Here is a 56,617-nt window from a genome sequence, read left to right as displayed (position 1 = left end):
TGCCCGCACTCAGGCTGAACACTGGCAGTCCTGGTTGCAACCCATCAGCGTGCAGTCGGCTGTCGGCGAGGATCCGGGTTACGACGATGATTTCCAGCGCATGCGTGAAGAGGTCAACAAGCTCTCTGGCGCGGATGTCGACGAGGTGGTTCAACTGGCGGAGAAACTGCTCAGCCAGCGCTGCAAGGATCTGCGCGTTGCCACGTATTACCTGTGGGCGCGTCTGCACAAAGACGGTGAAAGGGGGTTGGCCGATGGCCTGGGTCTGCTGGCCGCGATGGTCGAGCGTTACGCCGGTGACGTGCTGCCCGTACGGTCCAATAGCCGCAAGATGGCCCTGGAGTGGTTGACCAGCGGCAAGGTGCTGGACAGCCTGTCGCTGTACCCGGAAGTGGTCAAGGCCGAAGCGGAGCGCACGGTGGCGGCGCTGGCCTGGCTGGAGCGTGGGCTGCAGGCCTGGCCGCAGGAACAACGACCGCAACTGGGCGCGCTGTATGGGGCGTTGTCCGCAAGATTGGCGCAGTCCGGCGGGGTGGATGCGGTGGTGCCGCAGAACAGTGCCAGTCATGAGTCCGGCAGTGCGGCGAGCACACCGGGCGCCACGGTCATCAAGTCCGGACGCGATCTGCTGGACAGTGGTCGGACCCTCGCAGGTTATCTGCGCGACCAGCCACAAGGCTGGCTGGCGGCGCACCACCTGATGAAGAGCCTGCGCTGGGATACCTTGCACCAGACACCCCTGCAGGACGCCAGCGGCATGACGCGCCTGTCACCGCCCCGAGGCGAATCCAGAGCGCAACTCAAACGCCTGTATCTGCAACAGAGCTGGAGCGAATTGCTCGATCAGGTCGAGTGGACGTTCGCCGAGGGCGTCAACCATTTCTGGCTGGACCTGCAGTGGTATCTGGTCCAGGCCCTGAGCAAACAACCGGCACCCCAGGACGGTTGGGCCGACATCGTCAAGCGCGACCTGGGCATGTTCCTCGACCGTTTGCCGGGGCTGGAGGTGTTGAGCTGGAACGACGGTACGCCTTTTGCCGACGAGACGACCCGCGAGTGGATCAGTCAGCACGTCAGCGGCAATCAGTCCCGCCAGTGGCTGCCCGAACCGGCCCCGGCGGCGGTGTTTGCCGATGTCGAGATCCTGTCGCTGGAGGCCGAGGCACTGGCACAGGCCGACAGCGACGGTGTCGAGCATGCGCTGGCCTGGCTGGCCGAGCGCCCCGGCATCCATACCGGCCGTCAGCGCTGGCTGCTGCGCCTGCTGATGGCGCGAGTGGCCGAGCAATGTGGCAAGACTGACCTGGCCACGCATCTGCTCGTTGAACTGGATGCCACGGCCCAACGCCAGGCATTGGCGCAATGGGAGCCGGAGCTGAATTTTGAAGTCAAGGCTCGCCTGCTCAAGCTGACGCGCATGAAGGCGCAACGCAACGATGCCGACAAGGCCGCGCTAGGCCGGCGCATGGAAGCATTGCTCGCGGCGCTGGTGGCCATTGATCCGGTACGCGCCGCGGTGCTGTGCGGTTGAACCTCATTTATCAGGATTCTTTTTGAGCATGGACAATCTGACACTGCGTTATTTCGACGCCGAGATGCGCTACCTGCGCGAAGCCGGCCAGGAATTTGCGCAAGCCTTTCCGGACCGGGCGGCGCAACTGAACCTGGACAAACCGGGCACGCGCGATCCCTATGTGGAACGCCTGTTCGAAGGCTTTGCCTTCTTGATGGGGCGCTTGCGTGAAAAGCTCGACGACGACTTGCCGGAGCTGACCGAGGGCCTGGTCAGCCTGTTGTGGCCGCATTACCTGCGCACCATTCCATCACTGGCCATTGTCGAACTGGCGCCTGAAGGGGCACAGATGAAGCGCAGCGAGGTGATCGCGGCCGGCTTTGAAGTGCTGTCGCAACCCATCGGGCCGCAGCGCACTCGTTGTCGCTACACCACCACCCAGGACCTGACACTGCAACCCATCGACCTGGAATCGGTGCGTCTGGACCACGAGCCCGACGGCCGCTCGTTGCTGCGCCTGCGCTTTGCCTGTGATTCGTTGAGCGACTGGAGCGAGGTCGACCTGAGTCGCCTGTCGCTGTATCTGAATGCCGATGCGCCATTGGCCAGCGCACTGCATCAGGCACTGACTCTCAATGCCCAGGCCTTGTATGTGCGCCTGCCGGGGGAGGCGTCGCGTTACCCGCTGGCCGGCCATTTCGCGCCCAAGGGCTTCGCCGATGAGGACCGCTTGTGGCCAAAGGGCGACAGCGCGTTCAGTGGGTATCAGTTGCTGCTGGAGTATTTCACCTTCCGCGAGAAATTCATGTTCGTGACGCTCCATGGCCTGGAACAGGTGAGCATCACACCGGGCATGCCCTGGTTCGAACTGGAGGTGGTCCTGCGCGAGTCGTGGCCGCAAGCGTTCAACCTGAGTGCCGAACACATTCGTCTGCATGCGGTGCCGGTGATCAATCTGTTCACCCTGGAAGCCGATCCGATGACGCTGGCGCCATTGCAATCGGACTACCTGCTGCGTCCCATGCGCCTGCAGGACGGCCACACCGAAATCTACTCGGTGGATCAGGTCACCGCATCGAAGAACGCCGAGCGTTTTGACTACGTGCCCTTCAGCAGCTTTCGCCACAAGGGCGGCATGCTGCGCGACGAGGCCCCCGAGCGTTATTTCCATACGCGCCTCAAGCGTGGCGCCAATGGCTTGCACGATACCTGGCTGATCCTGGGCGGCGACGGCTTTGATCAGGATCGGCTGCAGGCGAGCCAGAGTCTGTCCCTGCAGTTGACCGGTACCCACGGCCAACTGCCGCGCAAGGCGTTGCAAAGTACCTTGCTCGATACGCTGGCCAACTCCGCCCAGACCGGTTTGCGGGTGCGCAATCTGAGCGCCCCGACCTTGCCGTGCTATCCGCCGAACCGCGACCGGTTCCACTGGCGAGTGCTCAGCCACCTGGGTTCGAATTTCCTGCCGATGCTCGATAACGCCGAAGTGTTGCGCGGCACCCTGGCGCTGTACGACTGGACGGACAGCGAGCTGAACCGCCGTCGCCTGGCGGCCATCGTCGAGGTCAATCACCACCTGGTGCAGCGCTTCGAAAAAGGTTTCCTGCTGCGCGGCGTGGACATCGAAGTGACCCTCGACGCCCATGGTTTTTCCGGTGAGGGCGACATCAGCCTGTTCGGCGAAATGCTCCATCGTTTCTTCGGTCTGTACGCCGATATTCACCTGTTCAACCAGCTCACGCTGATCCTTCAACCATCTGGAAAGTGCCTGCGATGGAACGAGAACCACAGTCAGCGTATTCCCGGCTGAAAGCCAGCGGGTTACTCGAGGCGCTGGACGGGCGGGTGGCCGAGGCCAATCTGTATCGTTTCTGCCAGTTGCTCGAACAGGCCCTGCCGGATCACCCGCCACTGGGCAGCACCAACCACCCGGCGGATGACCCGGTACGGTTTCGCCCCGACCCCGGCATGGGATTTCCCGCCAGTGAACTGAAGGCCATCGAAACCGACGCCGATCAACCGCTGCACCCGGCGACAGTGCGCACGCGCCTGCTGGGGTTGTACGGTGTGGACTCGCCATTGCCGACGGCTTTTGTCGACGACATTGCCCAGCGCCGCGAGGGGCATGAAGCGCTGGAAGCTTTTCTCGACATTTTCAACCACCGGATATTCACCCAGTTCTATCGGATCTGGCGCAAGTATTCGTACCCGGCCACCTTCGAAGCGGGCGGCAGCGATGCGACTTCGCAATGCCTGCTTGGCCTGGTCGGGCTGGGCATTCCCGGCACGGCCAAGCGCATTGCTACGCCGGTTTCGCGGTTCCTGGCGCTGCTTGGCGTGATGCGCATGCCCACCCGTAACGCCGAAGGCATCACGGCGTTGGTGACGCTGCTCGCACCCGCGACGCAGGTGCGGATCACGCCGCACTGGCCGCAGAAAATTGCCTTGGCGCAGCCGGCGAGCCTGTCCGCGAGTCACCCGGTGAGCCTGTCCCGGGGGACCCCGCTGGGGGCGACTGGCTGCGACGCCAACAGCCAGTTGCATCTGGCGTTGTTCACCCGGGACCCGGACGAAGCACGCGGCTGGTTGCCCGATGGCCAGTTGTACAACGATTTGCGGGTGTTGCTGCGGGTGTACCTGGGCTGGCGTTGTACCGCGAAGCTGCAGCTTTCGCTGCCGGTGCGCAGCCTGCCGCAACCGGTGTTGGGGCGGGCGCCCATCCTGTTGGGGATGACCGGCATGCTGGGCTCGGGCTGTGACACCTGGCAGGGCGCGGAGCACGACACGATCACCATCAATCTGGGTCGCTACCAAGGCCTGTCGAAGAACACTCGGAACAGGGAAATACAGCATGTCGCGTACCGTTGGTAATTCATTGATGCTGGTGACGCTGGCGGCAGTGCTCGCCGGCTGCGGGGTCACTCAGTCCGTCACGCAGGGCACCGCCTCCGCCACCCGGTCGATTTTCTACAAGCAGGTAAAAACCCTGCACCTGGATTTCAGTGCCCGCACGGCGATCAACACCGATGTCGCGGACATGAATGCAATGTCGGTTCCGACGCTGGTGCGGGTCTACCAACTGAGCGACAGCAAAGCGCTGGAGAGGGCTTCCTACGACAGCCTGCTCGATGGTGACGAACGAGTGCTCGACAGCGACTTGCTCGACACCCGGGCGTTGGTGATCAAACCGGGCGAAGGCGCGCAACTGAATGTGCCACTGGACAAGGACGCGCGCTTTGTCTCGGTGGTGGCGTTGTTTCGCAACCCCGATACGCAGATCAATAACTGGCGTCTGACCTTGACCCGCGATGACCTCGACCCGGAACGGGCGCGGATCATCGAACTGGGAGACAACCGATTGACCTTGCGCGCGTTGGCTCGGGAGTAACCGATGACCGAGTTCAATCCTTCACTCTATGAAACGCTGCTGCAGAACTTCAACGGCGACCTGGACCTGCATCAGGTCAGCGAAGAAGACCAGCACTCGCTGTCGGTACTGGACAACCTGCAACGCATCCTCAACAGCCGGGCCGGTGCACTCGCACACCTGCCGGATTACGGCCTTCCCGACATGGGCCAGATCCTGCAGGGTTTGCCTGGCTCGGCTCATCAGCTGATGGGGATCATGCAGGACACCTTGATCAAGTACGAACCGCGCCTGGCGACCGTGAATATCGAGTTGCTCGAGCAGACACTGCCGGGTCATCTGGAGTACAGCCTCGACGTGCTGCTCAAAAGCGGCCGGCAAATCACCTTCGGTACCACCGTGGCACCGGAAGGCAAAGTCCTGGTGCGACATTTGAAACGACAGCAATGGCTGTCGTAATCGTGAACCTGAATGGCAAGGGAGGCTGACGGTGTTATTTGAAATGCGTATTCGGCTGGGCGGTGATCCGCGCGGTTTTGGTGAGTTTGTGTCACTGCGCCAAGAGTTGGCGAAGTTAAGTCACCCGGCCTGTCCCGACGTGGACTGGGCCAGGGTGGAGCAGTGGTGTCTGACGCTGTTCGAGCAGAACGGCGCGGACCTGCAAACGGCGGCTGCGTTTGCCTTGGCGCGCAGTCAGCGCCACGGCCTGGAAGGCATGGTGCAGGGGGTGGCGCTGATCGAGTCACTGTGTTGTCAATGGCCGGCGTTATGGCCGCCTATGGCCTCGGTTCGCCTGGATCTCCTGGCCTGGCTGTTCGTGCAATGGCAGCCGCTGCTGCGCAACAGGGCGTTGAGCGCGCAAAACTTCCCCGCGTTGCTTGAGCTGGACACCGAACTGGCGCGTTTGCAGCAGCGCCTGGATCAACAGGTACAGCCGCCTCTGGTCGCATTGCACGCCTTGCGTCAGCAGATCGAAAGCCTGGTCCAGCGTACGCAGCGCAGCAGCGTTGCGCTCGGCACCTTATCGCTGCCACCGAGGGAACCGGCACCGGCACCGTCGCTGTTGATGCCCGTGGTGATGTTGCCACCCAACCCCATGCCTGAAATGCAACCAGCCAAGCGTCGCGTTGCCCTGTGGCTGGGCGCGGCAGCCGCCATGGCGGGCCTGGTCAGCGGCGCTTGGTGGTTAGGCTCTACCGGTGCAGGCGAGCAGCGCTTTACCCAACTGTTTGAGCCGGCACAAACGATTGTCGAGCCTGTGCGCCTGGACAGCCTGTCGCTGTTCGACGCTGGTAGCGCCGAGCTCAAGCCGGGCTCGACCAAGATCCTGATCGGCGCCCTGGTCGACATCAAGGCCCAGCCCGGTTGGCTGATCGTCATTGGCGGACATACCGATGGCCGTGGAAACCCGCAGGACAATCTCCTGCTCTCCCACGCGCGAGCTTCTGCCGTTCGTGACTGGATGCAACGCATGGGCGACATCCCCGACAGTTGCTTTGCGGTCCAGGGCTTTGCCGCCAGCCAGCCGGTCACCAGCAATGACAGCGAGTCCGGGCGCGCGGCCAACCGACGCGTCGAAATCAGCCTGCTGCCCCAGGCGGGCGCCTGTGGCCAGGAAACGCCGGGGGAGCGTGCTGCGCAAGCCTGAGGTGAATGCAAAATCAGACGCTGGCGCAGACCCGGGTCTGCAACAGCGCCTGGCCGGGGATCAAGCCTTGATCACATACCCATACGCCCGGGTACGACCGCCTTCCTGCTTCAGGTACACCCCTTGCAACTCCGGCGTGAAGCCGGGCAAGCGGTTGATGCCTTCCTCCAGCGCCAGGAAGTATTTCAACACCGCGCCCCCCCAGATTTCACCCGGCACCACGCAAAGCACTCCCGGTGGATAGGGCAGCGCACCTTCAGCGGCAATACGCCCGTCCGCATCGGCCAACGCCACCAGTTCGACGTTGCCGCGGATGTACTCGATTTGCGCTTGCTGCGGGTTCATGGCTTTTTTCGGGAAGTGTTCCTTGCGGAACATGTCCTTCTGCAGTTGCTGCACGTTGTGGTGGCGATACAGGTCGTGCATTTCCTGGCAGAGCTGGCGAATGGTGTAGTTGTGGTAGCGCTCCTGATGCTGCGCGTAGATGGCCGGCAGCACCCGGCTCATCGGCGCGTCATCGCTGATGAAGCGTTCGAAGCGGGCGATCTGGGCGGCCAGGTGGGTCATCTTCGCCCAGTCTTCGGCCGGGGTGAGCAGGAACAGGATCGAGTTGAGGTCGCATTTTTCCGGGACGATGCCATTCTCGCGCAGGAAGTTGGCGAGGATGCCGGCGTGAATGCCGAAGTCGGTGTAGCTGCCGTCCACCGGGTCGATGCCCGGCGTGGTGAACAGCAACTTGCACGGGTCGATGAAGTACTGCTTCTCGGCGTAGCCTGCAAAGGCGTGCCAGCGGTCCTTGGGATGGAACTCGAAGAAGCGGATGTCGCTGGCGATGTCTTCCGTTGGGTAGTCTTCCCAGGCGCGCCCTTCGATGGTGTCCGGCACGAACGGGCGGACCATGGTGCAGGCTTCGAGAATCAGCTTGCGCGCCTCGATGCCGAACTTCACGCAGTCTTCCCACAGGCGCAGGCCGCTGCGGCCGGAGTGGATGCGGGCATTCACATCCAGCGAGGCGAACAGCGGGTAGAAGGGGCTGGTGGAGGCCTGGGCCATGAAGGCGTTGTTCAGCCTGTGGTGGTTGCAATAGCGGGCCTGGCCCTTGATGTGGCGGTCTTTCTTGTGCACCTGGGAGGCCTGGGAGAAACCGGCCTGTTGCTTGTGCACCGATTGGGTGACGAAGATGCCCGGGTCGTTCTCGTTCAGGTCGAGCAACAGCGGCGAGCAGTCTTTCATCATCGGAATGAACTGCTCGTAGCCGACCCACGCCGAGTCGAACAGGATGTAGTCACACAGCTTGCCGATGCGGTCGACCACTTGCCGGGCGTTGTACACGGTGCCGTCATAGGTGCCCAACTGAATGATCGCCAGGCGGAACGGCCGTGGCAGCTGGGCCTTGTCCGGGGCGACTTCGGCAATCAGCTCACGCAGGTAGCCTTCGTCGAAACAGTGGGCGTCGATGCCGCCGATGAAGCCGTAGGGGTTGCGCGCGGTTTCCAGATACACAGGCGTGGCCCCGGCCTGCAGCAGCGCGCCCTGGTGGTTGGACTTGTGGTTGTTGCGGTCGAACAGCACCAGGTCGCCCGGGGTCAGCAGGGCGTTGGTCACCACCTTGTTCGACGCCGAGGTGCCGTTGAGCACGAAGTAGGTCTTGTCGGCGTTGAACACTTGCGCGGCGTGTTTCTGCGCCAGCAGCGCCGGGCCTTCGTGGATCAGCAGGTCGCCGAGCTTGACGTCGGCATTGCACATGTCGGCGCGAAACAGCGTCTCGCCGAAGAAGTCGAAAAACTGTCGGCCGGCCGGGTGCTTGCGAAAGAACTGACCGCCCTGGTGACCGGGGCAGGCGAAGGTCGCGTTGGCCGCTTCGGTGTACTTCTTCAGGGAGTCGAAGAATGGCGGCAGCAGGCTGTCTTCATAGGCTCGGGCCGCTGTTTCCAGTTGGTTGCCATGGTACTCGGCGTTGGTGCGTGTGAGATCGAAAATGCCGTTCACTTGCAGCAGCACGTCCGTCAGGTGCTTATAGACTTCCCGGGGACGGTTGGCTGAATCCGGCGAGGCCACCAGGAAAATCGGAATGTCGAAACCGGTGCGCTGAATGGCACCCAGGGCGCCGGCCATGACGTCATTCACAGACACCACCGCCACGGCGACGTTGGTGAAATCGGTCTGGCTGAGCGCTACCACTTCCCGAGCGTTCTTGAAGCTTGCGGCGGCGCCGTCGCTGGCGGCTATTTTCAGGGGTTTCATCGTGGCGTCTCCAGGCGGGCACTCAATTGTCCGCAACTTTTTTAGAGATCAATTTCCGGGGGCGCCTTCCAGTACCCGCTGATCGGAAATCGTGTCACCACTGGTTATAGAGCATATTCCTGATTTGTCAGGCTTTTCCCGCGACCTTGCACATCTTGACGCCTCACGACCTGTCGGTCAGGCGTGTACCAGCGCAATGGTGAACGAGACCACGATCATGCACGCAAAGGCAAAATTGATATTCATGAGGTTTCCATCCAGAACATGAGTGACGGCGCCATCTTGAACAGCTCAGGGGAAAATGAAAAATTCGCTGTAATGATTTGAAAGATCGAAAAAAATGATATCGGGCCGGTTCGTTGTTTTTGCCGGGGGTTGCAGATACTCTCGTGCAACACGCAGTTACACGCATAAACGGGCAAAAACATGCAAGACAACCATTCCGCGGCGGAACTGCCATCAGTGCGCCGGCAAAAAATCCTGTTGATCCTCGAACGTGATGGCAAGGTCATGGCCTCGGAATTGAGCCAGCATTTCGCGGTGTCCGAAGACACCATCCGCCGCGATCTGGCGGAACTGGCCAGCGCCGGCCTGGTGCAGCGAGTGCACGGCGGGGCGTTGCCGCGACCCAAAGACACGGGCAAGGACTATTTCACCCGGATCAGCGAAACCGATGAGGTGAAGACCCATCTGGCGCAACTGGCTGCGCGACGGGTGCAGGACGGTCAGATCGTGGTGTTCGACTCGGGCACCACCACCTTGCAGATCGCGCGTTCGCTGCCGACGGACATCGCCATCACCGCGATCACGGCGTCGCCGATGACGGCCATTACCCTGTCCGAGTACAAAGGCATCAAGGTGATCCTGGCTGGCGGCCAGCTGAACCCGGCGACGATGTCGGCCAGTGGCCACGAAACCCTGCGGCTGCTGGCGGGCATCAAGGCCGATCTGCTGTTTACCGGGGTCTGCGCGATTCATCCGCAGGTGGGCTTGAGCTCACTGCACTTTGATGAAGTGCCGGTGAAGCAGGCGATGCTCGATTGTGCGTCCCATGTGATTGCCGTCACCACCGCCGATAAGCTGGGCGCGGTGGAGCCCTTTGTCGTCGCGCCTTGCAACCGTGTGCACACGCTGATCACCGAACGGCATGTGGCGTCTGGCAATGTGGAGGACTACCGGGTGTTGGGGATTGAGGTGGAGCAGGCTTGAGCATTTTTTGCTGGTAGATGTGTTGAATGTACCGGCCCCTTCGCGAGCAAGCCCGCTCCCACAAGGGTTATTTGTCAGCCTCAAAATTTGTGGTCGACATAAATCCCTGTGGGAGCGGGCTTGCCCGCGAAGAGGCCAGCATGTTCTGGCCAATAACCTCAGCGCAATCGCTCAAGCATCTGGTAGTACCACATCCCGGCGGCAAGCATCGGGTTGCCCAGCAGGTCGCCCATGGGCACGCGGATGTGCTGGCAGGCGGCGAAGGTGTCGAACTGCGCCATTTGGCCTGTGATCGCGCGGCCCATGATTTCACCCATGATGTGGGTGGTGGCGATGCCGTGGCCGGAGTAGCCCTGGCAATACCAGACGTTGTCCGACAGCTTGCCCAGTTGCGGGATGCGGTTGATCACGATGCCCATCGCGCAGCTCCACTGGTAATCGATGGCCACGCCTTTGAGCGCCGGGAAGGTCTGCTCGATGCACGGGCGCAGCTCGGCGGCGATGTCCCGTGAATCCTTGCCGCTGTAGTTGGCGCCGCCACCGAACAGCAGACGACCGTCAGCGGTGAGGCGGTAGTAATCGAGCACGAAGCGGCAGTCGTAGACCGCCAGGTCTTCGGGGTTGATCTGCCTGGCCAGATCGCCCAGCGGCGCGGTGGTGACGATGCCGCCCATGGCCGGGAAAATCTTGCCCTTGAGCTTGCCCGGTTCCAGCTTGTGGTAGACGTCGCCGGCCAGCAGCACCTGATTGGCGTCGATGTGCCCGTGGGCGGTGCGTACGCCAGGGCTCTTGTGAAGGCCATCGCCATGGATGATCTCCAGCACTTCGCTGTTTTCGAAGATCAACGCACCCAGGCTTTCGGCGGCGCGGGCCTCGCCAATGCACAGGTTGAGCGGGTGCAGGTGCATGTTGCGGGTGTTCTTGATCGCGCCGTGGTAGAGGTCGCTTTGCAGCAGGTCGCGCACCTGGCTGCGGTCGAGCAGGCTGACTTCATCGCCCATGCCACGGCGCACCGCCTCGTCGTAATCCTTGCGCAAGCCGCCCATGTGCGCGGGTTTGTACGCGGCGTGCAGGTGGCCGTGCTTGAGGTCGCAGGCGATGCCGTATTTTTCCACGCGCTGCTTGATGATCTGGTGCCCGCGCCAGCGCAGGTTCCAGATGAAGTCGTCGACTTCATCGCCGATGGTGCGGCGCATCTGTTTGCGCATGGCTTCATCGCCCGACAGGCTACCGGTGACCTGGCCGCCGTTGCGCCCGGTGGCGCCCCAGCCGATTTTGTGGCTTTCGACGATGGCGACCTTCAGGCCTTTTTCCGCCAGCTCGACGGCGGTGGCCACGCCGGTGAAGCCGCCGCCGATGATCACCACGTCAACCTTGTGCCGGCCTTGCAGCGTCGGGTAATCGGTGTCCTGGTTGAGGGTGGCGGTGTAGTAGGAATTGCAACGTTGAGTCATGTCGGTGTCCAGGCAGAATGGGGAGAAACCAATGCCGGTCAGGCGAGCGCAGTTCTTGTGGGAGCGGGCTTGCTCGCGAAGGCGTACTTTCAGCCGACATCACTGCTGAATGACACACCGCCTTCGCGAGCAAGCCCGCTCCCACAGGTTCTGTGTATGGTTGAGCAGGGTGCTCGCGGACCGGGATAGCGAAAGAAGGGGGCTCGCCGATCAGGCGAGCGGGGCGCTATCCGGCGGACGTGCGGAGTGACGCAACTTGGAACGGCGCAGGGCCATGGGCAGGTTGACGATGCGCTTCATGCAATGCCGTCCGCGGCCAGCAGCGAGGTGGCCTGGATCGAAATATTCAGCAGTGACGGCAAGGTACGCATGGCGCAGGTTTCCGGCGGCGGAAATCGTCGGTGGCGAGTGGAACAAGCCATCCGGGGATGGCTGGATACTAGGGAGGATTAGCGTGCGTGTAAATAATTGATTCAGAACATCAGGTGCACCACCAGCCCGATCAACCCGCAGCCGATCAGCACCTCGATCACTCCGCGCTTGAACCGCAGCAAGGCAATGCCCGCCACGATGGCGATCAGCAGTGAAGGCCAGTCCAGTGTTCCTTCGAAGCCTTTGGGCCACAGCACGTGATAGGCAAAGAAGCACGCCAGATTGAGAATCACGCCTACCACGGCGGCCGTAATGGCCGTCAGCGGCGCGGTGAAGGTGAGTTCGTTGTGCGTCGATTCCACCAATGGCCCGCCGGCGAGGATGAACAGGAACGAAGGCAGGAAGGTGAACCAGGTCACCAGCGTGGCGGCCACGGCGCCGGCGACAAAGGCTTGATCCGGGCCGAAGACCTGCTGCACGTAGGCACCGATGAAGCCGACGAAGGCGACGACCATGATCAACGGACCTGGGGTGGTTTCACCGAGCGCCAGGCCGTCGATCATCTGCGTCGGCGTCAGCCATCCGTAGTGACCGACCGCGCCTTGGTAGACATACGGCAGCACCGCGTAGGCACCGCCAAAAGTCAGCAGCGCAGCCTTGGTGAAGAACCAGGCCATCTGGGTCAGCGTGCCTTCCCAGCCGAACAGGGCGGCGAGCGTGGCCATGGGCAGTGTCCACAAGATCGCACCGATCACCGCCAGACGCGCCAGTTTCAAACCGTTGAACCGGGCGTGTTCAGGGGACGGGGTGTCATCGTCGATCACAGCCGGGCCGTAGGATTCTTTCGTTGCGCTATGGCCACCGGTCCTGAATTTTTCCGGTGCCAGTCGTCCGCCGAAGTAACCGATGATCGCCGCCCCGAGCACGATCAACGGAAACGGCAGGTTGATCACGAAGATGGCCACGAAGGACGCGCCGGCGATGCCCCATAACCAGCCGTTCTTCAGCGCCCGCGAGCCGATCCGGTGAGCCGCCTGCACCACGATGGCCGTGACCGCCGGCTTGATCCCGTAAAACAGCCCGGCGACCACGGGCACGTCACCAAAGGCGATGTACACCCAGGACAGCGCGATCAGGATGAACAGCGACGGCAGCACAAACAGCACGCCGGCGATCACGCCACCCCAGGTCCGGTGCATCAGCCAGCCGATGTAGGTCGCCAACTGCTGAGCCTCGGGGCCGGGCAGCAACATGCAGTAGTTGAGGGCGTGCAGAAAGCGCCGTTCGGAGATCCAGCGCCGGCGTTCGACCAGTTCCTGATGCATGATCGAAATCTGCCCGGCCGGCCCGCCGAAACTGATGAAACCAAGCTTGAGCCAGAACAGGAAGGCTTCGCGCAGGCTGATGGTCCGGGGCTGGGGCACAGCCTGTGGCGTGATCGGGGAGGGCGTGGGGCTCAAGCGCGGGTTCCTTGTGCAGGGAAACGTTGAGCCCGTGACTGTAGCTACGCGCGAGCGTGTTGGATAGCCACCTGTTGCTGCACCTATGCCCAGCGCTCGACAGCGGATCGGTCGCTGTCCCGGGCATCGACCCAGCGTGCGCCGCCCGCCACGTCTTCGCGCTTCCAGAACGGCGCGTCGGTTTTCAGGTAGTCCATGATGAACGCACAGGCCTCGAAAGCGGCCTGGCGATGCGGGCTGCTGACGCCGACAAACACGATTGGCTCACTGATCGACAACGGGCCGATCCGATGCACGATCTGCACGGCCCGCAGTGGCCATCGGGCCCGGGCGTTGTCGATGATCTTCTGCAGCGAGCGTTCGGTCATGCCGGGGTAGTGCTCCAGAAACAACCCGGCGACCGCCTCACCCTGATTGATGTCGCGCACGTAGCCGACGAAGTTGACCACGGCCCCCACGCCCGGATCCTTGGCCTGCAGGCTGGCGATCAACCGAGTGATGTCGAACACATCTCGCTGGACCCGAACCGTCATGTCTCAGCCCCCGGTGACCGGTGGAAAAAAGGCGATCTCGTCAAAGTCCTCGATCACCCGGTCCGGGTGGCACAGCTCCTGGTTCAGTGCGCACATCAGGTTGTTCTCACCGAGCACCTGGCTCCACAGCTCGCCGCGAGCCATCAGCAATCGGCGCACGTCTTCGATGGTCCGGAGGCTGTCGGTCAGGGGCAGTTTTTCACCGCCCAAATTGAGCTGCTCGCGGTAACGGGCGAAGTAGTTGATCAGGATCATTGTGCGTCCTCGAACTTGAAATGACCGGAGCGGCCTCCCTGTTTACTGAGCAGGCGGATGTCGTCGATGACCATGCCCCGGTCCACGGCCTTGCACATGTCGTAGAGGGTCAGGGCCGCCACACTGACGGCGGTCAGGGCTTCGAGCTCGACCCCGGTCTGGCCCTCGACGCGGCAGGTGCCGAGGATCTTCACGCTGTCCGGTGTGCAGGCCTTGAGTTCGACATGGATCGAACTGAGCAGCAGGGTGTGGCACAGCGGGATCAGCTCATGGGTTTTTTTCGCCGCCATGATGCCGGCGATCCGCGCCACGGCAAATACGTCGCCCTTGGGGTGGCCGTCGCTTTGAATCAGCTTCAGGGTTTGCGGGCGCATCCGCACCCAGGCCTGGGCCTGGGCTTCACGCTGCGTCGTGGGCTTTTCGCTGACATCGACCATGTTGGCGCGACCCTGGGTGTCGAGGTGGGTCAGGCCGTTGGGTGATGCATTTGAAATGTCTGTCATGGGAGGTTCCTGCGCTGGCCGGCGCGGTGATCAGGTGAAGGCATCATGCCGGGCTGTAAATGCGTGGTGCGTTACGGTGGGGGACGTGAATCAGGTTGAGGCGATGCTTGAGCGCCCATTGCACGGTCAGGGCGGTGGGCGCCGACAGGCTGACCAGCGTACCGAGCCTGGCCCTGACGGCCTTGTGGATCAGCTCCAGGCTGCAACGGCTGGTGACCACGGTGAAGCCGCAGCGGCTGTCGATGCCGGCGTGTTGCAGGGCGCCGATCAGCTTGTCCAGCGCGTTGTGGCGGCCAATGTCTTCGCGGCAGATCAGCGCGTTGCCGTTGCTGTCGAAGTACAGCGCTGCGTGCAGGGCGCCGCTGCTGCGGGCCATTTGCTGAGCCTGTTCGATGCGGTGGCGGATGTCGATGAAGTGCTCGGCGGGCGGCAGGGCAACCGGCTCGAGAATCTCCAGTTTTGGCAGGGCCTGCTCCAGCGCTTGCACGCCGCACAGTCCGCAGCCACTGGTACCCGCCATTTGCCGACGATGGTTCTTCAGCGCCCAGAACGCGCGGCTGGAGATCTGCACGTCGGCTTGAACGGCGTGGTCGAAGTGGGTCAGGCGCAGGTCGTAGATTTCACGCGGGTCCCGAACGATGTCGTTGCTGACGCTGAAACCGCGGATGAAATCTTCGAGGTTGCCCGGCGACACCATCATCACGGCCTGGCTCAAACCGTTGTAGGTGATTGCCAATGCGATCTCTGCGGCCAGTGCAGCCTTACAGACTGATGCGCCGTTGTCGTATTCGCGAAAGTTCACACTCAAGGGTTTGGGGGCGGGTGCGTTAGTGTCGCTTCGACAATCGGCTTGTTCAACTTTGCACAACATGAAAAGAACCTCGAAGCGCTGAATTAAGTTCAGGCTACGGGTAACTTTTCAAAGCGTCCAATCGCTTGTTCCGATGCGCCGATTGGTGATGTCTATCACGCCGGGCAAACATGCCCGGTGCGGTTTTATATAAAGCCGAAACTTGATCAGTCGCCCCGACTGAACAGCGTTCGTGCTTCGGCGAAACACTTCTCGGCAATCGCCGAACGTGGCTCGGTCTTGCGCATCACCAGGCCCAGGGGCGCGAGCACGCTGGCATCGGGCAATTCGATGAACGACAGGTGTTCGATGGGCTCTTCCAGACCACTGTCCAGCGGCATGATCGCGCAGCAGAAACCTTCGTGGATCGCCTGCAGCAACTGGTAGGTCGAGTCGCTTTCCAGGATCGGCTGCGGGTCCAGTCCGCGGCTGCGAAAGCTCAGGTCGATGGATTTGCGGTAGTGCATGCCGTTGCTGAGCATCCCCAGCGGCAGTTCGGCGGCGTCCTCCCAGCTCATTTGCGTGCCGTCGAAATGGAAGTGGCGGGTGTCGTACAGCAGGCCGACGCGGGTCTCGCCGATCTCGAAAAACTCGAAATAGCTCGGGTTGACGTGGTCGAGGTAGCACACGCCCAGGTCCAGCTGATTGTTGCCCAGGCCCTCGATGATCTGGTCGGAACTCAGGGACGACAGGCTGTACTTGAGCTCGGGAAAACTGCGGGACAGGCCCTGGATGTAGGTGACCGGGTTGAAGCTGCTGAGCGGCACCAGCCCCAGGCGCAGGTTACCCACGAGCTGGCCCCGGCACGCGGCGGCCTCGGCGAAGAGCCCGTCGTGGGCGGCCAGCAGGGTTCTGGCCCACGCCAGTACACGCTCGCCGGCCTCGGTAAAACCTTCGAAGCGCTGGCCCCGGGTGACCAGCACCAGGTCCAGTTCATCCTCCAGGTTGCGCAGGCGCATCGACAGGGTTGGCTGGGTGATGTGGCAGCGCGCGGCCGCCTGGCCGAAGTGGCGGGTCTGCTCCAGGGCGATCAGGAACTTGAGTTGTTTGATGTCCATGACGGCACCTGCTGGCGGGGGAGTGAAGGGTTAAGTATTGACCCGGGTGTGCAAGACACAAGGCGAGGCGAAAACGTGAGGTGCGGACGATCTCACTGTCTTTGGCGTGCGTCCAATCACTGTTGTTTAAGGGGTTATCGACGGGCTCTATCACTGATGTTTTTTCTGGCCGTTTTATATTGATAGAGCACCTCGATAGTCTGGTTGGTTAGAGTGATTAGACACGGTTTGATTTGTCGAATTAGTCTCCGGAAGTCATTTAACCTATATCTGCCGGAGAACTCCATGAGCGTCAAACCGGATGCCTTGTTTATACCCTTGAATATTGCCGTACTGACCGTCAGCGATACCCGTGAATATGCCAATGACACCTCCGGCCAATTACTCGTCAGCCGTTTGCTGGAAGCCGGCCACACCCTCAGCGAGCGCAACCTGCTCAAGGATGACCTGTACAAGATCCGTGCTCAGGTGGCGAACTGGATCGCCGACGACGGCATCCAGGTGGTGCTGATCACGGGCGGCACCGGGTTCACCGGCCGCGACAGCACCCCCGAGGCAGTGGCCTGCTTGCTGGATAAACAGATCGATGGCTTCGGTGAGCTGTTCCGGGCGATTTCGATCCTCGACATTGGCACCTCCACGGTGCAGAGCCGGGCGCTGGCCGGGCTGGCCAATGGCACGCTGGTCTGCTGTCTGCCGGGTTCCACGGGCGCCTGCCGCACCGCGTGGGAAGGCATCCTCGCCGAGCAGCTCGACGCGCGCCACCGGCCGTGCAATTTCGTACCGCACCTCAAGCCTGTGCAAGCCTGTGCAAGCCTGCGGGACGCGCGGATGAGCGCTTCACCCTTGATGCGGGTAGTGGACGCCATCGACCGTTTACTGACAATGGCCGAGGCGCAGTGGATTGAAGACAGCGAAGCCGTGCCGCTCGAAGCCGCGCGGCAACGGGTATTGGCCAATGACCTGCTGGCGACCCTCGATCTGCCGCCATGGCCCGACAGCGCCATGGACGGCTATGCCTTGAATGTGGAGGGTTGGGACGGGGAACCGCTGGCCGTGTCGCAGCAGGTGTTTGCCGGTCAGACCCCCGAAGCCCTGGCATCGGGAACCTGCGCGCGCATCTTCACCGGCGCCCCGATTCCGCCGGGTGCCGACTGCGTAGAGATGCAGGAGAACACGCAGGTACTGGATGACGGACGTATCCGCTTCAAGCAACTCCTGAGCGCCGGCAGCAACATCCGCCCGCAAGGCCAGGAGAACCGCGTCGGCGATGTGCTGCTGCGTGCCGGCAAGCGCCTTGGTCCGTTTGAACTGGCGGTCGCGGCGGCGCAGGGCTGTACCCATGTGCAGGTGGTGCGCCGACCACGGGTGGCGTTGCTGTCCACCGGCGATGAACTGGTAGAGCCGGGCAATCCCCTCAGGCCTGGCAGCATCTACAACAGCAACCGTACATTGTTGAGTCATTGGTTGAATGCGTTGGGTTGCGAGGTCATCGATGCTGGCATTCTTCCCGACGAGCCACGCCAGACGCGGCTCAAGCTCGAACAGCTGAAACACACGGCAGACCTGATGCTCAGCACGGGCGGTGTGTCCGCCGGAGACGCCGATTGCCTCGGCCAGGTGCTGCGCGAGTGCGGCAAGCCGCTGCTGTGGAAACTCTCGATCAAACCCGGCAAGCCATTGACCGTGGGCCACTTCGGCCGCGTGCCGGTGATTGGCCTGCCGGGTAATCCGACATCGGCGTTGGTCACTTTCGGCCTGCTGGCCCGGGCTTATCTGTTGCGGATTCAGGGCGTCGAAGACGTCGAACCGTTGAGCTTCCCGGTCAGCGTCGGCTTTGCCTGGCCCAAACCCGGAAGCCGCCGCGAATACCTGCGGGCGAAACTCGAAGACGGTCGAGCGGTGTTGTATCCGAACCAGAGCTCAGGTGTTTTGCTGGGGGCATCCTGGGCCGATGGACTGGTGGAAGTGCCGGAAGGTTGCACCCTGGACGAGGGTGATACAGCGCGGTTCATACCCTTCAGCGAACTGTTCTGACACTGCCCCCTTGTGGGAGCGAGCCTGCTCGCGAAGAGGCTGGCATATCCAACAGAGATGTCGGCAGACAGACCGCCTTCGCGAGCAAGCCCGCTCCCACAGTTTTTATCTTCAGTGAACGCCAATCCCGTGGCTACCCACAATACCTGTGGGAGCGGGCTTGCCCGCGAAGAGGCCGGCATATCCAACAGAGATGTTGGCAGACAGACCGCCTTCGCGAGCAAGCCCGCTCCCACAGTTTTTATCTTCAGTGAACGCCAATCCCACGGCTACCCACAATACCTGTGGGAGCGGGCTTGCCCGCGAAGAGGTCGGCACATTCAACAGAAATGTCGGCAGACAGACCGCTATCTACAGGTCCTGTGTGTTTCCTGAAAATCAGTTCAACACAAAATCCACCGGCTCCAGCTGCGGCGGCAGCTCCGTCACGCCCAGTGCCGCCAGCACATCGCGCTCGATGTTGCGCACGATGGCGTCGGTGGGCAGGTCGTTTTCGTCGCGGCCGAAGGGGTCTTCCAGTTCGTCGGCAATCGCATCCAGGCCAAAAAAGGTGTAGCTGACAATCGCGGTGAAGATCGGTGTCAGCCAGCCCAGGGGTTCGGCCATGGCAAACGGCAGGAGGATGCAGAACAGGTAGATGGTGCGGTGCAGCAGCAGGGTGTAGGGAAACGGCAGCGGGGTGTGCCTGATCCGCTCACAGACCGCCTGGGCGTGGGTCAGGCCGGCCAGGTGGTTGGCCATGAGCGTGTAGCGCCAGTCGTTGATCGCACCGGACTCGTTGAGTGTCGAGCACTGCTGACCGACCTGCATCAGGATCTGCCCGCTGATGTCCGTGGTGTTGCCCTTGGGCATCGGGTGCAGCCAGTCGCCACTGGCGGCCAGTTCGTTTTCCTGGCGCAGCCGCGCGTTGAGGGCATGGGCGAAGCCGCACAGGTTGCTGAGGATCGTATGGCGCTCATCCGTGTCCTTGATCACCAGGGTTTCACGAATCATCGAGCGGACTTCGACTATCACATCGCCCCACGCCTTGCGCGCTTCATACCAGCGGTCGTAGCAGGCGTTGTTGCGAAAGCTCATGAAGATCGACAACGACAAACCCAGCAGCGTGAAGGGCGTTGCGCTGACCTTGGAAAAGTAGCTGGGATGCAAGGTTTCAATGAGCACGATGGCCGAGGCGAGCAACGTCACCATCAGGCTGCGCCAGGCAATGCGCTTGGCAATCGAACCCTTGAGGGACGTCAGCACGCCGATCAGGTTGGGTTTGGGTCTCACGATCATGGGTTTCAGCCGCCCGTCATGTTCATGAAGCGAATGACCTGGACTTCGTCGTTCACTTCGAAATTGTGTCGATAAGGCTTGAGTTTCATCGCCTCGATAATGGCTTTCTCCAGGCGCTCGGGCTGTCCGGGGTGGCTGCGCAAGACAGCCTTGAGATCCACCGAGTGCTCATTGCCCAGGCACAGCAGCAGGCGTCCTTCCACGGTCAGCCGCACCCGGTTGCAGGTGCCGCAAAAGTTGTGGCTGTGGGGGGAGATGAACCCCAGGCGAATCTGCGGCGCCTCGGCCAGGCGCCAGTAGCGCGACGGACCCTGGGTCGACTCAGCGGAGCCAATCAAAGTGTAGCGTTCGGCAATGCGTTCGCGGACCTGGGCGCTTGCAAAAAACGATTCTGCGCGGCTGTGCTCGTCGATGGTGCCCAACGGCATTTCCTCGATGAAGGAGATGTCGAGGTTGCGGTCGATGGCGAAGCTCACCAGATCATTGATCTCATGGTCGTTGCGCCCCTTCATCACCACGCAATTGAGCTTGGTGTTGCGAAAGCCCGCCTGGTTGGCCGCGTCGATGCCCTTGATGACCTGCGCCAGATCACCGGTGCGGGTCAGTTCGCGAAAGCGTTGCGGGTCCAGGCAGTCGAGGCTGATGTTGAGGCGTTTGACCCCGGCCTCGAACAACGGCCCGGCCAGTCTGGCCAGCTGCGAACCGTTGGTGGTCATGCACAGTTCACGCAGGCCGGGCAGGGCGGCGATCTTCTCGCACAGCTGCACCACGCCCGGACGAATCAGCGGCTCGCCCCCGGTCAGGCGGATCTTGCGGGTGCCCAGCGCGACGAAGCTTTGCGCCGTTTGATAGATCTCTTCCAGGGTCAGCACCCGTTGGCGCGGTAGAAACTGCATGTCCTCGGCCATGCAATACACGCAGCGGAAATCGCAGCGGTCGGTGACCGACATCCGCAGATAGTCCACGCGCCGGGAGAAGCCATCGATCAAGACTCGTTCTGACATGACACCCTCGCTTGGTGTTGGATGGACTTTTGTGTAGCAGCGAGCTCGCGATGGTCGTTAACGAATGCGCGTGCTTACTGGCTAAACACGGTGCTCTTGAGTCCATCGCGAGCGAGCTCGCTCCTACAGGTATTGCGCTGTTAACGGATAAGTGTAGGAGCGAGCCCTGCTCGCGATGGTCGTTAACGGTTACGCGTGTTTACTGGCTAAACGCGGTGCTCTTGAGTCCATCGCGAGCAGGCTCGCTCCTACAGGTATTGCGCTGTTAATGGATCTGTTGAGCGCAGGCTAAGAGCAACTTTAACGGGCGTCCAATCACTATTAACAACCGGGTGATCGAGCGGGTCGATGATGAACTTGATTTTGTGATTTAAAGGTCTGTAAGTTATTTCAAGCCATTGAAAAATAATAATAAAAATCCGTGATAGAGCGTTTCGATAATGTGGTCGTAAATAGCGATTAGACAATAATTAATCCCCGTCCATATGCTTTTCTCCGTCAAACGATCAATGGCCTGAATCAGGTCACGGAGAAGTACCATGTCTCAAGTCGACCGCTACAAACCCTACAAAGGTGCCGCCGCCGGTTGGGGTGCACTGATTGCTGTTACCCGGAACTGGCTGGGCAGTGAAAACGCGCTGAAGAACATTCGCGCCATGCTCAAGACCAACCAGAACGGCGGCTTCGATTGCCCCGGCTGCGCCTGGGGCGAGTCGCCGGAAAACGGCATGGTCAAGTTCTGCGAAAACGGCGCCAAGGCGGTTAACTGGGAAGCCACCGGCCGTTTGGTCGACCCGGCGTTCTTCAACAAATACAGCGTATCGGCACTGGCCGAACAGAGCGATTACTGGCTGGAGTATCAGGGTCGCCTGACCCACCCGATGCGCTATTACGCGGCCACCGACCGTTACGTGGAAACCACCTGGGACGAGGCCTTCGCGCTGATCGCCCGGCACCTCAACGCGCTGGAATCGCCGGACCAGGCCGAGTTCTATACCTCGGGCCGGGCCAGCAACGAGGCGGCGTTCCTCTATCAGCTGTTCGTGCGGGCCTACGGCACCAACAACTTTCCGGACTGCTCCAACATGTGCCACGAAGCCAGCGCGGTGAGCATGATCGAAAGCCTCGGTGTGGGCAAAGGCACCGTGGTGTTCGACGACCTGGAGCATGCCGACGCGATCTTCGTCATCGGCCAGAACCCCGGCACCAACCACCCGCGGATGCTCGAGCCCTTGCGCGAAGCGGTCAAGCGCGGTGCCCAGGTGATCTGCATCAACCCGCTCAAGGAACGCGGGCTGGAGCGCTTCCAGCATCCGCAGCACCCGATCGAAATGCTTATGAACGGCTCCGAGCCGACCAACACCGCGTACTTCCGCCCGGCCCTGGGTGGCGACATGGCGGTGATGCGCGGCATGGTCAAGTTCCTGCTCCAGTGGGAGCGCGAAGCACAGGTCAGCGGCGGCGAGCCGGTGTTCGACCACGAGTTCATCGCCGAACACACTTCGGGAATGGGGGCCTACCTGGGCGAAGTCGACGCCACCAGCTGGGAGCACATCGAGCAGCAGTCGGGCATGTCCTTGGCCGACATCGAGCTCGCCGCCCGCATGTACGCCCGGGCCAAACGGGTGATCATGTGCTGGGCAATGGGCCTGACCCAGCACACGCACTCGGTGCCGACCCTGCAGGAAGTCATCAACCTGATGCTGCTGCGCGGCAACGTCGGCCGTCCCGGCGCGGGCCTGTCACCGGTTCGCGGCCACAGTAACGTGCAGGGCGACCGCACCATGGGCATCAACGAACTGGCGCCCACCGAGTTACTCAATGCCCTGGAAAAACGCTTCTCCTTCAAGCCGCCGCGTGAGCATGGCCACAACACCGTGATGGCGATCGGCGCGATGGAGCAGGGGCGCTCGAAAGTGTTTATCGCCCTGGGCGGCAACTTTGCCCAGGCCACCCCCGACACGCCGCGTACCCACGCTGCGTTGCGCAAGTGCGACCTCACCGTGCACATCGCCACCAAGCTCAACCGCAGCCATCTGGTCACCGGCCGTGAAGCGCTGATCCTTCCGTGCCTGGGCCGCACCGACATCGACATCCAGGCCGAAGGGCCGCAGGGCGTCACCGTGGAAGACACCTTCAGCATGATCCACATCTCCCACGGCCAACTGAAACCCAAGTCCAAACACTTGCTGTCGGAACCGGCGATCATCGCCGGCATCGCGGCCGCGACACTGGGCAAGCACCCGATCGACTGGAACTGGGCCATCGGCGACTACGGTCGTATCCGCAACATGATTGCCGACACCATTCCCGGCTTCGAAGATTTCAACCGGCGCTTGCTGCACCCGGGTGGTTTCCACATGCCCAACGACGCAGCCAAACGCATCTGGAAAACCGCCAGCGGCAAAGCCCAGTTCACCCCGAGCGTGCTGCCTGAGCACCTGATCAGCGAGGGCGTGCGCAACCTGGCGGTCAAGCCGCACCTGATTCTGCAGACCATGCGTTCCCACGATCAGTACAACACCACGCTGTACGGCCTGGATGACCGTTATCGCGGGGTCTACGGCATGCGCGATGTGGTGTTCGCCAACGAGCAGGACATTCGCCGCCTGGGTTTCGAACCGGGGCAGAAGGTCGACCTGGTGGCGCTGTGGGACGACGATCGCGAGCGTCGGGTCAGCGGTTTCACCCTGATCGCCTACGACATTCCGACCGGTCAGGCGGCGGCGTACTACCCGGAGACCAATCCGCTGGTGCCGCTGGAAAGTTACGGTGAGCGCACCTTCACCCCGACTTCCAAGTTCGTCGCCATCCGGCTGGAGCAGGCCAGGGCCAGCAACCTGATTTCGACCTCCGCTGCGTAGTACCGATCACTCAAGACTTTGTGGGAGCGAGCTTGCTCGCGATTGCAGGGTGCCAGACGCCATTGATGTTGAAGGTGCCGGCCTCATCGCGAGCAAGCTCGCTCCCACAGTTTTAAATCCGCAATGAGGATTTCGATATGTTCAATCTGGAGGCACTGGACCTGGCGCGGATGCAATTCGCGTTCACGGTTTCGTTCCACATCATCTTTCCCGCCATCACCATCGGGCTGGCCAGTTTCCTGGCGGTGCTCGAAGGGCTTTGGCTGAAGACCCACAACGACACCTACCGCGATCTCTACCATTTCTGGTCGAAGATCTTCGCCGTCAACTTCGGCATGGGCGTGGTCTCGGGGCTGGTCATGGCCTATGAGTTCGGCACCAACTGGAGCCGCTTCTCCGACTTCGCCGGCAGCATCACCGGGCCCTTGCTGACCTATGAAGTGCTCACGGCGTTTTTCCTCGAGGCCGGTTTCCTCGGGGTCATGCTGTTCGGCTGGAACCGGGTAGGGCGCGGCTTGCACTTCTTCTCGACGGTGATGGTGGCCATCGGCACGCTGATTTCGACCTTCTGGATTCTCGCCTCCAACAGCTGGATGCAGACGCCACAGGGTTTCGAGATCGTTGATGGTCGCGTGATGCCGCTGGACTGGCTGGCCATCGTGTTCAACCCGTCGTTTCCGTACCGCCTGGCGCACATGGCGATTGCCGCTTTCGTGGCCACGGCGTTCTTTGTCGGCTCGTCGGCGGCCTGGCATTTGCTGCGCGGCAACGACACCAGACAAGTGCGCAAGATGCTGTCGATGGCGTTGTGGATGGCCTTGATCGTCTGCCCGATCCAGGCCGTGGTCGGCGACGCCCACGGCTTGAACACCCTGGAACATCAACCGGCGAAGATCGCTGCCATCGAAGGGCACTGGGAAAACAACGGTAGCGAAGCGACGCCGCTGGTGCTGTTCGGCATCCCGGACATGCAGGCCGAGAAGACCAAATACGCCATCGAGATTCCGTACCTGGGCAGCCTGATCCTGACCCACAGCCTCGACAAGCAAATCCCGGCGCTCAAGAGCTTCCCGAAAGAGGATCGCCCCAACGCGACGATCATTTTCTGGAGCTTCCGCGTCATGGCCGGGCTGGGCATGTTGATGGTACTGGCCGGCGTGCTCGGCCTGGTCCTGCGTCGCAGCGGTGCCATCTACCGCAACCGCTGGTTCCTGCGCTTGATGCTGTGGATGGGCCCAAGCGGCCTGATCGCCATGCTCGCCGGCTGGATCACCACGGAAGTGGGGCGCCAGCCGTGGGTGGTCTATGGCCTGCAACGTACCGCGAATGCCGCGTCCAATCACAGCGTCACGCAGTTGAGCATCTCGTTGGCGCTGTTCGTGGTGATCTACTTCTCGGTCTTCACGGTGGGTATCGGCTACATGATGAAACTGGTGGCCAAGGGGCCCAAACCCCATCACGAGCATGCGCCTGTGGGGCATTCCGATCAGGTGATCACACCGCGCCGGCCGCTGTCCGCCGACGCTGAAATCCTCGAAACCGACGCCCGCGTCAATTGAAGGAAGGGAGTTGAGTCATGGGTATTCAAGGTATCGATTTATCGCTGATCTGGGGCGTGATAATCGCCTTCGGCGTGATGATGTACGTGATCATGGACGGCTTCGACCTGGGGTTGGGCATTCTGTTTCCGCTGATCCCGGATGCGCAGGAGCGCGATGTGATGATGAACACCGTGGCACCGGTCTGGGACGGCAACGAGACCTGGCTGGTGCTGGGTGGCGCGGCGCTGTACGGCGCGTTCCCGCTGGCCTATTCGGTGATTCTCGAAGCGCTGTACCTGCCGTTGATCCTGATGTTGTGCGGCTTGATCTTTCGCGGCGTGGCGTTCGAGTTTCGCTTCAAGGCCAGCCCTGAAAAACGTCATGTCTGGGACATGGCGTTCATCGGCGGTTCGCTGCTGGCGACCTTCTCCCAAGGCGTGGTGATCGGCACTTACATTGTCGGTATCCCGGTGGTCGACCGCCAGTTCGCCGGTGGTTCGCTGGACTGGCTGGCACCCTTTCCGTTGTTCTGCGGAGTCGGCCTGATCGTCGCCTATGCGCTGCTCGGCAGCACCTGGTTGCTGGTCAAGACCGAAGGCATGCTCGAATCGCGCATGCGCCTGTTCACCCGGCCCCTGGCCTGGCTGCTGTTGACGGTGATCGGCGTGATCTGTGTGTGGACGCCGATCCTGCATCCAGACATCGCCACCCGCTGGTTTGCCCATGCGCACCTCGCAGTGTTCGCAGGCCTCGCGGTGCTGGCCTTGCTGGCGATGTTCGGCTTGCTCAAGACCCTGCGCCAACGCCACACCCATTGGCCGTTCGCCTTCACCCTGATGCTGGTGTTCCTCGGTTACATCGGCCTGGCGTTCAGTATCTGGCCGAACATCGTGCCGCCGTCGATCAGCCTGTGGGCGGCGGCGTCACCGCCGACCAGCCAGTTGTTCATCCTGATCGGGGCGCTGTTCATCCTGCCGATCATCCTGATGTACACGGTCTGGAGCTACTACGTGTTCCGCGGCAAAGTGAGGATTGGCGATGGCTACCATTGATTCCCGTGAACCGGCACCGGCGCCTTGGTACAAGCGCCTTGGGTGGCTGGTGGTGATCTGGCTGGGCAGTGTGGTTGCGTTGGGGGTGGTGGCGGGGGCGTTGCGGATGTTGATGCAGGTGGCTGGGATGAGTAGTCACTGATGCGTACTGCCAGAAAACCGAAATGGCAGCGGTGACAAATGACCCGTGGCGAGGGAGCTTGCTCCCGCTGGGGCGCGAAGCGGCCCCAAAAAGGGCCTGCTACGCAGTCCAGCGGGAGCAAGCTCCCTCGCCACAGTGTTCGTGCCTGGTTCAGTTCTTACTGCGCCCCAAACATCGCCGTCCAGTAAATCCCCGCATCGCTCTTCGGGTCGGTCGCATACGCCGCGCCCAACTCGCGGAACTGCGGGTTCATCAGGTTGGCGCAGTGGCCGGGGCTGGACAGCCAGCCTTCGACCACTTTGTGTGCGGTGTCTTGCCCGGCGGCGATGTTTTCGCCGATCTGCTGGAAGTTGTAGCCGGCCAGTTCCGCGCGGTCGCCCGGGGTGCGGCCGTCGCGGTCCTTGTGGTCGAAATAGTTGTTGTTGGCCATGGAGCGCGAGTTGCTTTCGGCGGCGCTGGCCAGTGTGGCGTTCCAGGCCAGCGCTGGCGCGGCGGGGAAGGATTGCGTGCCGCACTGGCGTGGCTGGGTGCGTGCGGTGTTGAGTTCGGCGAGCAGCTTCTGGCCTTCGGCCTGCGCGTCGCCCAGGCGTGCGCTCAACAACGGCCGAGCGACCACGATGCGCCATTGCTGGTCCTGGCGGCTGACGCCGACATCGACGAATTGCGGGTCGAGGACGATCTGGCAAAAACTCTCCTGGATCGCCTTCATCGCTGCGGCTGCATCGCGAGGTCCGGAAAGGCTGATGGCCTGCACGTTTTTCATCGGATAACCGGCAGCGGCCATGGCCTGCTGCAGATTACCGATGCTCGAGGCGCTCAGCACCAGGCGCGGGTCGGCCGACAGCGGCGGCAGCTCCGATGACACCTGGCCGGCACAGCGCTGCAGTTGGCTGCGGTAGACGTTGATCGATTCGATCAATTGCGCTTCGTCCGCCGCCATGGCGTTGGCGGCACATACCAGGCCCAGTGACACACCGGCCAAGCGCATTGCGGATGAGATGAATCCCATGAAAATCCCCTTTGAGCAGATGGCGCTCATGATGCGCGAAGTTGGCCCATTTAAGACAACGGATTTATCCAGAGTGTAGTGGGGTGGGCGAAATCATTTCACGACTAGACTGAATCGAACCACTCACCGAGCGACACCGACCATGCGCCTCGACTGGATCGCCACCTGCTTCGCCCTCACACTGCTCGCCGGCCCGGTATCGGCTACGGATCAGGAGCAAAAAGAGGAATCGGCGGAGAACAAGGCCCAGGTGCTGGAACAGAAGGCCGCCGAGAATGAATCCCCCGCAACGGCTCCCAAGGCAGAAGCCATCACCCCGTCCGAGGTCCAGGCCGTTGACCCGGCGGGTGCCGCGCCGCTGGACGATGCGATCACGTGCCTGGCCCGCTCCATTTACTGGGAAGCCAAGGGCAAGGACTCTGCCGACATGGAGGCGGTGGCCAATGTGGTCATGAATCGCCTGGGCCACGAGGGCTTTCCGGACACGGTGTGCAAAGTGGTCAAGCAGGGATCGGAGACCAAGAGCTGCCAGTTTTCCTGGTGGTGTGACGGCAAATCCGATTCGGTCCAGGAAGAAGTGCCTTACGCGATGGCCAAGGAAATTGCGCGCAAGGCCCTGAACAAGGAGCTGCCGGATCGCACCCAGGGTGCCCTGTATTTCCATGATCGTACGGTCAAGCCGGATTGGGCCAAGGAATACATCAGGACCGTGGATATCGGCCTGTTCCGGTTTTATAAACCCCACGACGGATCGGCCAGGTAGCCGCGCTGATTTCGGCCCAATAGTGTTTTTTGCAGAGCTCGTGCGCGGCGTTATCCAAACTGAAATGTGTCTGTTTTATAAGCTTCATGACGCAACCGTGCGTGAATGACGAGATAAGCAGGGACTACACATGAAGTTGACGAGGGTCCGGATCAGTAACCTCGCGCCGATCGCGGCGCAGTCGCCGGCGTGCGTGCCATGACCGTCCTGGTCACCGGTGCCGCCGGTTTCATCGGTTTTCATACGGTCCGGCGCTTGTGCCGCGAGGGTCAGGACGTCGTCGGTATCGACAACCTCAATGACTACTACGACGTGGAGCTCAAGCACGCACGCCTCAAGGTGCTGGAGACATTGCCGGGTTTTCGCTTCCGGAAAATGGACATCGTCGACAAACCGGCCCTGATGGACCTGTTCCGCGACCATGGTTTTACCGAGGTGGTGCACCTGGCGGCGCAAGCCGGGGTGCGTTACTCGCTGGACAACCCGGATGTCTATGCCCAGTCGAACCTGGTGGGTTTCCTCAATGTGCTGGAAGCCTGTCGGCACCATCGCCCCGAGCACTTGATCTATGCCTCGAGCAGCTCGGTGTACGGCACCAACAGCAAGATGCCGTTCAATGTCGAGGACCCTGTCGATCATCCCGTATCGCTGTACGCCGCCAGCAAGCGCGCCAATGAACTGTTGGCCGAAAGTTACTGCCACTTGTATGGCTTGAAAGCCAGTGGCTTGCGCTTTTTCACCGTCTACGGCCCGTGGGGCCGCCCGGACATGGCGCTGTTCAAGTTTACCGACGCCATCCTCAAAGGCCTGCCCATCGACATCTACAACCAGGGCCAGATGTCGCGCGACTTTACCTATGTCGACGACATTGTCGAAGGCATCGCCCGACTGCGCCCAAAGCCACCGGTGCCGCAAGGCTCTGGCGCTGGCGTCAACCGGCTCTTCAACATCGGGCGTGGCAAGCCGGTGGCGTTGCTGGATTTCGTCGAGTGCCTGGAGTCGGCCCTCGATCGGCAGGCCCGGCGCAACTACCTGCCGCTGCAGGCCGGTGATGTGGTCAAGACCTGGGCCGATGTCTCGGCACTGGCCGAGTGGGTGGGCTTCAGCCCGCAGGTGACGCTGGAAACCGGCGTCGCAGCGTTTGTGCAGTGGTATCGGCAGTTCTATCGGATTTGAAGCGTTCGCCTCTGATCTCGAAAAAATCATGAAAGGCGAGAGAGACCCCATGAGCCAAGACATTTTTGTATCCGTGCTGATCCCGGCCAAAAACGAAGCGAACAACCTCAAGCCGCTGCTTGAGGAAATCCGCGTGGCGCTGGCCGATGAGTCGTACGAAATCATCGTCGTCGACGATGGCAGCACCGATGCGACCCTGCAGGAACTGCGGCAGATCCGCCACGATGGCTTGAGCACCCTGCGCATCCTTCATCACGAGCGGTCGCTGGGGCAGAGCACTTCGCTGTACCACGCCGCCTGCGAGGCGCGCGGGCAATGGCTGGCGACCCTCGATGGCGACGGCCAGAACGACCCGGCGGACATCCCCGGCATGCTGGCGCTGGTGCGTGGCGAACCGGGCAAGGTCGATGTGCAACTGGTCGCCGGGCACCGGGTCAATCGCCGCGACACCGCGAGCAAACGCTACGCCTCGCGGTTCGCCAACAACCTGCGCCGGCGTCTGCTCAAGGACGCCACCCCGGACACCGGGTGCGGCCTGAAGCTGATCGAGCGCGCGGCGTTCTTGCGCCTGCCGTACTTCGACCACATGCACCGCTTCATTCCGGCGCTGATCCAGCGCCACAACGGGCGCATGATCGTGCACCCGGTCAACCACCGGCCGCGCACGGCCGGGGTGTCGAAATACGGCAATCTCGACCGCGCGCTGGTGGGCATTCTTGACCTGATCGGCGTCTGGTGGCTGATCAAGCGCACGCGGCTGAACACCATTGCCCAGGAGCTCGAAGGATGATGCTGACCCGTGAAACTCTGTGGCTGGTGGTCGGTTTTGCGGGGCAGATTGCCTTTACCGGGCGTTTTGTCCTGCAGTGGCTGTACAGCGAATACAAAAAGCGCAGCGTGATCCCGACCAGCTTCTGGTACCTGAGCATCGTCGGCAGCTCCTTGCTGCTGGCTTACGCCATCTACCGTCAGGATCCGGTGTTCATTGCCGGGCAGGCCTTTGGTTCCATCGTCTATTTTCGCAACCTGCAATTGATTGCCAAAAGCCGCAGCGTGAAGGAATAAACCATGCGTAGATCGTTGTCGCCCCGGGTCGAGTGCCTGGGACTGATGCTGCTTGCCCTGTTGCTGATCGGCGCGGGGCTGGGGCTACGCCAGGCTCAGAACGTGGATGAGGAGCGCTTCCTCGGCGTCGCCCTGGAGATGCTGCAAAACGGCTCGTGGTTGATCCCGCACCGTGCCGCCGAGATCTACGGTGACAAACCGCCGATTTTCATGTGGACGGTGGCGCTCTTCACCTGGCTGACCGGCAAGCCCAACATCGCGCTCTACCTGCCGGGACTGTTTTCGGCGGTGACGGTCACGGCGATGGTCTATGACCTGGGTCGTCGCCTGTGGACCCAGCGTACCGGGCGCAACGCCGCGCTGCTGTACCTGGCGACCTACCAGACCTACAGCATCCTGCGCACCGGCCAGATCGACAGCTTTTTGATTCTGTTCACTTCGCTTGGGCTCTACGGTCTGGCGCGCCATCTGCTGCTCGGCCCGGCGTGGCGCTGGTTTTACGCCGGCTGCGTGGCCATGGGCATCGGTGTGATCACCAAGGGTGTGGGTTTCCTGCCGGCGCTGTTGCTGATTCCGTACGCCTATGCGGTGCGCAAGGGCTGGCCCGGTGTGGTGGCCATGCCTGGCGAGGCGCGCAAGTGGTTGCTGGGGGTTGCGCTGATGCTTGGCGCCATCGCGATCTGGCTGTTGCCCCTGGCCTTGTCGATCATCCTCAATGGCAGCGCCGACGAAATGGCCTATGCGCGGGAGATCCTCCTGCGTCAGACCGCGGGCCGCTATGCCGCGGCATGGCATCACCGCGAACCGTTCTGGTACTTCTTCACCAAGGTGATTCCGCAGTATTGGCTACCGTTGGTGCTGGTACTGCCATGGCTGGTGCCTGCCTGGCGCCGGCAGTTGCAAAAACGCGACGGCAGGGTTTTGGTATTGCTCGGTTGGGTGGTGCTGGTGGTGCTGTTTTTCTGCATCAGCACGGGCAAGCGCAAGTTGTACATCTACCCGGCGCTGCCCGGGCTGGTGCTGGTCGCCGCGCCGCTGATTCCTTGGCTGCTCAAGCGCTGGTTCAAAAAGCACCCGCGTTGGCGTCGAGTGTTCCCGGCACTGGTGGCAACCTGGTTCGCGCTGTGGTTCGCCCGGGGTTTCATCGAACCGCTCAAGGACGGCACCAATATTGATCAGGTGCTCATGGCGCAGGCGGCGACCATGACCCGGGGCGCCGATCTGGTACTGGTCAACTGGGAGGAGGGGCACTGGTTGTTCGCCCGCCAGCCGATCGTGCATTTCGGCATGGAAAACTCGTCCATCGAAAAGGCCGCGCTGTATCTGCGCGAACACCCCAAGGCCTACGCGTTGGTGCCGGATGACGTTTTGAACCAGTGTTTCAACGCCGAAGCGGCCCGTGAGCTGGGCGAAAACGCCCGGGCGAACTGGTCGATCGTGGGCGCGGATGCCGACAACGGCAAATGCCAGCCGCCTGAAACCGGCAAAGCCTATCGGTTCAGCTGGAATGACCCGCACATGCCAATGGCGCCGGCGCAGGCGCAGGCAGCCAATCCCTGAGGACAAAAAAGGTCCTTCACGTATTCCCGGGAGCCTGTAGGAGCCAGCCTGCTGGCGATGGACTCAAGCGCGCCGCGTTCATCCAGCTCACCCGCGTTATCGTTAACGACCATCGCTGGCAAGCCAGCTCCCACAGGGGACCGTGCCCACGCTAAAACTGTAATTAAATGGACTCGCCCAAGCCGAGGCGTCTGTGCGCCGCGGTGGCATTCTTATAGAAGCCAACGACAGCGAGGGCGAGGCCATGAAAAAGCATACGATGTTCAATCAGTCTTTGTCAGCCGACGAGTCGGCGTGCACGACCGTTGCGGTAGATCTTGCAAAAAAGGTCTTTCAGGTCGCCGGGGAGGATGCTCTCGGCCAGGTAAAATTCGAGGATCGAATCAAGTCCCGCGAGGCCTTCCAGGTATTTCTGCACAAGCTTCCCGAGAGTGTGACGGTCTTGGTGGAAACCGGGCCAGGCGCTCAGGCGTGGGCGCGGTTACTGCAAATACAGGGCAATCCGGTCCGCATCCTGCCGGCCCAGCTTGTTGCCAAACATCGCTGTGGCCCGAAAAATGATCACAACGATGCGTTCGCTATCCTACGTGCAGGCCGCGATAGCACGATTTCAGCCGTTCCGGTCAAGAGCCCGGCGGCGCTCGCGATGCAGGCACTGCACCGAGCTCGACAGGGATATATACGGCGACGCACGGCGGTGGGCAATCAGATGCGCGGTTTGCTGCTGGAACATGGCGTGGCTCTGGCGCAGGGCGAAATGGCGATCAGCCAGCTCGTGCCTCGGATATTGGAAGATGTTACCCAGCCATTGCCCGATCTACTGCGCGAGCTGATCGCCGAACTGCTGGGTGAATGGAGTCAACTGGGTGAACGCGTCAACGTACTGACCGGCCGACTGGAAACGGCGGCGAAAGAGAGTGAGATAGCGAGGCGGCTGATGACTGTGCGCGGTGTTGGTCCAATCATCGCCACGGCGCTGCTGGCCAAGCAGACCGAGCCTGAACGCTTCGCCAACGCCCGGCAGTTTGCCGCGTACTTCGGGTTGGTGCCCAACCAGCACAGCAGCGGCGATAAAATCCGACTGGGCAAGATGTGCAAACATGGCGATGCCTACTTGCGCAGTCTGACGATCCAAGGAGCCCATGCTGTTTTAAGGCAGATACGATCTGACTCACAGCAGCCGGACGACCAACGTCTACAGCGTTGGATCTCCCGCCTGGGGCGCAAGGAGGCGGCAGTGCGATTGGCCAACCGCAACCTGCGCATTCTCTGGGTACTACTACAAAACGATCAGACTTATCATCGCCGGCCGGGAAATGGCCCCGAGGTGGCGATGAGTCACTGATCAATAGCGTTCTGCCACCGGGGCGTTAAGCCGCTCCAACCCATGCTAAAAAACATTGACCCCAGGTCAGACCGTCGCGGATTGATGCCTGGGCTCCTACCGGCCCTTGAGGCCTCACTGTAATCGGCATACCGCGCGCTTATCCAATGTTGGCCAGAAGCCGTTCAAGGCTTCCTCAAACAGGCCTGATACATAGATGCAACCGGGCAGCAGTGTTTAGAAGCAGGTTGAAAGTGGGGGCGAGTCCATACATAGGAGCCAGCCTGCTGGCGATGGACTCAAGCGCGCCGCGTTCATCCAGCTCACCCGCGTAATCGTTAACGACCATCGCTGGCAAGCCAGCTCCCACAGGGGAACGTGCCCACTCGGGAAAACTGTAGGAGCCAGCCTGCTGGCGATGGACTCAAGCGCGCCGCGTTCATCCAGTTCACACGCGTTATCGTTAACGACCATCGCTGGCAAGCCAGCTCCCACAGGGGACCGTGCCCACGCTGAAACTGTAGGAGCCAGCTTGCTGGCGATGGACTCAAGCGCGCCGCGTTCATCCAGTTCACACGCGTTATCGTTAACGACCATCGCTGGCAGGCCAGCTCCTACAGGAGACCGCGTTCGGCTCTCCTGTCACTGGCTGGCATCCAGCACCACGCGGTAGCGCGCCTTGCCGCTGCGCAAGTGATCGATGGCGTCGTTGATCCGGCTCATGGGAAACATCTCGACCTGCGGCAGGATCTGATGGCGGGCGCAGAACTCCAGCATCATCGCGGTGTTGGCCGGTGAACCCACCGGTGAGGCGGACATGGTTTTTTGCTGGGGAATCAGGTTGAACACGTGCACCGGAATCGCGTCGGGCACGACGCCGACAAAGTGCAGGCGCCCCTTGCCACGCAGGGTGGCGAGCATGGCGGTCCAGTCGAGGTTGGCGTTGGCGGTGACCAGAAGAAAATCCAGGGTGCCGGCAATGTCGTTGAGCGCATCGGAGTCGGTCGAGGCAACCACCTTGTGTGCGCCCAGGCGCCTGGCTTCGTCCTGCTTGCTCAGCGATGAGGTGAACGCAGTGACTTCGCAGCCCCAGGCGTTGAGAAAGCGCAGCGCCAGGTGACCAAGGCCGCCGATACCCACCACGCCGACCCGGTCGGTGGGCTTGATGCCGAATTCCACCAGCGGGTTGAACACGGTCGAGCCGGCACAGAACAACGGCCCGGCCATTGCCGGGTCGAGCCCGGCCGGGATCGGCAGGGCCCAGGCCCAGTGCGAGCGGACGCGGTCGGCAAAGCCGCCGTTGCTGCCGATGATGGTCGGTTGCACCGTGCTGCACAGGTTATGCGAGCCTTCGATACAGGACGTGCAATGCATGCAACTGCCCTTGTACCAGCCGATGCCCACCCGTTGCCCCAGTTGCAGGCCGCGCACCTGGGGGCCCATCCGCACGATACGACCGACCACCTCATGGCCGGGAATGAACGGGTAGCGGCTGATACCCCAGTCGTCGTCGATCAGCGACTGATCGGAGTGGCAGACGCCGCAATACTCTACGGCGACTTCCACCTCATCGTTGCCCAACGGACCGGGATCGTAGCTGTAGCGTTCCAGTGGCGCGCCCGCTGTCGTGGCGGCCCAGCCGGTAAAGGTGGTGAGTTCGCTGCTGTCGCTCATGGGATACCTCCAGATCAGAAGTCAGGGGGCTTGGCCGCTCGGGAGCAGCGGCGGAGCGAGGAAAGTGTAGCGGGTTGCCGGCGTCGCATCGGGCGCGAGCCTGGATACTTGAAAATACAAAGGCGCCCGATCTGGACACAATGCCGATACATGAGCGCGGTTTCATGGGGCCAGGTCCCACGACAACAGAGAGCTCCGCCATGTTCCGCAAACTGCAGCAGGTCGCCAGAATGTTCAGCCAGAGCGCCCGATTGATGGTCGGCGTTCCCGAGTACGACAACTACGTGGCACAAATGGCCCGCAACCGTCCGGGCGAGCCAGTGATGAGTTATGAAGCGTTTTTCCGCGAACGCCAGGAAGCGCGTTTCGGTCGGGGCAAGTGCAATACGCGGTGCTGCTGACTCGAGAGTTACCTCAGAAATCCAGATCAATCACGAAGGCATCATCGAAGTCGGGGTTTTCGTTGATGCCGTTCTTGGCATAGCCCCGAGGGTTGCAGACCACGCGGGTGTTGCCCACCCGATAATCAAAACTGCCATGGGTGTGGCCATGCAGCCACAGCGCCGGCTGCCAGTCTTTGATCCGCGATTCGAGATCCGAGACAAAACTCGAGTTGACAGGCGAATCGGCAAAGGTCGGGCTGATGCTCGATCGTGTCGGGGCGAAATGCGAGACCACCACCGTGGGCGTGCTGCTGTCGCGGGCGAAGCAGTCTTCCAGCCAGGCGACCGTCTGCAGAAACACCAGCTGGGAAATGGCCGGCGTGAACAGGTCTGGAAAATCGGGGGCGATCTTGATGTGGCTGAAGTCACGGATCAGTTGAATCGCCAGGTCGATGCCCAGCGCTCGATCCTCGGGGCTGTCGAGCAGACGATAGTCAGACCACAAGGTGCAACCGAGAAAACGCACGCCGTCGTGCACGTACTCCTTACGTTCCAGCACGTGGATCTGCGTGCCTTGCGCCAGGCTGTTCAACTGTTCGTAGGTGGAGACCAGGTCACTGCCATAGAACTCATGATTGCCCGCCACGTACAGCAGCGGAACCGGGCACGCCCTGGCCCACTCGATGGCCTTGGCGGGGCGCGCGATGTCCCCGGCGAGCACGACAATATCGGCGTCCACGGCGGGAAAGGGGACCGCGTTGACGGACAGGTGCATGTCGGACAGCAAGGCGATGCGCATGGATCAACTCCGGCGTGTCTTGGAGGGCTGGTCAATCAAGTTACGCGTTGTGAGCCCGTCGCCACAACCCTGCTCCCACAGTTTGATCTTCAGTGAACGCCAATCCCACGGCTGGCCAAAATCCCTGTGGGAGCGGGCTTGCCCGCGAAGAGTCCGGCAAATCCAATAGAGATATTGACTGAACTACCGCCTTCGCGAGCAAGCCCGCTCCCACAGTTGACTGGTTTACTTCAAATACCACCCCCAAGGCTGGTCACTGACGTACTCGGTCACCTGCTTGACCTCCAGGTAATTGTGCAGCCCCCATTGCCCCAGTTCCCGGCCGATGCCGCTGTGTTTCATCCCGCCCCAAGGCGCTTCGACGAAGGTCGGTTGCGAGCAGTTGACCCAGACGATCCCGGCGCGCAGCTGGTTGGCGACCCGGCCGGTGCGCTGCAGATCGGCGCTCATCACGGCGGCGGCCAGGCCGAAGCGGCTGGCGTTGGCCATTTGCACGGCTTGTTCTTCGGTCTTGAAGCGCTTGATGCACAGCACCGGGCCGAACACTTCTTCGCGCCACAGAATGCTGCTGTGGCCGGGCTCATCGAAGATCGCCGGCTCAATGAAATACCCTTCGGCCAGATGCGCCGGGCGCCGTCCGCCGGTGAGCAAACGGGCGCCACTGGCCAGGCCCTGGTCGATGAAACCGAGCACCTTGTCGTACTGGCCCTGGCTGACCAGCGGACCCAGCAGCACCCCGGGCTGCATGCCGGGGCCAATGCTGATCTTGCGGGTTTCCTCCACCAGCCGTTCGATCAGGCGTGGGGCGATGCTTTCCTGCACCAGCAGGCGTGACGTGGCGCTGCACACCTGGCCCTGGTTCCAGAAGATCCCGAACAGAATCCACTCCACGGCGGCTTCGACATCGGCGTCATCGAATACGATGAAGGCCGACTTGCCACCCAGTTCCAGGCTGATGTTCTTGATGTCCCGCGCCGCCGCCGACATGATTTTCGTCCCGGTGGGCACGCTGCCGGTGAAGGCCAGTTTGTCCACGCCCGGATGCTCGGTGAGCGGGCTGCCGGCGTCGGCGCCGAGGCCGGTGACCAGGTTCAATACCCCGGCGGGCAGGCCGATACGGTCGGCGGCGGCGGCCAGTTCCAGGGCGGTCAGCGGCGTCAGCTCGGACGGTTTCAGCACCACCGTGGCCCCGGCGGCCAGCGCCGGCGCCACTTTCCACGCGGCCATCAGCAGCGGGTAGTTCCAGGGAATGATCTGCCCGGCCACGCCTATCGGTTCGTGGCGGATGCGGCAACGGAAGCGCTCGTCCGGCAAGGCCAGCGGCTGGTCCTGCTGCTGATCCAGTTCGCGGGCCAGACCGGCGTAGTAACGAAAGCAACCAATCGCATCGCCAATGTCCCACTGCGCTTCGGGCAGCGGTTTGCCGTTGTCGCGCACTTCCAGTTCCGCCAGTGCCTGTTTGCCGGCCTCCAGTTCATCGGCCAATGCCTCCAGCCACTGCGCACGCTCGGCGCCGCTGGTCTGACCCCAACCATTATCGAAGGCCCTGCGAGCGGCGCGCACGGCATGGTCGACATCTTCTTCAGTACCCGCTGCCACGCGGTGCAAAACCTGTTCGGTGGCAGGATCGATCACGTCCAGATAGCCACCCAGGTCCGGGCTGACCCATTCGCCGTTGATGTAGAGCTGATCACGCATGGTGCGACTCCTGGACGCCGGTGCGGCGGTTTTGCAGATGGCGGGAAGTGAACAGCAGGGCCAGCGACACGCAGATGATCACCGTGGAAATCGCGTTGATCTCTGGCGTCACGCCGCGGCGGATGGAGGAAAAGATGTAGATCGGCAACGTCGTTTCGGAACCGGCGACGAAGAAGGCGATGATGAAATCGTCGAAGCTGAAGGTGAAGGCCAGCAGGAACCCGGCCATGATCGCCGGGCTGATCTGCGGCAGGGTCACCCGCCAGAAGGTGTCCATCGGGGGGGCGTAGAGGTCCGCCGAGGCTTCCAGCAAGGCCTTGTCGAGGGAATCGACGCGGCTGCGCACGATCACCATCACCAGGGCCATGGTGAACAGCGAGTGTGCGGCGATCACGGTGAAGAACCCCATGTTCAACTTCGGCACAGTGGGCAACCAGCTCGCCAGCAGCGGGTTGATCAGGTCGAACAGGCTGATGAAGGCGATCAGCGTCGAGATACCGATGACGATACCGGGCACGATGATCGCGCAGTAGGTCAGCGCATCGAACAGCAGGCGCACCTTGGCGCCGCAACGCTGCAAGCCGAACACCGCCAGGGTGCCGAACAGCGTGGCGATCACCGCCGAGCTGAAGGCGATCAGCGCGCTGTTGCCCAGGGCTTCCATGATGAAGGGGTTGCCGAACGCGGTACCGAACCATTGCACCGAGCAGCACTGGAAGGCCAGGCCACTGCGCCCGGCGTTGAAGCTGAACAGTACGATCAAGGCAATCGGCGCGTAGAGGAACAGGTACAGCGAAGTGGAATAGCTGCGCAGCCACATGTCACAAACCTCCGTCGGCAGGGCGGCCGCCGTAGCGCGCCACCAGTTTCAGATACACGCCGATGATCAGCAGCATCATCGCCACCAACGTCATGGCCAGCGCACTGCCGAACGGCCAGTTGCGCGATTGCAGGAACAGGTCGACCAGCGCATTGCCGACAAAGAACACCTTGCCGCCGCCGAGAATGGCCGGGATCAGGAACTCGCCCATCAGCAGGATGAACACCAGCATCACCCCGGTGATGATCCCCGGCGCGGACAGCGGCAGGGTGATCCGGCGAAAGCTTTCGAAGGCGCTGGCGCCCAGGTCGGCGGACGCTTCGAGCAGGCGCTTGTCGAGTTTTTCCAGGCTGACGTAGATCGGGAACACCATCAGCGGCAGGTAGCCGTAGACGATGCCGATCAGCACCGCCCACGGCGTGTTGATCAGTCGCACATCCTCCAGACCCAGGCTGGCCAGCAGCGCCGGAATGCCTTTGCCGCTGAGGATGAAAATCCACGCATAGGTGCGGATCAGAAAACTGGTCCAGAACGGCACGATCACCAGGGTCAGCAACAGCGAACGGTTCCGGCTGACCTTGACCGCGAGGAAGTACGCCAGCGGATAGGCCGCCACCAGGCACACCAGTGTGCCCAGCGGCGCGAGCATCAGCGTGTTGCTGAACGCTGCGCCGCGAGAGCCGAGGTTCAGGTAGTTGGCCAGGGTGAAGCCACCGGCGTAACCGCCCACGGCGCTGCGCTCGCCGAAACTGAAGACCAGGATGATCACCAGCGGCATCAACAACAGCAGCAGGAACCACAGGGTCGAAGGCAAGAGCATCAGCAGGGTGATGCGCCGGCCGAGGCTGCGCCGCTGGCGAGCCTCGACCGACAGGGCATGGCCCGGCTGCACCGTTTGCGGGTGGGCGGCGGCATTCATGGATGACTCCTCATTGGCCATGGTCAGGCGATCAGGCGGACTTGAAACGCGCCATCAGTTCGGCGCGGGCCGGGCTGGTCAGCGTCGCGGCGGCACCGAACTCAAGCGGGCTCAAGGCCTCGGCGGCCGGGTACATGATCGGATCGTCGAGCATCGCCACAGGCAGCAGTGCGTCGACACGCTTGTCGCCGCTCGGGTAGCCGTGGCTCAGCACTTCCAGCTTGTTGTGCTGCGGATCGAGCAGGTAGTTGATGAATGCGTAAGCGGCGTCCTTGTGCTCCGAACTTTTGGGAATCGCGAAGAAGTCGCTCCACAACTCGCCCCCTTCCTTGCCCAATTCGAACTGCATTTGCGCGTTGTCGCGGTGCAGTTGCGAAGCGTCGCCGGTCCAGGACATAGCCAGCCAGGCATCACCGCTGCGCATCGACGGTTGAATGTCGGAGTTGATCGCGAACAGGTGCGGCTTGACCTCGATCAGCAGCTTTTCCGCGTCGGCCAGTTCTTTCGGGTCCAGGGAGTTGAAGCTGTAGCCGAAGCTTTTGAGGGCGTTGCCGATGGCGGTCAACTGGTAGTCGTGGACCATCGTCCGGCCACTGGCCGGGCCCTGGGCGGCGACCCAGAATTCCTTCCAGCTGGTCGGGCCGTTTTTCAGCTTGCCGGTGTCGTAGAGCATGCCGGTGGTGCCCCAATTTTTCGGCACCGCGTAGACCTTGCCGTCCACCGTGCCCTGGGCCATGAATTTCTGCTGGAACGCCGAGGCATCGAAGTTGGGAATGCGCGACAGGTCCAGCGGTTCGATCAGGCCCAGCCCGACGTAGGTGCTGATGGTGTAGTTGGTCGGCACCAGCACGTCCCAGCCACTGCCGCCGGCCTGCAATTTGGCGAGCATTTCTTCGTTGGAACCGAACACGCTCATCGACACCCGGGCGCCGGTGGTCTTGCCGAAGGCGTCGAGGTTTTCCTGGCTGTGGTAGTTCGGCCAGGTCGCCAGCGACAGGCGATCACCGAGCTTGGCTTGTTCGGCGGCCTCGGCGCTGGAGGTCAGCAGGCCGGGCATATTGGTCGCGACCACGGCGGCGGCAATGCCGAGGCCGGTGCGACCAAGGAACTCGCGGCGGCTGATCGAGCCGTTCTGCCAGCTGCGCAGGGTTTTGATAAAGGTCTTCTGGTCCATAACACGCTCCACATCCGGTTGATGAAACGAATCGATGATTTACAACGCCATGGCCAACCCATTGGCGTGATCCCAGCCGACGCGAACCGCTGCGCCGTGTTCGAAGGCATTGGCGCCGTGATCCTGCTGGCGCGGCACCCGCACGCAAACCACGCCGAAGGCCTGGGTGCGTACGCGGTATTCGGTGGAGTTTCCCAGGTAGATCCGGTCTTCGACGCAGCCCGGCAGCTTCACTTCGCGGCTCATCTCGGTATTGGTGTCGGCGATGCTGATCAGCTCCGGGCGCACCGCGATGCAGCCGGCTGTGTTGGCGCTCAGGGCTTTGCCGGTAGGCGTCAGCGGGCTGGTCAGTTCCAGACCCTGCTCGGTACGCAGCACCACCGAATTGCCGTTGAGCTGGCGCACGGTGCCGTCGAACAGGTTGGACTCGCCGATAAAGTCGGCGACGTAGCGGCTGGCCGGAGCCTCGTAGAGTTGCTCCGGGGTGGCGGTCTGGATGATCGAACCGTTGTGCATCACGCTGATGCTGTCGCTCATCGACAGGGCTTCTTCCTGGTCGTGGGTGACCAGCACGAAGGTGATGCCGACCTCGCGCTGCAAACGCAGCAACTCCGATTGCATCTCCTTGCGCAGCTTGCGGTCCAGCGCGGCCAGCGGCTCGTCGAGCAGCAACACCGTCGGCTTGTTGACCAGCGCGCGGGCGAGGGCAACACGCTGTTGCTGGCCACCGGAAAGCTCGCTCGGCTTGCGCTGGCCAAAGCCGCTCAGGCGCACCATTTCCAGCGCTTCATCGGCCATGCGCAGTTGCTGTTTCTTGTCCGGGCGCGGTGTGCGATAGCGCAGGCCGTAGGCAATGTTCTGCGCCACGGTCAGGTGCGGGAACAGCGCGTAATGCTGGAACACCATGTTCACCGGCCGCTCGAACGCCGGCACACCGGCCACGCTCTTGCCGGCCAGGCGAACCTCGCCGCTGGTGGGCTGTTCGAAACCGGCGATCATGCGCAGGGTAGTGGTCTTGCCACAGCCCGAGCCGCCGAGAAAGGAATGAAACGAGCCACGCCGCACCGCGAAATCCAGACCGCTGACGGCCTGCACCTCGCCATAGCGTTTGACCACATTGCAGAATTCGATATCGCTTGGCGGGGTGTTGTTCACGAGGCGGGCTCCCTTGCAGTGATGAATCAGTGCGTCGGGGGCCAAACTAACAATGGGGGTTTTGCGGTGTATATATCCCTACGGGGATAGAAGCAGATTGTTGTAGGAGCGAGCTCGCTCGCGATGGACTCAAGAGCGCTGCGTTCAGCCAGTCATCCCGCGTATTCGTTAACGACCATCGCGAGCAAGCTCGCTCCTACACAAAATGCAGATGCGTGTTTAAAGACATCCGGGGTTACTTCGCGAAGGCTACACCACCTTGCGTCGATGCCTACAGGTACGCCAGAATCCGCCGGCTTGTGCGCCTTGGGCCTGGGTTTTATCGTTTGCCGGTCGCTGGATAACAACAGTGATCGGGTTTGGTAGCCCGGCTATGTGAGGTGCAAAGCGTCATCATCTGCAGCGTTTTTCTACTCTGCTTTATGGTGGCCATGCACAGGGCGCCTTCGGGCGCGCCGGTCTCCTTGCATCCCGGTCTACCAACCTGCGTATGGCCACCACCCTACGTTTGGTAGCGTGAGAGTGATGGCTCCTTTTTACAATGCGAGGAGTTTCACTATGTTCAAGGTCACACCCAACCCGCCTGACACTGATCCGGCATCTCCGTGCGAAAGCCTCGATTACGACCTCAACCCCGGCCCCCAGATCATGGCGACGCCGCGCAAGCCCAGCACCATGTTCATCGTCAATCCCGAACTCAATACCGAAACCTTGCTGGTGCACGCCTGCGAGTCGCTGGCGTCGGCCAATGTCATGGCCAACGATCTGGTGGATCATCTGGAAGGGCCGAGCCGCAATGCATTGTTGGGTATTGCGCAGGTGATCATGTTGGGGGAGTTGGCGGTGAACCGGGCACTGGATCAACTCGATCCGCCTGAATAACCACACCTATCCAGGCAACACAAAGACCTGTGGGAGCGGGCTTGCTCGCGAAAGCGATATTCCAGTTGCCATATCAGTTGCCTGACACACCGCTTTCGCGAGCAAGCCCGCTCCCACAGGGTGTTGTGCTAGCTGACAGGTATCAGGCTTGCAGCCTGAGGCCGGGATCCTCCGTCAGCTCCCGAATGAACAACCCCAGTAACTCCGACTGGCTGCCAATGCCCAGCTTGGCGTAGATGTTCTTGCGGTGAATTTTCACCGTGCCGGGACTGATGTTCAGTTGCTCAGCCACCGAAGCACTGGAGTGGCCGCGCAGCAACAGCTGGACAATCTCCTGCTCGCGCCCGGTGAGGATGTGCGCGCCGAAGTGGTCGAAGGCTTCGCGGATCTTGAAGTCCAGGTCCTGCGCCGGTCGCGGTTGCTGGGCCTGGCGCATGCGCCAGGCTTCATTGATGACTTGCTCGACCACCGCTTGCGCGCATTCGACGAGCTGCATTTCGTCCCGGCTGAAGGCGCAACTGGCACTGGAACGCATCAGCGACAACACCGCCATGGCGCCGTTGCCGAGGTCGACGAAAAACGCCACTTCCTCGGCCAGCCCTGTTTGCTGGTAATAGGTCAGGAAGTATTCGCCAAGGTAGAAATGGTCGGGGGCGAACTGGCGCAGACGCCACAGCCCCGGCGCCTGCCCGCGTGTACAAGCCAGGTAGAACGGATCGAGCAGGTAAGGCCCGCACTGGTAGTCGTCGACATACACTGCGCGCTTGTCTGCTGAGAACGTATCGAACAACGCCAGTGGCCGGTGATTGCCTTCGTAGACAAACAACACGAAATGATCGACCGGGCAGATTTGTCGAAGCCAGTGGCTTAACCCCGACAGCCGCGCATGCCCGGCAGGCAGGTCGAGCAGGTGGGCGACTCCGGTGGTCCAGAGTTTCAGTTCCTTGGGGCGCATGGCGACTACAGGCAGAGGAGGATGGCCTTTGGATGCACAAAGTACGCCATGGCGGGTGGCCCCGTGTGGAGCGGGGTGGCGCACGGCAAGGCGTTTAAAAGACGCACCGCATTGGGGCCGGGTGTTACCGAGTGCTACAGGGCTGGTAGCAGAAATGATCAGGAGCACAGGTGGCTTTCCCTGAGCTCAACCCTCGCTCCCGGAAAACCTGCGCGCCAGTTGTCGCTGTTCAAATGCCTCGCTGACGAAGTCGATGAACGCCCGGGTCCTGGTCGGCATGAGGGCGCGTGTGGCGAAGTACATGGAAATGGTGCCGGCATCGGCGTACCAGTCCGGCACCAGGCGCAGCAGATCGCCGCGTTCGATCCAGCCTTGCACATCCGCCACGGCGAGAAACCCTACGCCAAGCCCCAGCAATACCGCCTCGCGCACGGCAACGGGATCGTTGACGATGATGCTTTCCCTGACTTGCGCGGGCACTTCCACGCCGGCCTTGTTGCGCATGTTCCAGTACCGTACCCGACCGGTCTGGGGGGATCGCATCAAGATGCCTTCAAGGTCTTCGAGTGCGTCCGGGGTCGCGGGGACAGGACGGCCCCGCAGGTAATCCGGTGAAGCGACAGCGATGACATGAGCAGGGGCCAACGGTCGTGAAATGACGCCTTGGGCCAGCTCAAAGCCAGCGCCGATGGCCACGTCATAACCATCGGCGATCAGGTCTACCTGGCGGTTCTCGAAATGCCATTCCGGGCGAATCAACGGATAACGGGCCAGAAACGCCGGCAGCAGGGGCAGCACGTGGCTGATGCCAAAGGTTGGCGCCATGCTCACCTTCAGTTGCCCGCAAGGTTCGCCCTGATCGGTCGCCACTGAACTGATCGCGTGTTGCAAGGCGTCGAGGTTGCCGCCGATGGACGCCAGGAAATGCTCGCCGGCTTCGGTCAATGTCAGCTTGCGGGTCGAGCGATGGAACAAGCGGACGCCAAGGTTGCGTTCAAGCATCGCCACATTGCGGCTGACAGCGGCGGGCGTCAGGGCGAGATGACGGGCCGCGGCCGAAAAGCTACCGGTCTGCGCGCTACGGACAAAAGACTCCAGATTGGCCAGGGTTTCCATCGCTCACCTGATACGAATGCTTGAAAGTGATTTAAGTCATTGCACTCTAATCATTAAGTATTGGCGCGGCCATGATGATTTCACCTTAACCCGAGAGTGAATCCATCATGACGACCCAAACCCTCCCGCTTGCAGGAAAAGTTGCCCTGGTTACCGGCGGCTCGCGTTCGATCGGCGCGGCCATTGCCAGGCGCCTGGCCGCCGACGGTGCGCAGGTGGCACTGACCTACAGCGCCTCGCCGGACAAAGCCCGGGAAGTGGTGCAGGCCATTGCCAGCGAAGGCGGCCGCGCCATTGCGATTGCGGCGGATGCCGGTGAACCGCAAGCGATGCGTGCGGCGGTTGCGCAAACCGTCGACACCTTTGGGCGTATCGACATTCTGGTCAACAATGCCGGCCTGGCCCTCGGCGGCCCGATCGAAGACATCGAGTTCGAAACCTACCAGCGCATGATCGCGGTCAACGTCACCGGCGTGTTCGTGGCCACCCAGGAAGCCGTGCGCCAGATGAAGGACGGCGGCCGCGTCATCCATATTGGTTCGTCGATGACCCGTTATGCCGCATTCCCCACTGCCTCTCTGTACACCCTGACCAAAGGCGCGATCACCGGTTTCAACCGCAGCCTGGTGCGTGACCTGGGACCAAAAGGCATCACGGTCAACACCGTGCATCCGGGCCCGACCGATACCGACATGAACCCGGATGGCGGCGCGGTCAGCGATTTCGTCAAGCCCGGCATCGCTGTTGGCCGCTACGGCCAGCCCCACGAAATTGCCAGCCTCGTGGCCTTCCTCGCCGGCCCCCAAGCGGCCTTTATCACCGGCGCTGACATCGTCGCGGACGGCGGTTTCACGGCTTGATCCATTTCTTTCATTGAACGAGGAGTTTTCACCATGACCACTATCGGTGTGATCGGCGCGGGGGCTATAGGCAGTGCTTTTGCCCGGGCAGCGGCAAGCAAGGGGATCAGCGTCATCCTTTCCAACAGCCGTGGCCCGGCGTCGCTGGTTGAGCGGGTCAGGGAACTGGGGCCGCTGGTCAAGGCCGGCACCCGGGAGGAGGCCGCCGCACAGCCGATCGTGCTGGTCGCGGTGAACTGGTCGAAGTTGCCGGCAGCACTGGCAGGGCTGCCGGACTTCGCCGGACGGATTGTGATCGATGCCAACAACCCGATCGAGGCACCGCTGTTCAAGGGCGTCGACTTGCAGGGCCGGACATCCAGCGCGGTGTTCTCCGAGCTGGTACCCGGTGCCCGGGTGGTCAAGGCATTCAATCACCTGCAACCGCAACTGATTTGCGCCGACCCGGGGAGGGAAGGCGGGCGCCGCGTGCTGTTTTTCTCCGGCGATGACCCGCAAGCCAGGGAGACGGTCGGTGGCTTGATCAACCGCCTGGGTTTCTTCGGCATCGACTTGGGCGTGCTCGACGTCGGCGCCCGGCTGGTGCAGTTTCCTGGCGGACCTTTGCCGGCACTCAATCTGGTCAGGTTTGCCTGACCAGATTCAGGCGCCTTTCATTGCCGCAACCGCCATCAGCGCCCAGACACCGACGGGCGCTGCCCAGTAGACGGCAACAGGATCGTCAGAATCCCCAGCAGCGGCAGGAACGAACACAGCGTGTACACGTACTCGATGCCATGGATATCGGCCAGGTGCCCCAGCAGCGCAGCACCGATCCCGCCGAATCCGAACATCAGGCCGAAGAACACCCCGGCGATCATGCCGACGTTGCCGGGCACCAGTTCCTGGGCGAAGACCACGATGGCCGAGAATGCCGAGGCGAGGATGAAACCGATGATCATGCTCAGCACGCCCGTCCAGAACAGGTCGACGTAGGGCAGGACGAGGGTGAACGGCGCTGCGCCGAGGATCGAGAACCAGATCACCCGCTTGCGGCCGATCCGGTCGCCGATCGGGCCGCCAAAGAACGTACCCGCCGCGACGGCACCGAGGAACAGGAACAGGTACAGCTGCGAATTGGCTACCGACAGGTCGAATTTCTCGATCAGGTAGAAGGTGAAGTAACTGGTGAAGCTGGCCATGTAGAAGTATTTGGAAAACACCAACAGCGCCAACACGATCAGAGCGAAGGTCACCCGCCGTTTCGACAGGCCGTGGGTGGCCTTGCTGCCTTGCTTGAGCTTGAACAGGTTCAGGTGATTGCGATACCAGCGGCTCAGGCCGTATTGCACGAGGATGGCGAACACCGCGAACAGGCCGAACCAGGCGACGTTGCCCTGGCCATAGGGAATGATGATCGCGGCGGCCAGCAAGGGGCCGAAAGCGCTGCCGGCGTTGCCACCGACCTGAAAGGTCGACTGTGCCAGGCCGTAGCGCCCGCCCGACGCCAGGCGCGCCACCCGCGAGGTCTCCGGGTGAAAGGTCGACGAGCCAACCCCCACCAGCGCCGATGCCACGAGAATCGCCGGGAAACTGCCGACCATCGACAGCATCAGGATACCGATCAGGGTGCAGACCATGCCGGCCGGCAGCAGCCATGGTTTGGGATGACGGTCGGTGTAGAAGCCGATCCAGGGCTGTAGCAATGAGGCAGTGAGCTGGAAGGTCAGGGTGATCAGACCGACCTGGGTGAAGCTCAGGCCATAAGTGGCCTTGAGCATCGGGTAGATCGACGGCAGCACGGCCTGGATCAGGTCGTTGATCAGGTGCGCCAACGCACAGGCGCCGATGACGCGCATGACCAGGGGGCTGGCCTGGCTGGCGACCGAGACGGTGGGTGAGGGCGAGCTGAGGGTGGTGGTCGACATAGGCAGGTTTCCGGATAAAAAAACGCGAGCCGCGAACGCAAGGCGCAGCCAATTTCAGGGTTCGGCGTTATCCTATGGCCCACAAAGTCGCCCGTCTCGCGCAACTCGGGCGCGGACCATCGCAAAAAGGGCGTCATGATCAAGCCATTACAGACATTTCTTGCGGAGATCGACCAGGGCGGCTGGAGCGTTCGCAGCAGTGCGACCGACTACCCGGAAAACTGGTTTATCGCGCCGCATTCCCATGAAAAGCATCAACTGATCTATGCCATCGAAGGCGTGATGGTGGTGCACGCCGCCACCAGCCAATGGACGGTGCCGCCGAGCCGTGGCATCTGGATGCCGAGTGGGGTAGTGCACTGGATTCGCTGTGTCGGGCCGATCAAGATGCGCAGCGTGTTTGTGCACCCCGGCGCGAGCCCGGACCTGCCCGGTGAAACCCGCGCGGTGAGTGTGTCCGCATTGCTCAGTGAGCTGATCAAGGTCTCGGTGGATTTCGATTTCAATGGCGACCCGGACTCGCGGGAAGCCCGGGTGCTGCGGCTGATCCTGGATGAACTGACGATACTGCCGACCTTGCCATTGAACCTGCCGCAGCCCAGCGATCAACGGATCAGCCAGATCTGTAGCGCGTTGCAGCAGGACCCGGGCGATGGCTCGACCTTGTCGGACTGGAGCGCGCGGTTGAGCCTCGACGCCAAAACCATCCAGCGCCGCTTTCGCAAGGAAACCGGCATGACCTTCGGCCAATGGCGCCAGCAAGCGCGACTGCTGCTGGCGCTGGAACGCATCGCCGTCGGGGAGAAGATCATCGACATCGCCGGGGAGTTGGGGTACGACAGCCCGAGTGCGTTTACGACCATGTTCAAGAAGCAGTTCGGAAAGACGCCGAGTGATTTTTTCAAGTGAGGCGGCCGCCCGTGGGACGGCCGCTTGACGCCTGAATCCGTTCAGGATACTTGCGGTGTTTCACCCCGGGCCAGTCGGGCATTGATGTCTTCGATGACCGCCGGCAGATCGACGATGGTGTCGATCAGGTAGTGCGGGCGGGAGCCATCGAACATCTTGACGATACGGGCCCGCTCACTGTCCAGCCTGTCGGAAGGCAGGGCTTTGTATTGCTCGTAGGTCAAGCCCAGGGCATTGCCGGAACAGGTCAGCGCGACCGTCCACATCCCGGCGGCACGGCCTTCGAGAATGCCGGGCCAGGTGTCGTCGACCTTGACGCAGGCGGCGACGTCGCTGATCCCCAGGGCAATCACGTTGGCCAGGGCCTGGGCCGGATAGGGGCGGCCGTTCGGCACCTCATCGGTGGCCACCACATGGTCCGCCACGTAGCCATTGTGCCGCGCCAGTTCGACCAACTTTTCCATGACCACGGCCGGGTAACCGGAGCACGAACCGATTTTCAGGCCCTTGTCGCGCAGGGCATCGATGGTGTTCAGCGCGCCGGGTATCAGGGCCGAGTGCAGGGCGATTTTCTCGATCTGCAGCGGCATGAAGCGTTCGTACAGTGCGGTGACATCGTCATCGGTCGGCAGGCGGCCAAACACGGCACGGTAGCGCTCGGCGATCTGCGGCTGATTGCACAGGGTGCGGATGTGATCCCACTTGCCCATGCCCATCGGGCCCCGGGCTTCTTCCAGAGAAACGGCGACGCCGAACTCGGCAAAGGCCTCGACGAAAATCTGCGTGGGGGCGAAGGAGCCGAAATCGACAACGGTGCCGGCCCAGTCCAGGACCACGGCTTGCAGTTGGGTCGGTTGTTGGTAGTTCATGGTATTTCTCCATTTTTTGTTGTGGGCAGGCCGTCCCTCCTGTCGCCAGGAAGTAGGCCTGTGGATTGCTCAAGGGTGAGACGAAATCAGGTGGCCGGCGTTGGGCTCGAGTCGAACAGCTCCGCGATCATCGGCCGGTTTCGGCGAATGCCCAGGCAGCACAGGTGGTAGTCGATGGAAAACGGGTGATTGACGAAGGTGATCGGTTTGGTGCCGGGCGTTTCGGTGTACTCGACGGCCGAGACGAAACCGATACCGATGCCCTTGGCGATGGCATGGACGATGGCCTCGCGGCTGTTCAACTGCATGACGCAATTGAGGGCGACGCCCAGGCGCTTGCAGCTTTCCTCTACCAATTGGCGAGTGCGGGAGCTTTTTTCCCGCAGCACCCATTTCTCTTCGCTGATCTGCTCGACCTGTACTTCTTTCTGCCGGGCCCAGGGATGGTCCTCGCGCACCACCGCAATGATCGGGTAGCGCCGGTAAAGCTGCGTGTCAAAACGCTGGTCGAATTCGGACAGGGCCAGGATCGCCACATCGATATCGAAGTTGAACAGGCGATCCAGGGTCTCTTTTTCCGGAGAAAACGAGGTTTCCAGCTCGATGTCCGGGTGCCGCTGCATCAGTTCGTAGGTCAGGTTCATCGCAATGGGCGGGGACACCGCGCCCAGGCGCAGCATGCCGGTCTTGCGTTGCTTGAAACTCTGCAGCAGTTGCACGGCTTCATCCTCCTGGCCGAACAGGCCCTGGGTGATCGCATAGAGTTGGTGCCCGGCGGCACTCATTTCGATAAAGCGGCCGCGGCGATGGAACAGCTCCACGGAAAACTTCTTCTCCAGGGCATTGACCTGCTCACTGACCGTGGGCTGGCCGACGCTCAGGTACTCGGCGGCGAGGGTGAAGCTGCCGGTCTTGGCCACTGCATGAAATGAACGTAGCCACTTGTGGTACTGGTACATAGACGATCCTGTTCAGAAGCCGCGCCTTCGATTCAACCTGCCGTGCCCGGCAATCAACGCCTGATGAACAACGCGACAATCGCACTGCACAGGCAGGCGCTGGTGACCACGATGAAGATCAGCGAGGTGTTGCCGGTACTGTCGAGCATACTGCCGATCAGCGGTTCCGCCAGGCCGGCGAACAGATAGGAAGAGAAGTTCATCACGCCGGTCGCCGTGCCGGCGCGCTTGGCGCCCACCAGGTCCGGGCACAGAGCCCAGAAGCTGGAAGCGGGGCCGTACACGAAGAAACCGCAGAGGAACAACGCCACAAGGCCGGTCGCGCTGTGGGGGGCAAGGGTCCACATCCACAAACTGGTGGCCGCACCGAGGAACATGTAGAGCATGATCGCCAGGTAACGTTTGGAGCCGAACAGCTTGTCCGAGATCCAGCCGTTGCTCAGCGCGCCGATGGCCATGCCGACCGGAAGGGCCACGGTGATCCATTTCGGATCGATCATGCTGTCGCCGCTTTTCCAGTTGGCGCCCAGAAAGTGCACCGGCACCCAGACGATCAAACCGTAGCGGGCAGCGTTCTGGAACCCCAGGGACAAGGCGGCGATGATCAGGCGAAAGTTCTTCAGTACCGCTTTGTAGCGTTGCGCCGATGTTTCGGTTTCACCGTGCGCCACCTCATGGTTCTTGTCCTCGGCGTTGGCCACGCCCGTGTCGGCCAGCGGTTCGAACCCCAGGTCTTGCGGACGCTCGCGGGCCACCAGGTAGAAGAGGATGCCGCCCGCCAGCATGAGCAATACGGGCAGGCGGAAGATCCAGCGCCATTCCAGATGCATCACTTCCAGCACGATGATCGAGGTCACGTAGGAAAGAACGGAAGCGCAACCGGCCGCGAACACATACAAGCCGTAGACCTTGCCGCGTTCGCCCGCGCTCCACCAGTTGGAGATCAGCCGACTGCCCGGCGCCCAGCCCAATGCCTGGAAGTAGCCATTGATGCCCCAAGGCAAAATCAACGCGGCAAAGTTGCTGGCGAAACTGGTCACCCAGTTGGCGCCGCAGGACAGCACGGCGCCCAGGGTCATGATGCGTCGGCCACCGAACTTGTCGGCGAGGTTGCCGTTGATGGCCTGGCCGATGGCGTAGGCCCAGAGCATGACGGCCGATACCCAGCCAAGGTGCTCTTTGGTAAAGCCGAACTCGGCCTGGATACCGGGAATGGCGAAACCGAACGTTTGTCGCCCGGTATAGAAAAACAGATAGCAAAACATGGCGGCCAGCAGCATGCGCCACTGGGCGACGCGAAACGATGCAGTGTGTACGGCGAGACCTGGCATGGTTTGGGCACGATTCATGATCTTTTCCTTATTCTTGTTCGTTCCCTGCGAGTTGCGGCGCAGGGTGCACTCTTTTTCAGGTGCGGCAGGAAATCGTCGCGGCTCGTTACGCCGCTGGCAGTGTAGTGTCTTGGGGGCTGTCGAGCCCTAGGCCGCTCGTGAGCCGATGAAGTTCTTGCCGCGTGCGCCCTGCAGGGCGAAATCGATCATGACTTGCGCCTCTTCGGCCGTTACGCCGTAGTCGGCGAATTCGGTCTTCACATCCAGGCTGTGCAGGAAGGCGCGCAAACAGGCCTGGGCTTTATCCAGGTCTGGTCCGAAAACCCGTTGCAGGGTCTTGTCACGCGTTGCGTCGTGGCCCCAGGCAAGGCCCAACACCAGAGGCAAGGTGAAGGAGCAGGCGATGCCGTGGGGCAAGCCGTAGTGCAGGGTCATCTCATAGGAAATGGAGTGGGCCAGCGCGGTCTTGGTGTTGGAGAACGCCATGCCCGCCTTGAGTGCGGCGAGGGCCATCCGTGAACGCAGTTCCTGGCTGGACAGGTCACGCCGCAGCAAGGGCAGGCATTCGAGGATGTCCTCGATGGCAGAGATGGCGAAAGTGTCGGAAAGCGGGTTGGCGTTGATGTTCCAGATCGACTCCAGTGCGTGGGACAAGGCATCCAGGCCTGTGGAGACGGTGACGCTGGCCGGCACCGTGAGCATCAGTTGCGGATCGATGATCGCGACCTTTGGCCAGGTACAGTCCAGGTGCAGGGAATACTTCTTGTGGTTGGCCGCGTCCCAGATCGTCGCCCAAGGCGTGACTTCACTGCCGGTGCCTGCCGTGGTCGGGGCTGCGATCAGCTGTTTGCTGCGTACCGGAACGAAGGGTTTGCCGCTTGCCAGCAATGCCAGCAGTTCATCGAAGCGGCCTGACTCGGTGCCGACAATCAGCGCTTTAGCCGTGTCGATGGCACTGCCGCCTCCGACGGCAATCACCGCATGGCAATCGCCGGCTTCCTGCCAGAAGCGTTCATAGGTCGCGCGCAGTTGCGCGACATCGGGGTTGGGCTGGACATCTTCGATCACGTAGACCAGACGTTCACCCAGCAGCGCCTGGAGGCGATCCACCAGCCCCAGGCCACGGGCTTCGGGAAAGGTCACGATGGCAACGTTCTGGTGTTCGGTGATGGCGGCCAGCTCTTGCAGGCTGCCCCAGCCGAAACGGGTATCCACTGGGTTGTGAAATCGGGCGGTCATGGCGGGTCCTTGGTTTTTGTTGTTGGAAGTGACGCCATGCTCGCGGTCCACGGACTGCTGCACAAATCGATAATTCGCAGGTTTGAATCGGCTGGGCCGATAGTGGGGCGAGCTCACGGGACACGTATCCACCTGTGAGTTGAATGAACGAACGCTGCACGGCGTAAAGAAATCACCTGGAACACTGGGGGAAATGCGCTGTTTCCCTTCATCGAGCCCTTGAGTGTCGGCCAGCACGGTCCGTTCTGTGAGTTGCGCGTCTACGACCTGGTCAGCAGCGGGTTGCAGCCGACACTCGACGGCTGGAGCAACGCCATTGAAGCGCGGACCACCGAACCTATTCGCCGGTGTACGCGGCGTTTACGCCACCGACGGCGTCTGGCCGCCGGAAAACTCCGGCCTGCAACTGCGCGACATGTGCTCGACGATCTACCTGCTGGCGAAGTTTTCGCCCTTGCAATGACGAGGGCTCGGCTCATGCGCAGCCGAACGGTGCGCATTAGCGACGCGCCGGAAATGGCCCTGTAAACTGGCGGCGCAAAAGGCGCTCGCCTTACCCTTTCAAGCAAGAGAAATTCCAATGGCAAACCACGACTTGACCTTTACGCCTGACCTCGATGCCGATTCGATTTCCTCCGACGTCGTCGGTTTCGGCGGTGTGCTGGTCTCCACCCAGATCCCCACCCGTGCCGACGGCAGTCTGGAACTGGGCGACATCACCCTGCAAAGCGAATGCACCCTGCAAGCGCTGAAGGTCGCGCTGGAGCGTGCCGGCAGCTCCATGGACCGCGTGATGCACCTGACCATCTACCTCACCGACATGGCCGACCGCGCCGCGTTCAACGAGGTCTACAAGCGCTACTTCGCCAAGCCGTGGCCGGTGCGCGCCGCTGTCGGGGTTGCCTCGCTGGCGGTGGAAGGCATGCGCGTGGAAGTGACCGCGATGGCGGCCAAGGCCTAACTGCAGCAACACACACACACAAAACCCTTTGTGAGCGGGCTTGCTCGCGAAGACGGAGTGTCAGCTTGCATGAGTGTTGACTGACCCAGCGCTTTCGCGAGCAAGCCCGCTCCCACAGGGGATGTTGGGCAGGGGCTAAATTTTTGGTCAACGCCGATCGAATGTAGGAGCGAGCTTGCTCGCGATGAACACAAGGGCGACGCGTGCATTCAGAATGCCCGCGTCATCGTTAACGTCCATCGCGAGCAAGCTCGCTCCTACATGGATTCAGGCAGGTTAGATCTACCCAAGGCCACCACCGGGCAGCATACGGGTGCCGGTCAGGCGTTTCGCCGCTACAATGCACGCCTCGACCGTGACAAGCCTGACTAAAAAAACTATGTCTTTGCCCAAACATCACCTGGAATTGCTCAGCCCTGCCCGCGATGTTGCCATCGCCCGCGAGGCTATCCTGCATGGTGCCGATGCCGTGTACATCGGCGGCCCGAGCTTCGGTGCCCGCCACAACGCCTGCAACGAGGTGAGCGAGATTGCCGAACTGGTGGAATTCGCCCGTCGTTATCACGCGCGGATCTTCACCACCATCAACACGATCCTGCACGACAACGAACTGGAGCCGGCCCGCCAGCTGATCCACCAGTTGTACGACGCCGGCGTCGATGCGCTGATCGTCCAGGACCTGGGTGTGATGGAGCTGGACATTCCGCCGATCGAACTGCACGCCAGTACCCAGACGGACATCCGCACCCTGGAGCGGGCGAAGTTCCTCGATCAGGCCGGTTTCTCGCAACTGGTGCTGGCCCGTGAGCTGAACCTCAAGGAAATCCGCGCCATCGCCGACGAAACCGACGCGGCCATCGAGTTCTTTATCCATGGCGCCTTGTGCGTGGCGTTTTCCGGTCAGTGCAACATTTCCCACGCGCAGACCGGGCGCAGCGCCAACCGCGGCGACTGCTCCCAGGCTTGCCGCCTGCCGTACACCCTCAAGGACGAAAAGGGTGGCGTGATCGCTTACGAAAAGCACCTGCTGTCGATGAAGGACAACAACCAGAGCGCCAACATCCGCGCGCTGGTCGAGGCAGGCGTGCGCTCGTTCAAGATCGAGGGCCGCTACAAGGACATGGGCTATGTGAAGAACATCACCGCCTACTACCGCCAGCGTCTGGACGACGTCCTCGAAGACCGCCCGGACCTGGCCCGCGCTTCCAGTGGCCGCACCGCGCACTTCTTCCTGCCCGACCCGGAAAAAACCTTCCACCGTGGCAGCACCGATTACTTCGTCACTGACCGCAAGATCGATATCGGCGCCTTTGACTCGCCGACCTTCACCGGTCTGCCGGTGGGTGTGGTCGAGAAGGTCGCCAAGCGCGACATGCAGGTCGTGACGCACGAGCCGCTGTCCAACGGTGACGGCCTCAACGTGCTGGTCAAGCGTGAGGTGGTGGGTTTCCGCGCGAACATCGCCGAACCCAAGGGCGAATTCGAGGAGGACGGCGAGAAGCGTTATCGCTATCGCGTCGAGCCCAACGAGATGCCGGAGGGGATGTACAAGCTGCGCCCCAACCATCCGCTGAATCGCAATCTCGATCACAACTGGCAACAGGCGCTGCAAAGGACCTCGGCCGAGCGTCGTATCGCCCTGAGCTGGGTCGCTCGCTTGCGTGAAGAACAGCTGGAGCTGACCGCGACCAGCGAGGAAGGCATCAGCGCCAGTGTCACGCTGGCCGGCCCGTTCGGCGCGGCCAACAAGCCGGAGCAGGCGCTGGAGCAATTGCAGGATCTGCTCGGCCAGCTGGGTACCACCCAGTACCACGCCATCGACATCAAGCTGGATGCGCCGCAGGCGTTCTTCATCCCGAACTCGCAGCTCAAGGCCTTGCGCCGCGAAGTGATCGAGGCCTTGACCCAGGCGCGGGTCGCCGCCCACCCGCGTGGCAGCCGTAAAGCCGAAACCACGCCGCCGCCGGTGTACCCGGAGTCGCACCTGACCTTCCTGGCCAACGTCTACAACCAGAAGGCTCGCGACTTCTATCACCGCCATGGGGTCAAGCTGATCGACGCGGCCTACGAGGCCCACGAGGAAGCCGGCGAAGTGCCGGTGATGATCACCAAGCACTGCCTGCGTTTCTCCTTCAACCTGTGTCCGAAACAGGCCAAGGGCGTGACCGGCGTGCGCACCAAGGTCGCGCCGATGCAGCTGATTCACGGCGATGAAGTGCTGACGCTGAAGTTCGATTGCAAGCCATGCGAAATGCACATCATCGGCAAGATGAAGGGCCACATCCTCAATCTGCCGCAACCGGGCAGCGTGGTCGGTCACATCAGCCCCGAAGACCTGCTCAAGACCATCCCGCGCGCACCGCACTGAGTGACCGGCGAGCGCGCCGCAACGGCGCGCTCGCCATTTGCTCCAGATCCAGCGAAAGGGCGTCCTCGTTTGTAGTTTTTTTGTTTTAAGCGGGGAGCATGGCCTGTTCTTGCTGGAATCCAGACGCTGGCGACAAATCGGCAGCTGCAGTCGACGCTACCCGCAGGTCTCGAGGACGGCTTTTTCAGCTCGTTTGAATTCCTGTTTGATGTCGGTGGGGATGCGTTGCTTTTTGAGTTCCTGGCCGAGGAAGGGTTGATCGCTGCGGGAGTGGACCTCGGCGTCTTCGGCCGTTATCTGTGCTTCGATGGCCGCGGCGTGCTTGTCGATGACGGCATTGACCTCTGCTTCGTTCCTG

General features: G+C 61.9%; 51 protein-coding genes and 2 pseudogenes (2 of these 53 cut by a window edge). 27 read left to right on the top strand and 26 right to left on the bottom strand.

Annotated elements, in window-relative coordinates; translation table 11 throughout:
* The 6 genes in view from tssA to KSS91_RS16955 are tightly spaced (at most 43 nt apart) and all read left to right on the top strand, a layout consistent with a single transcriptional unit that may run on beyond the window.
* Positions 1-1,531, top strand: partial view of a type VI secretion system protein TssA gene (tssA, locus tag KSS91_RS16980; RefSeq protein WP_217835491.1) — the 3' portion only. The gene continues 56 nt to the left of window position 1, outside the view; the window shows 1,531 of its 1,587 coding nt (coding positions 57-1,587); its start codon lies beyond the left edge, outside the window; its stop codon occupies positions 1,529-1,531.
* A 22-nt stretch (positions 1,532-1,553) separates the two neighbouring features.
* Positions 1,554-3,323 carry a type VI secretion system baseplate subunit TssF gene (gene tssF, locus KSS91_RS16975; protein WP_217835490.1) on the top strand — a complete coding sequence of 590 codons (1,770 nt, stop codon included), beginning with the start codon at positions 1,554-1,556 and terminating at the stop codon, positions 3,321-3,323.
* Positions 3,287-4,384, top strand: a complete 1,098-nt coding sequence (gene tssG / locus KSS91_RS16970) for a type VI secretion system baseplate subunit TssG (protein ID WP_217835489.1) — start codon at positions 3,287-3,289, stop codon at positions 4,382-4,384. The genes tssF and tssG overlap by 37 nt, the downstream gene beginning before the upstream one ends.
* Positions 4,365-4,901: a type VI secretion system lipoprotein TssJ gene (tssJ, locus tag KSS91_RS16965; RefSeq protein ID WP_217835488.1), complete on the top strand. Its 537-nt coding sequence runs from the start codon at positions 4,365-4,367 to the stop codon at positions 4,899-4,901. The genes tssG and tssJ overlap by 20 nt, the downstream gene beginning before the upstream one ends.
* A 3-nt stretch (positions 4,902-4,904) precedes the next feature.
* Complete coding sequence (tssE, locus tag KSS91_RS16960) at positions 4,905-5,339, top strand: type VI secretion system baseplate subunit TssE (protein ID WP_217835487.1); 435 nt, start codon at positions 4,905-4,907, stop codon at positions 5,337-5,339.
* A 43-nt stretch (positions 5,340-5,382) separates the two neighbouring features.
* Positions 5,383-6,528 (top strand): OmpA family protein, encoded by a 1,146-nt coding sequence (locus KSS91_RS16955; RefSeq protein ID WP_225923691.1) that lies wholly within the window; start codon positions 5,383-5,385, stop codon positions 6,526-6,528.
* 60 nt (positions 6,529-6,588) lie between these two features.
* Here KSS91_RS16955 and speF read toward each other — a convergent pair whose 3' ends face one another.
* The gene (speF, locus tag KSS91_RS16950) at positions 6,589-8,772 is read right to left on the bottom strand and encodes an ornithine decarboxylase SpeF (protein ID WP_217835486.1); all 2,184 of its coding nucleotides are present in this window, start codon (positions 8,770-8,772) and stop codon (positions 6,589-6,591) included.
* Positions 8,773-9,198: 426 nt separating this feature from the next.
* Between speF and KSS91_RS16945 the strand changes: the two genes are divergently transcribed.
* On the top strand, positions 9,199-9,981 hold the full coding sequence (locus KSS91_RS16945) for a DeoR/GlpR family DNA-binding transcription regulator (protein ID WP_217835485.1): 783 nt from the start codon (positions 9,199-9,201) through the stop codon (positions 9,979-9,981).
* A gap of 158 nt (positions 9,982-10,139) precedes the next feature.
* Here KSS91_RS16945 and KSS91_RS16940 read toward each other — a convergent pair whose 3' ends face one another.
* From KSS91_RS16940 to KSS91_RS16910, 7 genes are all read right to left on the bottom strand, one after another.
* On the bottom strand, positions 10,140-11,435 hold the full coding sequence (locus KSS91_RS16940; protein ID WP_217835484.1) for an NAD(P)/FAD-dependent oxidoreductase: 1,296 nt from the start codon (positions 11,433-11,435) through the stop codon (positions 10,140-10,142).
* A 473-nt stretch (positions 11,436-11,908) separates the two neighbouring features.
* Entirely contained in the window at positions 11,909-13,267 is a 1,359-nt protein-coding gene (gene chrA, locus KSS91_RS16935; protein ID WP_217835483.1) for a chromate efflux transporter, read from the bottom strand.
* A gap of 83 nt (positions 13,268-13,350) precedes the next feature.
* Positions 13,351-13,800: a molybdopterin synthase catalytic subunit MoaE gene (gene moaE / locus KSS91_RS16930; protein ID WP_217835482.1), complete on the bottom strand. Its 450-nt coding sequence runs from the start codon at positions 13,798-13,800 to the stop codon at positions 13,351-13,353.
* 3 nt (positions 13,801-13,803) lie between these two features.
* The gene (gene moaD, locus KSS91_RS16925) at positions 13,804-14,055 is read right to left on the bottom strand and encodes a molybdopterin converting factor subunit 1 (RefSeq protein ID WP_126046154.1); all 252 of its coding nucleotides are present in this window, start codon (positions 14,053-14,055) and stop codon (positions 13,804-13,806) included.
* Complete coding sequence (moaC, locus tag KSS91_RS16920; RefSeq protein WP_217835481.1) at positions 14,052-14,558, bottom strand: cyclic pyranopterin monophosphate synthase MoaC; 507 nt, start codon at positions 14,556-14,558, stop codon at positions 14,052-14,054. Before moaC ends, moaD begins: the two co-directional genes overlap by 4 nt.
* 43 nt (positions 14,559-14,601) lie before the next feature.
* On the bottom strand, positions 14,602-15,429 hold the full coding sequence (gene fdhD, locus KSS91_RS16915) for a formate dehydrogenase accessory sulfurtransferase FdhD (RefSeq protein WP_217835480.1): 828 nt from the start codon (positions 15,427-15,429) through the stop codon (positions 14,602-14,604).
* 146 nt (positions 15,430-15,575) lie between these two features.
* On the bottom strand, positions 15,576-16,466 hold the full coding sequence (locus KSS91_RS16910; RefSeq protein ID WP_217835479.1) for a LysR family transcriptional regulator: 891 nt from the start codon (positions 16,464-16,466) through the stop codon (positions 15,576-15,578).
* 285 nt (positions 16,467-16,751) lie between these two features.
* Here KSS91_RS16910 and moaB point away from each other — a divergent pair.
* Positions 16,752-17,282, top strand: a pseudogene (moaB, locus tag KSS91_RS16905) (molybdenum cofactor biosynthesis protein B); the annotation flags it as partial.
* 15 nt (positions 17,283-17,297) lie between these two features.
* Entirely contained in the window at positions 17,298-18,503 is a 1,206-nt protein-coding gene (locus tag KSS91_RS16900; RefSeq protein ID WP_217838438.1) for a molybdopterin molybdotransferase MoeA, read from the top strand.
* Positions 18,504-18,881: 378 nt separating this feature from the next.
* Here the strand turns inward: KSS91_RS16900 and KSS91_RS16895 are convergent, their stop codons facing one another.
* The gene (locus KSS91_RS16895; protein WP_217835478.1) at positions 18,882-19,781 is read right to left on the bottom strand and encodes a bestrophin family protein; all 900 of its coding nucleotides are present in this window, start codon (positions 19,779-19,781) and stop codon (positions 18,882-18,884) included.
* A 5-nt stretch (positions 19,782-19,786) separates the two neighbouring features.
* Positions 19,787-20,785, bottom strand: coding sequence for a GTP 3',8-cyclase MoaA (gene moaA / locus KSS91_RS16890; protein ID WP_217835477.1), 999 nt, complete (start codon positions 20,783-20,785; stop codon positions 19,787-19,789).
* Positions 20,786-21,324: 539 nt separating this feature from the next.
* Between moaA and KSS91_RS16885 the strand changes: the two genes are divergently transcribed.
* The 4 genes from KSS91_RS16885 (at position 21,325) to KSS91_RS16870 (ending at position 26,384) form a co-directional block, all read left to right on the top strand.
* A complete protein-coding gene (locus KSS91_RS16885; RefSeq protein WP_217835476.1) occupies positions 21,325-23,649 on the top strand; it encodes an FdhF/YdeP family oxidoreductase in 2,325 nt (774 codons plus the stop codon).
* A gap of 137 nt (positions 23,650-23,786) precedes the next feature.
* On the top strand, positions 23,787-25,208 hold the full coding sequence (locus tag KSS91_RS16880; RefSeq protein WP_126052894.1) for a cytochrome ubiquinol oxidase subunit I: 1,422 nt from the start codon (positions 23,787-23,789) through the stop codon (positions 25,206-25,208).
* 17 nt (positions 25,209-25,225) lie between these two features.
* Entirely contained in the window at positions 25,226-26,242 is a 1,017-nt protein-coding gene (cydB, locus tag KSS91_RS16875) for a cytochrome d ubiquinol oxidase subunit II (protein ID WP_217835475.1), read from the top strand.
* Positions 26,229-26,384 (top strand): DUF2474 domain-containing protein, encoded by a 156-nt coding sequence (locus KSS91_RS16870; RefSeq protein WP_007994085.1) that lies wholly within the window; start codon positions 26,229-26,231, stop codon positions 26,382-26,384. Before cydB ends, KSS91_RS16870 begins: the two co-directional genes overlap by 14 nt.
* A gap of 157 nt (positions 26,385-26,541) precedes the next feature.
* Here the strand turns inward: KSS91_RS16870 and KSS91_RS16865 are convergent, their stop codons facing one another.
* On the bottom strand, positions 26,542-27,393 hold the full coding sequence (locus KSS91_RS16865; RefSeq protein WP_217835474.1) for a CAP domain-containing protein: 852 nt from the start codon (positions 27,391-27,393) through the stop codon (positions 26,542-26,544).
* 142 nt (positions 27,394-27,535) lie between these two features.
* Here KSS91_RS16865 and KSS91_RS16860 point away from each other — a divergent pair, with 142 nt between their 5' ends.
* From KSS91_RS16860 to KSS91_RS16835, 6 genes are all read left to right on the top strand, one after another.
* Positions 27,536-28,156, top strand: coding sequence for a cell wall hydrolase (locus KSS91_RS16860; protein ID WP_217835473.1), 621 nt, complete (start codon positions 27,536-27,538; stop codon positions 28,154-28,156).
* A gap of 198 nt (positions 28,157-28,354) precedes the next feature.
* Entirely contained in the window at positions 28,355-29,332 is a 978-nt protein-coding gene (locus tag KSS91_RS16855; protein WP_217835472.1) for an NAD-dependent epimerase, read from the top strand.
* Between the two features lie 49 nt (positions 29,333-29,381).
* Positions 29,382-30,122, top strand: a complete 741-nt coding sequence (locus KSS91_RS16850) for a glycosyltransferase family 2 protein (RefSeq protein ID WP_217835471.1) — start codon at positions 29,382-29,384, stop codon at positions 30,120-30,122.
* Positions 30,119-30,397, top strand: a complete 279-nt coding sequence (locus tag KSS91_RS16845) for a lipid-A-disaccharide synthase N-terminal domain-containing protein (protein ID WP_007976061.1) — start codon at positions 30,119-30,121, stop codon at positions 30,395-30,397. Before KSS91_RS16850 ends, KSS91_RS16845 begins: the two co-directional genes overlap by 4 nt.
* 3 nt (positions 30,398-30,400) lie before the next feature.
* Positions 30,401-31,957, top strand: a complete 1,557-nt coding sequence (locus tag KSS91_RS16840; protein WP_217835470.1) for an ArnT family glycosyltransferase — start codon at positions 30,401-30,403, stop codon at positions 31,955-31,957.
* 259 nt (positions 31,958-32,216) lie between these two features.
* The gene (locus tag KSS91_RS16835; protein ID WP_083884580.1) at positions 32,217-33,302 is read left to right on the top strand and encodes an IS110 family RNA-guided transposase; all 1,086 of its coding nucleotides are present in this window, start codon (positions 32,217-32,219) and stop codon (positions 33,300-33,302) included.
* Between the two features lie 621 nt (positions 33,303-33,923).
* Here the strand turns inward: KSS91_RS16835 and ahr are convergent.
* Positions 33,924-34,955: an NADPH-dependent aldehyde reductase Ahr gene (ahr, locus tag KSS91_RS16830; RefSeq protein WP_217835469.1), complete on the bottom strand. Its 1,032-nt coding sequence runs from the start codon at positions 34,953-34,955 to the stop codon at positions 33,924-33,926.
* A 200-nt stretch (positions 34,956-35,155) separates the two neighbouring features.
* Between ahr and KSS91_RS16825 the strand changes: the two genes are divergently transcribed.
* Positions 35,156-35,356 (top strand): YbdD/YjiX family protein, encoded by a 201-nt coding sequence (locus KSS91_RS16825; RefSeq protein WP_015095523.1) that lies wholly within the window; start codon positions 35,156-35,158, stop codon positions 35,354-35,356.
* A gap of 13 nt (positions 35,357-35,369) precedes the next feature.
* Here the strand turns inward: KSS91_RS16825 and KSS91_RS16820 are convergent, their stop codons facing one another.
* The 6 genes from KSS91_RS16820 to KSS91_RS16795 all read right to left on the bottom strand — a co-directional run bounded on the left by KSS91_RS16820 (position 35,370) and on the right by KSS91_RS16795 (position 41,903).
* Positions 35,370-36,137 carry a metallophosphoesterase gene (locus tag KSS91_RS16820; RefSeq protein WP_217835468.1) on the bottom strand — a complete coding sequence of 256 codons (768 nt, stop codon included), beginning with the start codon at positions 36,135-36,137 and terminating at the stop codon, positions 35,370-35,372.
* Positions 36,138-36,362: 225 nt separating this feature from the next.
* Complete coding sequence (locus tag KSS91_RS16815) at positions 36,363-37,835, bottom strand: aldehyde dehydrogenase family protein (protein ID WP_217835467.1); 1,473 nt, start codon at positions 37,833-37,835, stop codon at positions 36,363-36,365.
* On the bottom strand, positions 37,828-38,655 hold the full coding sequence (locus KSS91_RS16810) for an ABC transporter permease (protein WP_015095519.1): 828 nt from the start codon (positions 38,653-38,655) through the stop codon (positions 37,828-37,830). The genes KSS91_RS16815 and KSS91_RS16810 overlap by 8 nt, the downstream gene beginning before the upstream one ends.
* A 1-nt stretch (position 38,656) precedes the next feature.
* The gene (locus KSS91_RS16805) at positions 38,657-39,574 is read right to left on the bottom strand and encodes an ABC transporter permease (RefSeq protein WP_217835466.1); all 918 of its coding nucleotides are present in this window, start codon (positions 39,572-39,574) and stop codon (positions 38,657-38,659) included.
* Between the two features lie 31 nt (positions 39,575-39,605).
* A complete protein-coding gene (locus KSS91_RS16800) occupies positions 39,606-40,748 on the bottom strand; it encodes an ABC transporter substrate-binding protein (protein WP_102702570.1) in 1,143 nt (380 codons plus the stop codon).
* Between the two features lie 39 nt (positions 40,749-40,787).
* Entirely contained in the window at positions 40,788-41,903 is a 1,116-nt protein-coding gene (locus tag KSS91_RS16795) for an ABC transporter ATP-binding protein (protein WP_217835465.1), read from the bottom strand.
* 558 nt (positions 41,904-42,461) lie between these two features.
* Between KSS91_RS16795 and KSS91_RS16790 the strand changes: the two genes are divergently transcribed.
* Positions 42,462-42,785, top strand: a complete 324-nt coding sequence (locus tag KSS91_RS16790; RefSeq protein ID WP_217835464.1) for a DUF6124 family protein — start codon at positions 42,462-42,464, stop codon at positions 42,783-42,785.
* Positions 42,786-42,927: 142 nt separating this feature from the next.
* Here KSS91_RS16790 and KSS91_RS16785 read toward each other — a convergent pair whose 3' ends face one another.
* Positions 42,928-43,740, bottom strand: a complete 813-nt coding sequence (locus KSS91_RS16785; RefSeq protein ID WP_015095514.1) for a response regulator transcription factor — start codon at positions 43,738-43,740, stop codon at positions 42,928-42,930.
* 186 nt (positions 43,741-43,926) lie between these two features.
* Positions 43,927-44,856 (bottom strand): LysR family transcriptional regulator, encoded by a 930-nt coding sequence (locus KSS91_RS16780; protein WP_217835463.1) that lies wholly within the window; start codon positions 44,854-44,856, stop codon positions 43,927-43,929.
* Positions 44,857-44,963: 107 nt separating this feature from the next.
* On the opposite strand from KSS91_RS16780, the gene KSS91_RS16775 reads away from it, so the two are divergent.
* Together KSS91_RS16775 and KSS91_RS16770 are read left to right on the top strand one after the other, a co-directional pair.
* Entirely contained in the window at positions 44,964-45,716 is a 753-nt protein-coding gene (locus tag KSS91_RS16775; RefSeq protein WP_015095512.1) for a 3-oxoacyl-ACP reductase family protein, read from the top strand.
* A gap of 33 nt (positions 45,717-45,749) precedes the next feature.
* A complete protein-coding gene (locus tag KSS91_RS16770) occupies positions 45,750-46,352 on the top strand; it encodes an NADPH-dependent F420 reductase (protein ID WP_217835462.1) in 603 nt (200 codons plus the stop codon).
* A gap of 35 nt (positions 46,353-46,387) precedes the next feature.
* Here the strand turns inward: KSS91_RS16770 and KSS91_RS16765 are convergent, their stop codons facing one another.
* Positions 46,388-47,623, bottom strand: a complete 1,236-nt coding sequence (locus KSS91_RS16765) for an MFS transporter (RefSeq protein WP_217835461.1) — start codon at positions 47,621-47,623, stop codon at positions 46,388-46,390.
* 135 nt (positions 47,624-47,758) lie between these two features.
* Here KSS91_RS16765 and KSS91_RS16760 point away from each other — a divergent pair, with 135 nt between their 5' ends.
* A complete protein-coding gene (locus KSS91_RS16760) occupies positions 47,759-48,532 on the top strand; it encodes an AraC family transcriptional regulator (protein ID WP_217835460.1) in 774 nt (257 codons plus the stop codon).
* Positions 48,533-48,573: 41 nt separating this feature from the next.
* On the opposite strand, the gene phnX is transcribed toward KSS91_RS16760, so the two are convergent.
* The 4 genes from phnX to psrA form a co-directional block, all read right to left on the bottom strand.
* Entirely contained in the window at positions 48,574-49,401 is an 828-nt protein-coding gene (gene phnX / locus KSS91_RS16755) for a phosphonoacetaldehyde hydrolase (protein WP_217835459.1), read from the bottom strand.
* A gap of 86 nt (positions 49,402-49,487) precedes the next feature.
* Complete coding sequence (locus tag KSS91_RS16750) at positions 49,488-50,360, bottom strand: LysR substrate-binding domain-containing protein (RefSeq protein ID WP_217835458.1); 873 nt, start codon at positions 50,358-50,360, stop codon at positions 49,488-49,490.
* A 53-nt stretch (positions 50,361-50,413) separates the two neighbouring features.
* Positions 50,414-51,709, bottom strand: a complete 1,296-nt coding sequence (locus KSS91_RS16745) for an MFS transporter (RefSeq protein ID WP_217835457.1) — start codon at positions 51,707-51,709, stop codon at positions 50,414-50,416.
* Positions 51,710-51,838: 129 nt separating this feature from the next.
* Positions 51,839-52,930: an iron-containing alcohol dehydrogenase PsrA gene (gene psrA, locus KSS91_RS16740; RefSeq protein ID WP_217835456.1), complete on the bottom strand. Its 1,092-nt coding sequence runs from the start codon at positions 52,928-52,930 to the stop codon at positions 51,839-51,841.
* 198 nt (positions 52,931-53,128) lie between these two features.
* Here psrA and KSS91_RS16735 point away from each other — a divergent pair.
* The 3 genes and pseudogenes from KSS91_RS16735 to KSS91_RS16725 all read left to right on the top strand — a co-directional run.
* Positions 53,129-53,393 (top strand): annotated as a pseudogene (locus KSS91_RS16735) (NIPSNAP family protein); the annotation flags it as partial.
* A 117-nt stretch (positions 53,394-53,510) separates the two neighbouring features.
* On the top strand, positions 53,511-53,891 hold the full coding sequence (locus KSS91_RS16730; protein WP_007980523.1) for a RidA family protein: 381 nt from the start codon (positions 53,511-53,513) through the stop codon (positions 53,889-53,891).
* Between the two features lie 379 nt (positions 53,892-54,270).
* Entirely contained in the window at positions 54,271-56,259 is a 1,989-nt protein-coding gene (locus KSS91_RS16725; protein ID WP_102702707.1) for a peptidase U32 family protein, read from the top strand.
* Between the two features lie 156 nt (positions 56,260-56,415).
* Here the strand turns inward: KSS91_RS16725 and KSS91_RS16720 are convergent, their stop codons facing one another.
* On the bottom strand, positions 56,416-56,617 hold the end of the coding sequence (locus KSS91_RS16720; protein ID WP_015095502.1) for a hypothetical protein. The gene runs 227 nt beyond the window's last position; the window shows 202 of its 429 coding nt (coding positions 228-429); its start codon lies off the right edge, out of view — the gene reads right to left on this strand; its stop codon occupies positions 56,416-56,418.

Origin of the sequence: Pseudomonas azerbaijanorientalis (assembly GCF_019139795.1) — a bacterium.
In the GTDB taxonomy this organism is placed as follows: Bacteria; Pseudomonadota; Gammaproteobacteria; order Pseudomonadales; family Pseudomonadaceae; genus Aquipseudomonas; species Aquipseudomonas laurylsulfatiphila.
The sequence above is the reverse complement of the archived record's forward strand: the minus strand, read 5'-3'. Positions and strand labels throughout refer to the sequence as shown.

What these genes read in the sequence shown, in the direction of transcription:
- tssG (WP_217835489.1), top strand. Translation starts at nt 3,287, where the DNA reads ATGGAACGAGAACCACAGTCAGCGTATTCCCGGCTGAAAGCCAGCGGG.
- tssJ (WP_217835488.1), top strand. Translation starts at nt 4,365, where the DNA reads ATGTCGCGTACCGTTGGTAATTCATTGATGCTGGTGACGCTGGCGGCA.
- tssE (WP_217835487.1), top strand. Translation starts at nt 4,905, where the DNA reads ATGACCGAGTTCAATCCTTCACTCTATGAAACGCTGCTGCAGAACTTC.
- KSS91_RS16955 (WP_225923691.1), top strand. Translation starts at nt 5,383, where the DNA reads ATGCGTATTCGGCTGGGCGGTGATCCGCGCGGTTTTGGTGAGTTTGTG.
- speF (WP_217835486.1), bottom strand. Translation starts at nt 8,772, where the DNA reads ATGAAACCCCTGAAAATAGCCGCCAGCGACGGCGCCGCCGCAAGCTTC.
- KSS91_RS16945 (WP_217835485.1), top strand. Translation starts at nt 9,199, where the DNA reads ATGCAAGACAACCATTCCGCGGCGGAACTGCCATCAGTGCGCCGGCAA.
- KSS91_RS16940 (WP_217835484.1), bottom strand. Translation starts at nt 11,435, where the DNA reads ATGACTCAACGTTGCAATTCCTACTACACCGCCACCCTCAACCAGGAC.
- moaE (WP_217835482.1), bottom strand. Translation starts at nt 13,800, where the DNA reads ATGACGGTTCGGGTCCAGCGAGATGTGTTCGACATCACTCGGTTGATC.
- moaD (WP_126046154.1), bottom strand. Translation starts at nt 14,055, where the DNA reads ATGATCCTGATCAACTACTTCGCCCGTTACCGCGAGCAGCTCAATTTG.
- moaC (WP_217835481.1), bottom strand. Translation starts at nt 14,558, where the DNA reads ATGACAGACATTTCAAATGCATCACCCAACGGCCTGACCCACCTCGAC.
- fdhD (WP_217835480.1), bottom strand. Translation starts at nt 15,429, where the DNA reads ATGTTGTGCAAAGTTGAACAAGCCGATTGTCGAAGCGACACTAACGCA.
- KSS91_RS16910 (WP_217835479.1), bottom strand. Translation starts at nt 16,466, where the DNA reads ATGGACATCAAACAACTCAAGTTCCTGATCGCCCTGGAGCAGACCCGC.
- KSS91_RS16900 (WP_217838438.1), top strand. Translation starts at nt 17,298, where the DNA reads ATGAGCGCTTCACCCTTGATGCGGGTAGTGGACGCCATCGACCGTTTA.
- KSS91_RS16895 (WP_217835478.1), bottom strand. Translation starts at nt 19,781, where the DNA reads ATGATCGTGAGACCCAAACCCAACCTGATCGGCGTGCTGACGTCCCTC.
- moaA (WP_217835477.1), bottom strand. Translation starts at nt 20,785, where the DNA reads ATGTCAGAACGAGTCTTGATCGATGGCTTCTCCCGGCGCGTGGACTAT.
- KSS91_RS16885 (WP_217835476.1), top strand. Translation starts at nt 21,325, where the DNA reads ATGTCTCAAGTCGACCGCTACAAACCCTACAAAGGTGCCGCCGCCGGT.
- KSS91_RS16880 (WP_126052894.1), top strand. Translation starts at nt 23,787, where the DNA reads ATGTTCAATCTGGAGGCACTGGACCTGGCGCGGATGCAATTCGCGTTC.
- cydB (WP_217835475.1), top strand. Translation starts at nt 25,226, where the DNA reads ATGGGTATTCAAGGTATCGATTTATCGCTGATCTGGGGCGTGATAATC.
- KSS91_RS16870 (WP_007994085.1), top strand. Translation starts at nt 26,229, where the DNA reads ATGGCTACCATTGATTCCCGTGAACCGGCACCGGCGCCTTGGTACAAG.
- KSS91_RS16865 (WP_217835474.1), bottom strand. Translation starts at nt 27,393, where the DNA reads ATGGGATTCATCTCATCCGCAATGCGCTTGGCCGGTGTGTCACTGGGC.
- KSS91_RS16860 (WP_217835473.1), top strand. Translation starts at nt 27,536, where the DNA reads ATGCGCCTCGACTGGATCGCCACCTGCTTCGCCCTCACACTGCTCGCC.
- KSS91_RS16855 (WP_217835472.1), top strand. Translation starts at nt 28,355, where the DNA reads ATGACCGTCCTGGTCACCGGTGCCGCCGGTTTCATCGGTTTTCATACG.
- KSS91_RS16850 (WP_217835471.1), top strand. Translation starts at nt 29,382, where the DNA reads ATGAGCCAAGACATTTTTGTATCCGTGCTGATCCCGGCCAAAAACGAA.
- KSS91_RS16845 (WP_007976061.1), top strand. Translation starts at nt 30,119, where the DNA reads ATGATGCTGACCCGTGAAACTCTGTGGCTGGTGGTCGGTTTTGCGGGG.
- KSS91_RS16840 (WP_217835470.1), top strand. Translation starts at nt 30,401, where the DNA reads ATGCGTAGATCGTTGTCGCCCCGGGTCGAGTGCCTGGGACTGATGCTG.
- KSS91_RS16835 (WP_083884580.1), top strand. Translation starts at nt 32,217, where the DNA reads ATGTTCAATCAGTCTTTGTCAGCCGACGAGTCGGCGTGCACGACCGTT.
- ahr (WP_217835469.1), bottom strand. Translation starts at nt 34,955, where the DNA reads ATGAGCGACAGCAGCGAACTCACCACCTTTACCGGCTGGGCCGCCACG.
- KSS91_RS16825 (WP_015095523.1), top strand. Translation starts at nt 35,156, where the DNA reads ATGTTCCGCAAACTGCAGCAGGTCGCCAGAATGTTCAGCCAGAGCGCC.
- KSS91_RS16820 (WP_217835468.1), bottom strand. Translation starts at nt 36,137, where the DNA reads ATGCGCATCGCCTTGCTGTCCGACATGCACCTGTCCGTCAACGCGGTC.
- KSS91_RS16815 (WP_217835467.1), bottom strand. Translation starts at nt 37,835, where the DNA reads ATGCGTGATCAGCTCTACATCAACGGCGAATGGGTCAGCCCGGACCTG.
- KSS91_RS16810 (WP_015095519.1), bottom strand. Translation starts at nt 38,655, where the DNA reads ATGTGGCTGCGCAGCTATTCCACTTCGCTGTACCTGTTCCTCTACGCG.
- KSS91_RS16805 (WP_217835466.1), bottom strand. Translation starts at nt 39,574, where the DNA reads ATGAATGCCGCCGCCCACCCGCAAACGGTGCAGCCGGGCCATGCCCTG.
- KSS91_RS16800 (WP_102702570.1), bottom strand. Translation starts at nt 40,748, where the DNA reads ATGGACCAGAAGACCTTTATCAAAACCCTGCGCAGCTGGCAGAACGGC.
- KSS91_RS16790 (WP_217835464.1), top strand. Translation starts at nt 42,462, where the DNA reads ATGTTCAAGGTCACACCCAACCCGCCTGACACTGATCCGGCATCTCCG.
- KSS91_RS16785 (WP_015095514.1), bottom strand. Translation starts at nt 43,740, where the DNA reads ATGCGCCCCAAGGAACTGAAACTCTGGACCACCGGAGTCGCCCACCTG.
- KSS91_RS16780 (WP_217835463.1), bottom strand. Translation starts at nt 44,856, where the DNA reads ATGGAAACCCTGGCCAATCTGGAGTCTTTTGTCCGTAGCGCGCAGACC.
- KSS91_RS16775 (WP_015095512.1), top strand. Translation starts at nt 44,964, where the DNA reads ATGACGACCCAAACCCTCCCGCTTGCAGGAAAAGTTGCCCTGGTTACC.
- KSS91_RS16770 (WP_217835462.1), top strand. Translation starts at nt 45,750, where the DNA reads ATGACCACTATCGGTGTGATCGGCGCGGGGGCTATAGGCAGTGCTTTT.
- KSS91_RS16765 (WP_217835461.1), bottom strand. Translation starts at nt 47,623, where the DNA reads ATGTCGACCACCACCCTCAGCTCGCCCTCACCCACCGTCTCGGTCGCC.
- KSS91_RS16760 (WP_217835460.1), top strand. Translation starts at nt 47,759, where the DNA reads ATGATCAAGCCATTACAGACATTTCTTGCGGAGATCGACCAGGGCGGC.
- phnX (WP_217835459.1), bottom strand. Translation starts at nt 49,401, where the DNA reads ATGAACTACCAACAACCGACCCAACTGCAAGCCGTGGTCCTGGACTGG.
- KSS91_RS16750 (WP_217835458.1), bottom strand. Translation starts at nt 50,360, where the DNA reads ATGTACCAGTACCACAAGTGGCTACGTTCATTTCATGCAGTGGCCAAG.
- KSS91_RS16745 (WP_217835457.1), bottom strand. Translation starts at nt 51,709, where the DNA reads ATGAATCGTGCCCAAACCATGCCAGGTCTCGCCGTACACACTGCATCG.
- psrA (WP_217835456.1), bottom strand. Translation starts at nt 52,930, where the DNA reads ATGACCGCCCGATTTCACAACCCAGTGGATACCCGTTTCGGCTGGGGC.
- KSS91_RS16730 (WP_007980523.1), top strand. Translation starts at nt 53,511, where the DNA reads ATGGCAAACCACGACTTGACCTTTACGCCTGACCTCGATGCCGATTCG.
- KSS91_RS16725 (WP_102702707.1), top strand. Translation starts at nt 54,271, where the DNA reads ATGTCTTTGCCCAAACATCACCTGGAATTGCTCAGCCCTGCCCGCGAT.